Annotated in this window: 54 protein-coding genes (2 of these 54 cut by a window edge); 22 read left to right on the top strand and 32 right to left on the bottom strand. The window is 72.0% G+C overall.

Annotated features, from left to right (window positions below):
* On the bottom strand, positions 1-1,399 hold the 5' portion of the coding sequence (locus tag ACWCV9_RS32190; RefSeq protein WP_450791870.1) for an AMP-dependent synthetase/ligase. It extends 557 nt beyond the left edge of the window; 1,399 of the gene's 1,956 nt are visible here — the first part of the coding sequence; its start codon is at positions 1,397-1,399; the stop codon falls past the left edge of the window.
* Between the two features lie 277 nt (positions 1,400-1,676).
* Here ACWCV9_RS32190 and ACWCV9_RS32195 point away from each other — a divergent pair, with 277 nt between their 5' ends.
* Positions 1,677-2,522 carry a MaoC family dehydratase gene (locus ACWCV9_RS32195; protein WP_450791872.1) on the top strand — a complete coding sequence of 282 codons (846 nt, stop codon included), beginning with the start codon at positions 1,677-1,679 and terminating at the stop codon, positions 2,520-2,522.
* Between the two features lie 80 nt (positions 2,523-2,602).
* Here ACWCV9_RS32195 and ACWCV9_RS32200 read toward each other — a convergent pair whose 3' ends face one another.
* From ACWCV9_RS32200 to ACWCV9_RS32240, 9 genes are all read right to left on the bottom strand, one after another.
* Positions 2,603-3,247, bottom strand: a complete 645-nt coding sequence (locus ACWCV9_RS32200; RefSeq protein WP_450791874.1) for a TetR/AcrR family transcriptional regulator — start codon at positions 3,245-3,247, stop codon at positions 2,603-2,605.
* A 10-nt stretch (positions 3,248-3,257) separates the two neighbouring features.
* Positions 3,258-3,566: a DUF4229 domain-containing protein gene (locus ACWCV9_RS32205; RefSeq protein WP_450791876.1), complete on the bottom strand. Its 309-nt coding sequence runs from the start codon at positions 3,564-3,566 to the stop codon at positions 3,258-3,260.
* 89 nt (positions 3,567-3,655) lie between these two features.
* The gene (locus ACWCV9_RS32210; protein WP_450791877.1) at positions 3,656-4,180 is read right to left on the bottom strand and encodes an N-acetyltransferase family protein; all 525 of its coding nucleotides are present in this window, start codon (positions 4,178-4,180) and stop codon (positions 3,656-3,658) included.
* 16 nt (positions 4,181-4,196) lie between these two features.
* Positions 4,197-4,850 carry a UdgX family uracil-DNA binding protein gene (locus tag ACWCV9_RS32215; protein WP_450791879.1) on the bottom strand — a complete coding sequence of 218 codons (654 nt, stop codon included), beginning with the start codon at positions 4,848-4,850 and terminating at the stop codon, positions 4,197-4,199.
* Between the two features lie 134 nt (positions 4,851-4,984).
* Complete coding sequence (mqnE, locus tag ACWCV9_RS32220; protein ID WP_450791881.1) at positions 4,985-6,148, bottom strand: aminofutalosine synthase MqnE; 1,164 nt, start codon at positions 6,146-6,148, stop codon at positions 4,985-4,987.
* Positions 6,149-6,190: 42 nt separating this feature from the next.
* Positions 6,191-6,646, bottom strand: coding sequence for an Lrp/AsnC family transcriptional regulator (locus ACWCV9_RS32225; RefSeq protein ID WP_103812702.1), 456 nt, complete (start codon positions 6,644-6,646; stop codon positions 6,191-6,193).
* 68 nt (positions 6,647-6,714) lie between these two features.
* Positions 6,715-7,377 carry a UbiX family flavin prenyltransferase gene (locus ACWCV9_RS32230; RefSeq protein WP_450791883.1) on the bottom strand — a complete coding sequence of 221 codons (663 nt, stop codon included), beginning with the start codon at positions 7,375-7,377 and terminating at the stop codon, positions 6,715-6,717.
* A gap of 113 nt (positions 7,378-7,490) precedes the next feature.
* On the bottom strand, positions 7,491-8,393 hold the full coding sequence (gene mqnP, locus ACWCV9_RS32235) for a menaquinone biosynthesis prenyltransferase MqnP (protein WP_450791884.1): 903 nt from the start codon (positions 8,391-8,393) through the stop codon (positions 7,491-7,493).
* Entirely contained in the window at positions 8,390-9,841 is a 1,452-nt protein-coding gene (locus tag ACWCV9_RS32240; RefSeq protein WP_385841875.1) for a menaquinone biosynthesis decarboxylase, read from the bottom strand. Before ACWCV9_RS32240 ends, mqnP begins: the two co-directional genes overlap by 4 nt.
* A gap of 77 nt (positions 9,842-9,918) precedes the next feature.
* Here ACWCV9_RS32240 and ACWCV9_RS32245 point away from each other — a divergent pair, with 77 nt between their 5' ends.
* Positions 9,919-10,203 carry a PLD nuclease N-terminal domain-containing protein gene (locus ACWCV9_RS32245; protein WP_385841876.1) on the top strand — a complete coding sequence of 95 codons (285 nt, stop codon included), beginning with the start codon at positions 9,919-9,921 and terminating at the stop codon, positions 10,201-10,203.
* A 3-nt stretch (positions 10,204-10,206) separates the two neighbouring features.
* Positions 10,207-11,088, top strand: a complete 882-nt coding sequence (locus ACWCV9_RS32250; RefSeq protein WP_450791886.1) for a LysR family transcriptional regulator — start codon at positions 10,207-10,209, stop codon at positions 11,086-11,088.
* On the opposite strand, the gene ACWCV9_RS32255 is transcribed toward ACWCV9_RS32250, so the two are convergent.
* The 3 genes from ACWCV9_RS32255 to ACWCV9_RS32265 all read right to left on the bottom strand — a co-directional run bounded on the left by ACWCV9_RS32255 (position 10,985) and on the right by ACWCV9_RS32265 (position 14,578).
* Positions 10,985-11,932, bottom strand: coding sequence for a DMT family transporter (locus tag ACWCV9_RS32255; protein WP_450791888.1), 948 nt, complete (start codon positions 11,930-11,932; stop codon positions 10,985-10,987). The genes ACWCV9_RS32250 and ACWCV9_RS32255 overlap by 104 nt on opposite strands.
* A gap of 105 nt (positions 11,933-12,037) precedes the next feature.
* On the bottom strand, positions 12,038-14,005 hold the full coding sequence (locus ACWCV9_RS32260; RefSeq protein ID WP_450791890.1) for a serine/threonine-protein kinase: 1,968 nt from the start codon (positions 14,003-14,005) through the stop codon (positions 12,038-12,040).
* A gap of 15 nt (positions 14,006-14,020) precedes the next feature.
* Positions 14,021-14,578 (bottom strand): LppU/SCO3897 family protein, encoded by a 558-nt coding sequence (locus ACWCV9_RS32265; protein ID WP_450791892.1) that lies wholly within the window; start codon positions 14,576-14,578, stop codon positions 14,021-14,023.
* A 90-nt stretch (positions 14,579-14,668) separates the two neighbouring features.
* Between ACWCV9_RS32265 and ACWCV9_RS32270 the strand changes: the two genes are divergently transcribed.
* From ACWCV9_RS32270 to ACWCV9_RS32285, 4 genes are all read left to right on the top strand, one after another.
* Positions 14,669-15,277 (top strand): TetR/AcrR family transcriptional regulator, encoded by a 609-nt coding sequence (locus ACWCV9_RS32270; protein WP_450791893.1) that lies wholly within the window; start codon positions 14,669-14,671, stop codon positions 15,275-15,277.
* 147 nt (positions 15,278-15,424) lie between these two features.
* Positions 15,425-16,840 carry a condensation domain-containing protein gene (locus ACWCV9_RS32275; RefSeq protein ID WP_450791895.1) on the top strand — a complete coding sequence of 472 codons (1,416 nt, stop codon included), beginning with the start codon at positions 15,425-15,427 and terminating at the stop codon, positions 16,838-16,840.
* Positions 16,841-16,914: 74 nt separating this feature from the next.
* Complete coding sequence (locus tag ACWCV9_RS32280) at positions 16,915-19,008, top strand: hypothetical protein (protein ID WP_450791897.1); 2,094 nt, start codon at positions 16,915-16,917, stop codon at positions 19,006-19,008.
* On the top strand, positions 19,008-20,564 hold the full coding sequence (locus ACWCV9_RS32285) for an ABC transporter substrate-binding protein (RefSeq protein WP_450791899.1): 1,557 nt from the start codon (positions 19,008-19,010) through the stop codon (positions 20,562-20,564). Before ACWCV9_RS32280 ends, ACWCV9_RS32285 begins: the two co-directional genes overlap by 1 nt.
* 33 nt (positions 20,565-20,597) lie before the next feature.
* Here the strand turns inward: ACWCV9_RS32285 and ACWCV9_RS32290 are convergent, their stop codons facing one another.
* The 8 genes from ACWCV9_RS32290 to hemL form a co-directional block, all read right to left on the bottom strand.
* The gene (locus ACWCV9_RS32290; protein ID WP_385841886.1) at positions 20,598-20,924 is read right to left on the bottom strand and encodes an SRPBCC family protein; all 327 of its coding nucleotides are present in this window, start codon (positions 20,922-20,924) and stop codon (positions 20,598-20,600) included.
* Positions 20,925-21,066: 142 nt separating this feature from the next.
* Positions 21,067-22,155, bottom strand: coding sequence for a c-type cytochrome biogenesis protein CcsB (gene ccsB / locus ACWCV9_RS32295; protein ID WP_450791902.1), 1,089 nt, complete (start codon positions 22,153-22,155; stop codon positions 21,067-21,069).
* On the bottom strand, positions 22,152-23,897 hold the full coding sequence (resB, locus tag ACWCV9_RS32300; RefSeq protein WP_450791904.1) for a cytochrome c biogenesis protein ResB: 1,746 nt from the start codon (positions 23,895-23,897) through the stop codon (positions 22,152-22,154). Before resB ends, ccsB begins: the two co-directional genes overlap by 4 nt.
* A 3-nt stretch (positions 23,898-23,900) precedes the next feature.
* Complete coding sequence (locus ACWCV9_RS32305) at positions 23,901-24,668, bottom strand: cytochrome c biogenesis CcdA family protein (RefSeq protein ID WP_450791906.1); 768 nt, start codon at positions 24,666-24,668, stop codon at positions 23,901-23,903.
* Between the two features lies 1 nt (position 24,669).
* Positions 24,670-25,257, bottom strand: a complete 588-nt coding sequence (locus ACWCV9_RS32310; RefSeq protein WP_450791908.1) for a TlpA family protein disulfide reductase — start codon at positions 25,255-25,257, stop codon at positions 24,670-24,672.
* A gap of 126 nt (positions 25,258-25,383) precedes the next feature.
* Complete coding sequence (locus ACWCV9_RS32315) at positions 25,384-26,649, bottom strand: hypothetical protein (protein ID WP_450791910.1); 1,266 nt, start codon at positions 26,647-26,649, stop codon at positions 25,384-25,386.
* 149 nt (positions 26,650-26,798) lie between these two features.
* On the bottom strand, positions 26,799-27,497 hold the full coding sequence (locus ACWCV9_RS32320; protein ID WP_450791912.1) for a histidine phosphatase family protein: 699 nt from the start codon (positions 27,495-27,497) through the stop codon (positions 26,799-26,801).
* On the bottom strand, positions 27,494-28,810 hold the full coding sequence (hemL, locus tag ACWCV9_RS32325; protein ID WP_450792004.1) for a glutamate-1-semialdehyde 2,1-aminomutase: 1,317 nt from the start codon (positions 28,808-28,810) through the stop codon (positions 27,494-27,496). The genes ACWCV9_RS32320 and hemL overlap by 4 nt, the downstream gene beginning before the upstream one ends.
* A gap of 506 nt (positions 28,811-29,316) precedes the next feature.
* On the opposite strand from hemL, the gene ACWCV9_RS32330 reads away from it, so the two are divergent.
* The 3 genes from ACWCV9_RS32330 (at position 29,317) to ACWCV9_RS32340 (ending at position 32,265) form a co-directional block, all read left to right on the top strand.
* Positions 29,317-29,754, top strand: coding sequence for a hypothetical protein (locus tag ACWCV9_RS32330; protein ID WP_385841895.1), 438 nt, complete (start codon positions 29,317-29,319; stop codon positions 29,752-29,754).
* Positions 29,755-29,968: 214 nt separating this feature from the next.
* Positions 29,969-31,552, top strand: a complete 1,584-nt coding sequence (locus ACWCV9_RS32335; protein ID WP_450791914.1) for a sensor histidine kinase — start codon at positions 29,969-29,971, stop codon at positions 31,550-31,552.
* Positions 31,543-32,265 (top strand): LuxR C-terminal-related transcriptional regulator, encoded by a 723-nt coding sequence (locus tag ACWCV9_RS32340; protein WP_450791916.1) that lies wholly within the window; start codon positions 31,543-31,545, stop codon positions 32,263-32,265. The genes ACWCV9_RS32335 and ACWCV9_RS32340 overlap by 10 nt, the downstream gene beginning before the upstream one ends.
* On the opposite strand, the gene ACWCV9_RS32345 is transcribed toward ACWCV9_RS32340, so the two are convergent.
* Complete coding sequence (locus ACWCV9_RS32345) at positions 32,199-33,038, bottom strand: class II glutamine amidotransferase (protein ID WP_450792006.1); 840 nt, start codon at positions 33,036-33,038, stop codon at positions 32,199-32,201. The genes ACWCV9_RS32340 and ACWCV9_RS32345 overlap by 67 nt on opposite strands.
* A 126-nt stretch (positions 33,039-33,164) precedes the next feature.
* Here ACWCV9_RS32345 and ACWCV9_RS32350 point away from each other — a divergent pair, with 126 nt between their 5' ends.
* Complete coding sequence (locus ACWCV9_RS32350) at positions 33,165-33,695, top strand: hypothetical protein (RefSeq protein ID WP_450791918.1); 531 nt, start codon at positions 33,165-33,167, stop codon at positions 33,693-33,695.
* A 10-nt stretch (positions 33,696-33,705) separates the two neighbouring features.
* Here the strand turns inward: ACWCV9_RS32350 and ACWCV9_RS32355 are convergent, their stop codons facing one another.
* Positions 33,706-35,106 (bottom strand): DUF2252 domain-containing protein, encoded by a 1,401-nt coding sequence (locus ACWCV9_RS32355; protein WP_450791920.1) that lies wholly within the window; start codon positions 35,104-35,106, stop codon positions 33,706-33,708.
* Positions 35,107-35,109: 3 nt separating this feature from the next.
* On the bottom strand, positions 35,110-35,631 hold the full coding sequence (locus ACWCV9_RS32360; RefSeq protein ID WP_450791922.1) for a potassium channel family protein: 522 nt from the start codon (positions 35,629-35,631) through the stop codon (positions 35,110-35,112).
* Between the two features lie 779 nt (positions 35,632-36,410).
* On the opposite strand from ACWCV9_RS32360, the gene ACWCV9_RS32365 reads away from it, so the two are divergent.
* The 3 genes from ACWCV9_RS32365 to ACWCV9_RS32375 all read left to right on the top strand — a co-directional run bounded on the left by ACWCV9_RS32365 (position 36,411) and on the right by ACWCV9_RS32375 (position 39,778).
* Positions 36,411-37,454 carry a ribonuclease BN gene (locus ACWCV9_RS32365; protein WP_450791923.1) on the top strand — a complete coding sequence of 348 codons (1,044 nt, stop codon included), beginning with the start codon at positions 36,411-36,413 and terminating at the stop codon, positions 37,452-37,454.
* A 117-nt stretch (positions 37,455-37,571) separates the two neighbouring features.
* Positions 37,572-37,853: a hypothetical protein gene (locus tag ACWCV9_RS32370; protein ID WP_450791925.1), complete on the top strand. Its 282-nt coding sequence runs from the start codon at positions 37,572-37,574 to the stop codon at positions 37,851-37,853.
* A gap of 101 nt (positions 37,854-37,954) precedes the next feature.
* On the top strand, positions 37,955-39,778 hold the full coding sequence (locus tag ACWCV9_RS32375) for a phosphatidylglycerol lysyltransferase domain-containing protein (protein WP_450791926.1): 1,824 nt from the start codon (positions 37,955-37,957) through the stop codon (positions 39,776-39,778).
* Between the two features lie 21 nt (positions 39,779-39,799).
* On the opposite strand, the gene ACWCV9_RS32380 is transcribed toward ACWCV9_RS32375, so the two are convergent.
* From ACWCV9_RS32380 to ACWCV9_RS32395, 4 genes are all read right to left on the bottom strand, one after another.
* Positions 39,800-40,534, bottom strand: a complete 735-nt coding sequence (locus ACWCV9_RS32380; protein ID WP_450791928.1) for a hypothetical protein — start codon at positions 40,532-40,534, stop codon at positions 39,800-39,802.
* A gap of 58 nt (positions 40,535-40,592) precedes the next feature.
* A complete protein-coding gene (locus ACWCV9_RS32385; RefSeq protein WP_450792008.1) occupies positions 40,593-42,017 on the bottom strand; it encodes a HAMP domain-containing sensor histidine kinase in 1,425 nt (474 codons plus the stop codon).
* Between the two features lie 18 nt (positions 42,018-42,035).
* Positions 42,036-42,767 carry a response regulator transcription factor gene (locus tag ACWCV9_RS32390; RefSeq protein ID WP_385841909.1) on the bottom strand — a complete coding sequence of 244 codons (732 nt, stop codon included), beginning with the start codon at positions 42,765-42,767 and terminating at the stop codon, positions 42,036-42,038.
* Between the two features lie 144 nt (positions 42,768-42,911).
* The gene (locus ACWCV9_RS32395) at positions 42,912-43,391 is read right to left on the bottom strand and encodes a hypothetical protein (protein ID WP_450791930.1); all 480 of its coding nucleotides are present in this window, start codon (positions 43,389-43,391) and stop codon (positions 42,912-42,914) included.
* Positions 43,392-43,512: 121 nt separating this feature from the next.
* Here ACWCV9_RS32395 and ACWCV9_RS32400 point away from each other — a divergent pair, with 121 nt between their 5' ends.
* Genes ACWCV9_RS32400 through ACWCV9_RS32410 form a run of 3 tightly spaced genes read left to right on the top strand, consistent with a single transcriptional unit; the run spans position 43,513 to position 44,839 of the window.
* Positions 43,513-43,851 carry a YnfA family protein gene (locus tag ACWCV9_RS32400; protein WP_450791932.1) on the top strand — a complete coding sequence of 113 codons (339 nt, stop codon included), beginning with the start codon at positions 43,513-43,515 and terminating at the stop codon, positions 43,849-43,851.
* 59 nt (positions 43,852-43,910) lie between these two features.
* Positions 43,911-44,672, top strand: coding sequence for an SDR family NAD(P)-dependent oxidoreductase (locus ACWCV9_RS32405; RefSeq protein ID WP_450791934.1), 762 nt, complete (start codon positions 43,911-43,913; stop codon positions 44,670-44,672).
* Positions 44,672-44,839: a hypothetical protein gene (locus ACWCV9_RS32410; protein ID WP_385841914.1), complete on the top strand. Its 168-nt coding sequence runs from the start codon at positions 44,672-44,674 to the stop codon at positions 44,837-44,839. Before ACWCV9_RS32405 ends, ACWCV9_RS32410 begins: the two co-directional genes overlap by 1 nt.
* A gap of 7 nt (positions 44,840-44,846) precedes the next feature.
* On the opposite strand, the gene ACWCV9_RS32415 is transcribed toward ACWCV9_RS32410, so the two are convergent.
* Complete coding sequence (locus ACWCV9_RS32415; protein ID WP_450791936.1) at positions 44,847-46,040, bottom strand: RtcB family protein; 1,194 nt, start codon at positions 46,038-46,040, stop codon at positions 44,847-44,849.
* A gap of 214 nt (positions 46,041-46,254) precedes the next feature.
* Between ACWCV9_RS32415 and ACWCV9_RS32420 the strand changes: the two genes are divergently transcribed.
* From ACWCV9_RS32420 to ACWCV9_RS32430, 3 genes are all read left to right on the top strand, one after another.
* Positions 46,255-47,142 carry a DUF3558 domain-containing protein gene (locus ACWCV9_RS32420; RefSeq protein WP_450791938.1) on the top strand — a complete coding sequence of 296 codons (888 nt, stop codon included), beginning with the start codon at positions 46,255-46,257 and terminating at the stop codon, positions 47,140-47,142.
* A 124-nt stretch (positions 47,143-47,266) separates the two neighbouring features.
* Entirely contained in the window at positions 47,267-48,169 is a 903-nt protein-coding gene (locus ACWCV9_RS32425) for a DUF3558 family protein (RefSeq protein ID WP_450791940.1), read from the top strand.
* 140 nt (positions 48,170-48,309) lie between these two features.
* Positions 48,310-49,623 carry a DUF2637 domain-containing protein gene (locus ACWCV9_RS32430; RefSeq protein ID WP_450791942.1) on the top strand — a complete coding sequence of 438 codons (1,314 nt, stop codon included), beginning with the start codon at positions 48,310-48,312 and terminating at the stop codon, positions 49,621-49,623.
* An 81-nt stretch (positions 49,624-49,704) separates the two neighbouring features.
* On the opposite strand, the gene lysS is transcribed toward ACWCV9_RS32430, so the two are convergent.
* The gene (gene lysS, locus ACWCV9_RS32435) at positions 49,705-51,444 is read right to left on the bottom strand and encodes a lysine--tRNA ligase (protein WP_450791944.1); all 1,740 of its coding nucleotides are present in this window, start codon (positions 51,442-51,444) and stop codon (positions 49,705-49,707) included.
* 127 nt (positions 51,445-51,571) lie between these two features.
* Here lysS and argS point away from each other — a divergent pair, with 127 nt between their 5' ends.
* Positions 51,572-53,344: an arginine--tRNA ligase gene (gene argS, locus ACWCV9_RS32440; protein WP_450791946.1), complete on the top strand. Its 1,773-nt coding sequence runs from the start codon at positions 51,572-51,574 to the stop codon at positions 53,342-53,344.
* A gap of 28 nt (positions 53,345-53,372) precedes the next feature.
* Here the strand turns inward: argS and ACWCV9_RS32445 are convergent, their stop codons facing one another.
* Entirely contained in the window at positions 53,373-54,662 is a 1,290-nt protein-coding gene (locus ACWCV9_RS32445; protein ID WP_450791948.1) for a helix-turn-helix domain-containing protein, read from the bottom strand.
* A gap of 193 nt (positions 54,663-54,855) precedes the next feature.
* On the opposite strand from ACWCV9_RS32445, the gene ACWCV9_RS32450 reads away from it, so the two are divergent.
* Positions 54,856-55,557 (top strand): hypothetical protein, encoded by a 702-nt coding sequence (locus ACWCV9_RS32450; RefSeq protein ID WP_450791950.1) that lies wholly within the window; start codon positions 54,856-54,858, stop codon positions 55,555-55,557.
* Here the strand turns inward: ACWCV9_RS32450 and ACWCV9_RS32455 are convergent.
* A protein-coding gene (locus tag ACWCV9_RS32455; protein WP_450791952.1) for a helix-turn-helix transcriptional regulator crosses the window boundary here: on the bottom strand, positions 55,554-55,814 show its 3' portion. The gene runs 690 nt beyond the window's last position; only the last 261 of its 951 coding nucleotides appear in the window; its start codon lies off the right edge, out of view; its stop codon occupies positions 55,554-55,556. The two genes, ACWCV9_RS32450 and ACWCV9_RS32455, sit on opposite strands and share 4 nt — an antisense overlap.

The raw sequence follows: 55,814 nt of genomic DNA on the forward strand, positions 1-55,814 counted from the left end.
GGATCTCGCCGTCCGCCGCGATCCGCACCCGGGTGCCGGGCAGCGGCCAGCCGACCGTGCCGAGGCGGGGCTTGAGCGGCGGGGTGACGGTGGTGGCACCGGTGGTCTCGGTCAGGCCGTACCCCTCGAAGATCTCGATGCCGGCGCCCGCGTAGAAGGCGGCCAGGCGGCGGCCGAGCGGGGAGCCGCCGCAGATGGCGTGCCGGACCCGGCCGCCCATGGCGGTGCGGATCTTGCGGTAGACGAGCGGGTCGTAGAAGGCGCGGGCGGTCTTCAGCGCGCGGCTCGGGCCGCTGCCGGTGCCGGTCTGGCGGGCCTCCAGCGCCTCGCCGTAGCGCCGGGCCACCGTCGCCGCCCGGTCGAAGACCGCCGCCCGGCCGCCCGACTCGGCCTTGGCCCGGGCGGAGTTGTAGATCTTCTCCAGCATGTACGGGATGGTCAGCAGACAGGTCGGCCGGAACGCGGCGAGGTCCGGCAGGAGGTCCTCGGGGGCCAGGCTCGGGGCGTGCCCGAGGCGCACCCGGGCCCGTACGCACGCGATGGCCACCATCCGGCCGAAGACATGGGACATGGGCAGGAAGAGGAGCACCGACGGGCTCTCGTCCTGCGCCTTGAAGACCGGGTAGAGCAGTTCGACGGCGTTGTCGGTCTCGGCGAGGAAGTTGCCGTGGGAGAGGGCGCAGCCCTTGGGGCGGCCGGTGGTGCCCGAGGTGTAGACGAGGGTGGCGAGCGTGCCGGGTCCGAGCATGCCCCGGCGTACGCCGACCTCGGCGTCCGGCACCTGCGCACCGGCCTCGGCGAGCCACTCCACGTGCCCCTGGTCCATCACCCACACATGCCGCAGGTCGGGCAGGTGCTGGAGTTCGGGGCCGAGGGCGGAGGCCTGGGCGGGGGTCTCGGTGACCAGGGCGACCGCGCCGGAGTCGTGCAGGATCCAGCGGGTCTGGAAGACCGAGGAGGTCGGGTAGACGGGCACGGTCACCAGGCCGGCCGCCCAGGCGGCGAAGTCGAGCAGGGTCCATTCGTACCGGGTGCGGGCCATGACGGCGATCCGGTCGCCCGGGGCGAGCCCCTCGGCGATCAGCCCCTTGGCCACCGCGAGCACCTGTTCCGCGAACCGCGCGGCCGTCACGTCCGTCCAGCGGCCGTCGGGGAGCCTGCGGCTGAGGACGACCTGGGCGGGGGCCGCCTCGGCGTTGTCGAAGGGCAGGTCGGCGAGCGAGCCATGGGTGACCGGCGGCGCGAACGGCGGTACGGACACCTCCCGTACGGCCCCGTCCAGCCGCTGGACCGAGGGCTCGACCAGGACCGGGCGGCCGTCGTAGTCGGTGGCGGAGACCGGGGCCTGCGGGGCGGCGGAGCCGGAGGAGACGGGGCTGGTCGGGTACGAAGTGGACACGGGCGGCTCCTCGGGCGGGCGGCGGTGCACCGCTGTGCTGCATGTGCTGCGGGTATTCCGTGACGTACGCGCCTCGCGCGCAGAGGCGTTCACCGGTGAAGAGCGGAAGAGACCGGTTACCGGCGGTAGGGAGGTGATCGTACGGGTCCCTCGTGGGGGGATTGTGCGGGTTCCGGGATGGTCCGGGGACGGGGATGTGCAAGGTGCACACCCTACTTACCTCCGGTAACCTTACTCTCCAGTAAGGATCTGGGACCGAGTCGTACGGGAGTCGTCCATGGCCGGCGCCATCACCCTGACCTCCGCGCCCGCGCTCGCCCCGCTGCTGGCGCGCGGCGCCCTGCGCTCACCGTTCAAACGGCCCTCACCGGACGCGGAGTTCCCCCGCACCCGCCTGGTCCTGCCCGGCCTGCGCGTCGACCTGGCCCGCCTGGCCGCGTACGAGCGGGTCTGCGGCTTCGCCACCGGCGCGGACGCCCTGCCCGTCACCTATCCGCACGTCCTCGGCTTCCCGCTGGCCATGCGGCTGATGAGCGGCCCGGACTTCCCGCTGCCGCTGCTGGGCCTGGTGCACACCTCGATCGAGATCGTCCGGCACAAGGGCCTCGCGGCCACCGGTGCGTACGAACTCGCCGTGTACGTCGAGGGCCTGGCCGCACACCGGCGCGGCACGGAGGCCACGGTGGTGACCGAGCTGCGCGACGACGCCGGCCTGGCGTGGGAGTCCCGCAGCACCTATCTGACCCGGCATCGCACCGAGGCCGGGACGGTGCGCGAGGTCCGGGACCTCAGGGAAGAGGCTCCGCTGCCCGTGCGCGCCGAGTGGCGGCTCGGCGGGGACATCGGCCGCCGCTACGGCGCCGTGTCGGGCGACCGGAACCCCATCCATCTGCACCCGCTCACCGCCCGCCTCTTCGGCTTCCCCCGCGCCATCGCCCACGGCATGTGGACCCTGGCCCGCTGCCTCGCCGCCCACGGCACGGAGGGCTCCGCCGTGGTGCGGGCCCGGTTCCTGGCGCCGGTGCTGCTGCCGGGCACGGTGCGGTACGGGGCGGACGGCGCGGGGCGGTTCGAGGTGCGGGGGGAGGGGGGAAGGGTGCAGGTGTGGGGGGCGGTGGGGTAGGCGCGTGGGGGTGCTGGTCCGTTGCCGGGTGCGGGTGAGGGGGTCCTCTGCGCGCAGTTCCCCGCGCCCCTGCGGGGCACTCAGCCGGCCGGCGGGATCCAGGGGCGTCCCCGCATGAGGTTGCCCAGGCCTGACCAGGCGAAGTTCATCAGGGTGGAGGCCGATTGGCGGGCGGTGACTCCTGGGGTGGCGTTGGCCCACGCGGCCAGGGACTCGGCGGCGCCGACCAGCGCCTCGGCCAGACCGGCGACCTCGTGTTCGGGCAGATCGGGGTCCTGGTGGGCCTCCCGTGCCGCCACCGCCACCAGCCGGGTCACGAACGCGACGATCTCCGCACGCATCGCGGCGGCCTCGGCCGCGAACGGCTCCCCGTGTGTACGGGCCTGGAGGTGCAGCACCGTCCAGCCGTCCGGATGCTCGGCGGTGTGCGCGAAGAACGCCTGGAGCCCGTCCCACAGCTGCCGGTCGGCGGACAGGCCGGGACGGACCGCCGCCCGCACGGCCCCCGTCAGCGCGGCGGCCTCGCGGCGGATGCAGGCGGTGAAGAGGTCTTCCTTGGAGTTCAGATAGAGATAGACCAACGGCTTGGACACGCCCGCCAGTTCGGCGATCTCGTCCATGGAGGCGGCCATATAGCCCCGCTGGCCGAAGATGCGCACGGCGGCGTCGAGCATCTGCTGCTCCCGCACCGCCCTCGGCATCCGCTTGGTCTTCGCCCCACCCATGAGGGCAAGACTAGTTGGACGCGGCGGCCTCGCCCTGCGCCCGAGCGGTGTCGTCGGCGACGTCCTCCTGGCTGCGGCTGGCCTCCAGGTTGGCCTTCATCCGGTCGACCCTGCCCACGATCTTCTCGGAGGCGCGGTCGCGCTCCCGGCGCAGCACCACCCAGCTGATCGGCGCCGAGACGATCAGGGCGAGCAGCAGGACCCACAGGCCGTTGGAGTCGCCGAAGCCGCGCGGGAAGATGCCGGAGTAGACGGCTCCCCAGACGACCACGAGGCAGCCCGCGAAGATACCGAGGCGCATCAGCGTGTAGCGGAGCATCTCAATCCACTCGTCCGATTCCAAAAGGGGTCATCGTCCAGTGAAGCACGAACCGGAAGGGATCTTGCAGGGGGGTCGGGGGCGGCGGGTCAGCCCAGCGGCAGCAGCATGAAGATGTCGTCGCGGTCGTCGCCGGGCGCGACCCGGATCGCTGCGGGCACCCGGCCGACCTCCTTGTAGCCGCAGGAGGCGTAGAAGCGCTCCAGCCCCAGGCCGCCCCGGCAGGTGAGCCGGATCGCCTCGATGCCCTCGAAGGTGCGGGCCGCGTCCTCGGCCGCCGCCAGCAGCTCACGGCCGTAGCCCTTGCCCTGGTGTGAGGGGTGGACCATCACCGTGTACAGCCACACCCAGTGCGTCATCAGCCGGTGCGTGTTGAAGGAGAAGAAGGCGGTCGCGGCCACCGCGCCCGTCTCGTCCCGGCCGACGAGCAGCCGGTGCCGGCCCTCGGCCATGGCCGCGAAGTGCTTCACCAGCTCCGGGCGGACCTCCGCACGGTCCACCGGGGGGACGAAACCGACCGCTCCGCCCGCGTTGCTGACATCGGTCCACAGATCGAGGATGCCGTCGCGCAGGTCCGGGGTGACGGCGGGGTCCAGGGTGAAGGTAAGGGCCATGCGCCGATCGTACCCATTACTTCAGGGCGCGTGCAGCCACTTTCAGATCGTCGACGAGTCCCTGGTAGGCGGCCTTGCGGTCGGCGTCGTCCTGCGCCCGCAGCACCGAGGACGGATGGACGGTCGGCACCAGCCGCTCGGGCCGCCCGTGGATCTCCCGCTCCAGGACCGTGCCGCGCACCTCTCCCACCCGGAAGGAGGAGCCGAGCAGCGCCTTGCCTGCCGTCGCGCCGAGCACCACGATCAGCTCCGGCTCCACGAGCGCCAGCTCCGCCGCGAGCCAGGGGCCGCACGCGGTCATCTCGCGCAGGTTCGGCGCCTTGTGGATCCGGCGCTTACGGGGTTCGGCCTGGGTGAACTTGAAGTGCTTGACCGCGTTGGTGACGTAGGCGTCCGCCGGGTCCAGGCCGGCTTCCTCCAGCGCCCGGTCGAGGAGTTTGCCGGCGGGGCCGACGAAGGGCCTGCCCTGCCGGTCCTCCTGGTCGCCGGGCTGTTCGCCCACGAGCATCACGCGGGCGTGGGCGTTCCCGGTGCCGAAGACGGTCTGCGTGGCGTTCTCGTGCAGGGGGCAGCCCCGGCAGTCGGCGGCGGCCTGCCGGAGGGTGCGGAGATCGGCGCCCTCCGGCACGAAGGGCTCCGCCGTGTAGGCGGATTCCGGTGCCTTGGCCATGTCTTGGCGAGTACCCGGTGTTTGGCGCGGGGAACGGGGGGGTGCGATTGGCCGTCGCCGGGTGCGGGTGCGTTGTGGCTGGTCGCGCCCACGCGGCGGAGCCGCATATCAGGCACAGCCCCGCGCCCCTTAAGTCAGACCCGCATCGGCTGGGGGGAGTCGCGGCGGGTGGGGTCCGGGGCGTCGTACTCGCGGATGATCTCGTAGCGGGTGTTGCGCTCCACCGGGCGGAAGCCCGCGTCGCGGATCAGCTCCAGCAGGTCCTCACGGGTCAGCTTGTTCGGCGTGCCGTAGTTGTCCGCGTCGTGGGTGATCTTGTACTCCACGACCGAGCCGTCCATGTCGTCGGCGCCGTGCTGAAGGGCCAGCTGGGCGGTCTGCACGCCGTGCATCACCCAGAACACCTTGACGTGCGGGACGTTGTCGAAGAGCAGCCGGGAGACGGCGAAGGTCTTCAGCGCCTCGGCGCCGGTCGCCATCTGGGTGCGCGCCTGGAGCCGGTTGCGGACCTTGCCGTCCTTCATGTCCACGAAGTCGTGCTGGTAGCGCAGCGGGATGAAGACCTGGAAGCCGCCGGTCTCGTCCTGGAGCTCGCGCAGCCGCAGGACGTGGTCGACGCGGTGGCGGGGCTCCTCGATGTGGCCGTACAGCATGGTGCACGGGGTCTTCAGACCCTTCTCGTGCGCCAGCCGGTGGATCCGGGACCAGTCCTCCCAGTGGGTCCGGTGGTCCACGATGTGCTGGCGGACCTCCCAGTCGAAGATCTCCGCACCGCCGCCGGTGAGGGACTCCAGGCCCGCGTCGATCAGCTCGTCCAGGATCTCCGAGGCGGACAGGCCGCTGATGCTCTCGAAGTGGTGGATCTCCGTCGCCGTGAAGGCCTTCAGGGAGACGTTCGGGAGGGCGGCCTTCAGCTCGCGCAGGGAGCGCGGGTAGTAGCGCCACGGCAGGTTCGGGTGCAGGCCGTTGACGATGTGCAGCTCGGTGAGGTTCTCCGACTCCATCGCCTTGGCGAGCCGGACGGCCTCCTCGATGCGCATCGTGTACGCGTCCTTCTCGCCCGGCTTGCGCTGGAACGAGCAGTACGCGCAGGACGCGGTGCACACGTTGGTCATGTTCAGGTGCCGGTTGACGTTGAAGTGGACCACGTCACCGTTCTTACGGGTGCGGACCTCGTGCGCGAGGCCGCCCAGCCACGCCAGGTCGTCCGACTCGTACAGCGCGATGCCGTCCTCGCGGGTCAGCCGCTCACCGGAGCGGACCTTCTCCTCCAGCTCGCGCTTGAGCCCGACGTCCATGCCAACACGCCCTTTCCACGACAGTTCCGACCAACGGTATCCCTACACCTCTTCGGGCAGCTCCCCGACCCGGTTCTCCCACTTGGTGGACAGCACGATGGTGGTGCGGGTCCGGGAGACGCCCTTGGTGCCGCTCAGCCGCCGGATGGTCTTCTCCAGACCGTCGACGTCCGTCGAGCGCACCTTGAGCATGAAGGAGTCGTCACCGGCGATGAACCAGCAGTCCTCGATCTCCGGCAGGTCCCGCAGCCGCTGCGCCACGTCCTCGTGGTCGGCGGCGTCGGACAGCGAGATGCCGATCAGCGCGGTGACGCCGAGGCCCAGCGAGGCCGCGTCGACCGTGGCGCGGTAGCCGGTGATGACACCGGCCGCCTCCAGCCGGTTGATGCGGTCGGTGACGCTGGGTCCCGACAGTCCGACGAGGCGTCCCAGCTCCGCGTAGGAGGCCCGGCCGTTCTCCCTCAGGGCCTGGATGAGCTGCCTGTCCACCGCGTCCATGCGATCGAAGCCTTCCGGTGAAAGTTCCTGAAGCGAATGAAGTGAATGGGGGTACTGCTCTGCTTGCCCTAGCCGCCCGGTGGGTGGTCCGTCGCGCCGCCGCCCAGCTCGCCCCGCCAGCGCCGGTACAGGCCGTGCTCGACGCCCGCCGCGTCCAGCACCCGCCCGGCCACGAAGTCCACCAGGTCCTGGATGTGCGTGGCCCCCGCGTAGAAGGCGGGCGAGGTCGGCACGACATGGGCGCCGGCGTCGTCCAGCGTGACCAGGTGGCGCAGCGTCTGGCCGGTGAGCGGGGTCTCCCGTACGGCCACCACCAGCGTCCGGCGCTCCTTGAGCGTGACGCTCGCCGCGCGCTGGAGCAGGTCCTTGGACAGGCCGAGCGCCACACCCGCGACACAGGCCGTCGAGGCCGGGACGACGATCATGCCCTTCGCCGGGTACGACCCCGAGGACGGACCGGCGGCGAGATCGCCCGCGCTCCAGTACCGCACCCCGCTGACGTCCGCCTCGAAGGTGCCGGGCTTGCCGTCGGCGCCCCGGGTCAGCCACTCCCGCAGGTCGCCTCGCCAGTGGGCGTCCCGGAACGGCAGCCCCGTCTCGTCCAGCAGCGTCAGCCGGGAGGCCCGGGACACCACCAGGTCCACGCTCTCCCCGGCGGCGAGCAGCGCACGCAGGACAGCGGCGGCATACGGGGTGCCGGACGCACCGGACACCCCTACGATCCAAGGCACGCGCTGCTTTTCTCCTGCGTTCACCCCTTGAGCGTACCGGTGGGTCGGCAACCGCTCAGGACGGGTGGGGCGCCGTGGGATCGAGGGGCAGCGCCCACACAGCCGGAGGCTACTCAGACGGTCAGGCCCCGGACCAGGAGATCGAGCAGAGCGCACACGAACAGGGCAATGCCGATGAAGCCGTTGACCGAGAAGAAGGCCCTGTTCAGGCGGGAGAGGTCGTGGGGGCGCACGATGCGGTGCTCGTAGCAGAAGGCGCCCGCGACGATCAGCAGGCCCAGCCAGAAGAAGGCCCCGGCGCCGGTGGCCACGCCGTACCAGGCCAGCAGGGCCGTGGTGACCGTGTGGCAGACCCGCGCGCCCCAGATGGCCGCCGGGATGCCGAAGCGGGCCGGTACCGACTTGACGCCGGTCTCGCGGTCGGTCTCGACGTCCTGGCAGGCGTAGATCAGGTCGAAGCCGCCGATCCAGATGCCCACGGCGAGGCCGAGGATCACCGCGTCCCAGGACCACTCCCCGCTGATCGCCAGCCAGCCGCCGACCGGGCCCATGGCCTGGGCGAGGCCCAGGATGGCCTGCGGGAAGTTGGTGAAGCGTTTCCCGTACGGGTAGACCACCATCGGGATCACCGCGACCGGGGCCAGCGCCAGGCACAGCGGGTTGAGCAGGGCGGCGGCGCCCAGGAAGACCACCAGGGCGATCAGGGCGCCGGTCCAGGCGTGCCGGACGGACATCGCGCCGGTCACCAGCTCGCGCTGGGCGGTGCGCGGGTTCCGGGCGTCGATCTCGCGGTCGATGATCCGGTTGACCGCCATCGCGAAGGTGCGCAGGCCGACCATGCAGACCGTGACCAGCAGCAGCCGGCCCCAGTGGATGTTCCGGTCCCACTGGTACATCGCGGTCAGCGAGGCGATGTAGGCGAAGGGCAGCGCGAAGACCGAGTGCTCGATCATCACGAGGCGCAGGAAGGCTTTGGTGCGTCCCGGTCGGGGGATCGCGGCGGAGGCGCTGGTCACAGTCCGTACTCCCTCCAGCGGCGGTCCACCAGGGCCGCCGTGGCCGGGTCGGACTCCACCATGTCCGGCCAGCCGCCGTCCCGGGTGTAGCCCTCCTCCGGCCACTTCTTCGTGGCGTCGATGCCCGCCTTGCCGCCCCAGAACTGCTGGTACGAGGCGTGGTCGAGGTGGTCGACGGGTCCTTCGGCGACCGTGAGGTCACGGGCGTAGTCGGTGTTGCCGAGGGCGCGCCAGGCGACCTCGTGCAGATCGTGGACGTCGCAGTCGGCGTCGACCACCACGATCAGCTTGGTCAGGGACATCATGTGTGCCCCCCAGACGGCGTGCATCACCTTCTGCGCGTGCTTCGGGTACTTCTTGTCGATCGAGACGATCGCGCAGTTGTGGAAACCGCCGGCCTCGGGCAGGTGGTAGTCCACGATGTCCGGGACGATGATCTTGAGGAGGGGCAGGAAGAAGCGTTCCGTGGCGCGGCCGAGCGGGCCGTCCTCCGTCGGGGGGCGCCCGACGACGATCGACTGGAGCAGCGGGCGCCTGCGCATGGTGACGCAGTCGATCTTCAGCGCCGGGAAGGGTTCCTGCGGGGTGTAGAAGCCGGTGTGGTCGCCGAACGGGCCCTCCGGGAGCATCTCGCCCGGCTCCAGCCAGCCCTCCAGCACCACCTCGGCGTTGGCCGGGACCTGGAGCGGGACCGTCTTGCAGTCGACCATCTCGATCCGCTTGCCCGCGATGAACCCGGCGAAGAGGTACTCGTCGATGTCGCCGGGGAGCGGGGCGGTGGAGGCGTAGGTGACGGCCGGGGGGCAGCCGAAGGCGATGGCGACCGGGAGGCGCTCGCCCCGGCGCGCGGCGACCTGGTAGTGGTTCCGGCTGTCCTTGTGGATCTGCCAGTGCATGCCGATGGTGCGCCGGTCGTGCCGCTGGAGGCGGTACAGGCCCAGGTTGCGGATGCCGGTCTCGGGGTCCTTGGTGTGGGTGAGCCCCAGGTTGAAGAAGGAGCCGCCGTCCTTGGGCCAGGTGAACAGGGCGGGGAGCCGGTCGAGGTCCACCTCGTCGCCGTGCAGGACGACCTCCTGCACGGGGGCCTCCTTGACCTTCTTCGGCGGTACGTGGGCCATCGCGCCGAGCTTGCCGAAGGCCTCGCGGACGCCGACGAAGCCGTGCGGCAGCTCGGGGCGGAGCAGTCCGCCGATCCGCTCCGAGATCTCGCCGTACGACTTCAGGCCGAGCGCCTTGAGGAGGCGGCGGTCGGTACCGAAGACGTTCATCGCCAGGGGCATCGCGGAGCCCTTGACGTTCTCGAAGAGCAGCGCCGGGCCGCCGGACTTCTGCACCCGGTCGACGATCTCCCCGACTTCCAGGTAGGGGTCCACCTCGGCCTTGATGCGCTTGAGGTCTCCCTCGCGCTCCAGCGCCCGCAGCAGGGAGCGAAGATCGTCGTAAGCCATGCGTCCCAGTATCTGCCACCCGCTAACCTGGGCCGGTCACCGGGGCCCGGCTCACCTCTCGGGGAGATCACACCACCATGCTCAGGTATCTGCCGTTCCTGCTGGTCCTGGCGCTGTGGATCTACGCGTTCGTGGACTGTCTGAACACCCCCGAGGACGAGGTGCGCCACCTGCCGAAGGTGGTGTGGGTGATCATCATCCTGCTCTTCGGCGAGGTGCTGGTCGGGCCGGTCGCCTGGCTGATCACGGGCCGGGTGCGGCGCACCGCGGCGGATGTCTCCGGGCCCGGCTGGGTCGCCCCCGACGACAACCCCGACTTCCTCCGTTCCCTCGGGAGGGACGACGACCCCGGGAAGGGCTGAGGCGTGGAACTCCGGCTGCTCGTGACCTTCGAGAAGGTCGCCACCGTCCTGAGCTTCACCCGGGCCGCGGCCGAGCTGTCGTACGCCCAGTCGAGTGTGACGAGTCAGGTGCGGGCGCTGGAGTCGTCCCTCGGGGTGGAGCTGTTCGACCGGCTGGGCGGCCGGATCCGGCTCACCGACGCGGGCGAGCGGCTGCTGCCGTACGCCCGGCGGATCATCGAACTGGCCGCGGAGGCCCGGGCGGCGGTCGCGGAGCCGGAGGAGCCGGAGGGGACCCTGACCGTCGGCACCATGGAGTCGCTCACCTCCTACCGGCTGCCGCCGCTGCTGGAGTACTTCCACCACCGTCACCCCCGGGTGCGGCTGGCCCTGCGCACCACCATCGGCGACGAGACCCGGCAGGCGCTCAGGCAGGGCACCTACGACGTCGGGTTCCTGATGGAGGAGGAGACCGTCCACCCGGGGCTGGAGGCCCTGGTGCTGACGGCGGAGACGCTGGCGCTGGTCGCGGCCCCGGGACACGCGCGGGCCGGCTCCTCGGTGACCACCGCCGAGCTGACCGGGGAGCGGCTGCTGGCGACCGAGCCGGGCTGCGCCTACCGGGATCTGTTCGAGCGGGAGCTGGCCGCCGCCGGGCCGGTGGAGTTCATGGAGTTCGGCACGATCGAGGCGACCAAGCGCGCGGTGGCGACCGGCCTCGGGATCGCACTGCTGCCCGAGGTGACGGTCGCCGCGGAACTCGCCGGGGGCTCGCTGGTCCGGCTCGGCTGGGAGCCTCCGTTCACGCTTCGCACGCAGCTCGCGTGGCGGGCCGGGAAGCGGCTTCCGGCGCACGCCCGGCTGTTCGTGGAGCGGGCGCGGGCGCTGCTGGCCGAGCCAGGGTGACCTTGAGGCTGGCCGTGACGATCAGCGGCACGCCCAGCGCCTGGACGGCTCCGATGTGGTGGCCGTACACCGCCCAGTCCATGAGCATCGCGACCGCCGGGTAGACGAAGGCGAGTACGGCGATCTTGGCGGTGGGCAGCTTGGCGTAGGCGGCGTACATCAGGACGTACATCACGCCGGTGTGGATCAGTCCGAGGCCGACCAGCCAGCCCCAGCGCCAGCCGGTGCCGCTCATGGCGCCGAAGTCGGCGAAGGGCAGCAGCAGCGGGATGCCGACCAGGACCTGGACGAGGGCGATCAGATGCGGGCGGACCCCGCTGATCCGCTTGGTGACCAGCGTGGACAGGCCGTACAGGAGCGCGGCGAGCAGGGCCTGGCCGATGCCGGTGAGGTAGCTGCCGCCGGTGGTGAAGTCGGCGGGGGTGACGCCCGAGACCAGGATCAGGCCCGCGAAGGCGAGCGCGATCCAGCCGGCCTTGGCGGCGGTGAGCCGCTCGCGGAAGAGGAGGGCGCCGAGGAGCACCACGTAGAAGGGCTGGGTGTGGTAGACGACGGTGGCCACCGAGATGGACGTGTTGCGGTACGACTGGAACAGCAGCACCCAGTTGAGGACGATGAACACCCCGCCGAGGACGGCGAGTCCGAGGGTGCGCGGGGTGAAGCCGTGGTCGCGGAGCCAGCCGCGGGCCAGGACATAGCCGCCCAGCGCCAGGGCGCCGAACAGCACGCGGAAGAAGACGACGTCGAAGGGCGAGGCGCCCGACTGGACGACGAAGACACCGAGGGTGCCGGACAGCACCATCGCGGTCGTGAGCTGGGCCGTGCCCTTGTTCTCCGGGGTCATGGCAGGGACGCTACGAAGGTCCGCGGGCCCGGGTCCACGGGCCGCTGGGGCGTCCTGCCGATGGGCCCATCGGCGGTGCCGATGAGCCCAGGTCAGGGCGGTCGGTCAGATCCTGGCCCAGCTCTGGGAGGAGGTACCGGAGGAGCAGGTCGCCTCGGCGACTCCGCCGCCGAAGGCGATGTCGAGGCAGCCGCCGTCGTAGGCGGTGCTCAGGGAGTTCCCGGACCCCGTGCGCCAGCGCAGGTTGCTGCCGCCCTGGGCGCAGTCGCCGACGAAGACGGCCTGGTTCTTGCCGTTGGCGCTCAGGCAGGAGCCGGTGGAGACGTTCACGACCTTCACGGTGCCGTCGGAGGCGCTGCGGAAGGTCCAGCGGGCGGACGCGGCCGTGCACTCACCGAAGCCGGTGGAGCCGTAGACCTGGATCAGGCACTTGTCGTTCTCGCCGTTCTTCAGCCGGAAGGGGCTGGCGCCGGTCGAACCGCCGCCGCCGGTGGAGCCGCCGCCCGTGGTCGAACCGCCGGTGGAGCCGCCGCTGCCGCCGGTCCCGCCAGTCCCGCCGGTCCCGCCGGTCCCGCTGGTTCCGCCGGTGGAGCCTCCGATGGTGCCCCCTGTGCTGCCCGAGCCGCCGGTCGTACTCGTCCCACCACCCGTGCCGGAGCCGCCGTCCGTCGTGCTCGTGCCGCCTGACCCGCCGCCGCCCCGGTGGTCCCGACCCGCCGTCCGGTCGCCGCCCTTCTTGGCGCCCGCCGGGGACGCCGACGCCTTGCCGCTCGCCTTACCGCCCGGCTTCCCGCTCGGCTTCGGTGACGCGGCCGAGGGGCTCCCGGAGGAGGCGCCGGGCACGGGCTCGGCGGTCACGGCGGCGGAGGGTCCGGGGCGGCCGGCGCTGCCGTCCCGGTGGCTGTCGCGGACGTACGGCGCCAGCTGGAAGGCGAGGGTGGCCACGCCGGCACCGACCACGATCGGTACGACCCCCACGAGCACCCGGGTACGGCGGCGCCGCTCCGGCCGTACCGCCCCGCCCCGCACGACGACCTCCGGCCCGGACCCGGGCTCGGGCTCGGGCTCCGGCGCCTTGCCCTTCTCCCCCGCGGCCGGTTCCTCGGCCGGCTCCCCGGCCGGTTCCTCCGCGGTGACGGGCGGCACCTCGGGCACCCGCGCGGCGAACTCCGCCCGGGTGCGCAGGCGTTCGGTGACGGCGGCGGGCCACAGGGGGTCGGCGGACGGCACCCGGGTGGCGGCCCGTTCGGCCAGCTCCGCCGCGGTGGGCCGGCCCTCGGGGTCCTTGTCCAGGCAGTCGGCGACCACATCGGCCAACGCCGGGTCCAGCTCCCGGAGTTCGGCCAGGTCGGGCTGCTCGTGCACGATCCGGTACAGCACCCCGTGCCCGGACTCCTCGCCGAACGGCGGGCGGCCGGAGCCCGCGTAGGCCACCACCGAGCCGAGCGCGAAGACGTCCACCGCGCCGGTCAGCCGCCGGGCGCCGGAGGCCTGTTCGGGGGACATGTAGGCCGGGGTGCCCACCACCATCCCGGTGCGGGTGAGCTGGCTCTGCTCGGCCGCCCGGGCGACCCCGAAGTCGATCAGGGTGACCCCGTCCAGGGTCAGCATGACGTTGGACGGCTTGATGTCCCGGTGGACCATGTCGAGGGCGTGCACCGCGGCCAGCCCCGCCGCCGCCTCGCGCAGCAGCAGCCACAGCGACTCGGCCGGCAGCGGCCCGCCGTGCGCCTCGACGGCCTCGCGCAGGGTCAGGCCGGGCACGTACGCGGTGGCGAACCACGGCGGCCGGGCGTCGCGGTCCCCGGCGAGCAGCGGCGCGGTGGCGTCCGCGGGCAGCCGGGCGAGGTTGTCCAGTTCGTGGCCGAAGCGGCGGACGAAGTCCTGGTCCTCGGCGACGACCGACGGCAGCACCTGCTTGACGGCGGCGTACCGCCCCTCGTGCACACCGAGGTAGACCCGCCCCATGCCGCCGGCCCCGAGCCGGCCGACGAGCGGGATGGGCCCGATCCGCGGGGGGTCGTCGGCCTCCAGCGGCTCCACCCCGTGCAGTTCCCCGTTTTCCCCGTTCACGTTTCTCCCCCTGGCTCAGCGCGCGTAGGACCCGAGTCCCACGAGGCAGTAAACGTACTCGTTGACCGTGGCTCCGTTGAGCGTGTAGCGCGAGGAAAAGGCGTACTGCGTACGGGGGTTGGCGTTGCAGCGGCTCATGTCCGAGGTCAGCGGGATGGTTTCGATGACCTTGTAGTGCGCGTCGGACGCCGAGCAGGAGACCTCGTCCACGCCGCTGACCGACTGGGCGGTCGTGGAGTCGGGCAGGGTGCCGTTGAGGCAGGTGCCGGAGGTGTAGGGGCTGGGCTCCGGGGTGGGGCTGCTGTAGGGGTCGCTGGAGTACGGGTCGCTGGAGTACGGGTCACTGGGGTACGGGTCGCTGCTGTACGCATCGCTGGGCTCGCTGCTCGGCGTGTACGGGCCGCTGGTCAGCGTGTACGGCGACGGGGACGTGCCGGCGTCGTCGGACGCACCGTCCCCGTTCCCGCCCTGGTTGACCACCACCAGGAGGATCACCACGAAGGCGATGACCCCGAGCACGCCCAGGCAGGCCATGCCCGGTCTCTTCGACTCGGGGGGCGTGGGCGAGGACATGGGCGGCTCCTGGGTGTGAGGATGTGCACCGGTGGCGGCGCGACGGCGGACCACTGTTTCTAAAATACCGTTCTAGAAAAGCATTCCACTATGAGCCGAAAGCAGCAACGCGGTGAAGCAACCGTGGAGACCCTTCTGGACGCCGCCCTGCGCGTGTACGCCGAGGCGGGTGACCAGGGGCTGACCGTGGGCGCCGTCACCCGGGCCAGCGGGGTCAGCCTGGGCAGCCTCTACCACCACTTCGGCAGCATCGACGGACTGATGAACGCGCTGGTGATGCGGTGGCTGGAGCGGCTGCTCGGGGACCTGGTCCAGGCGCTGGAGGGCACGCGCACGGCGCACACCGGCATCCGCGCGCTGGTCGGCGCCTATCTGCGCTTCGTCCAGGACCACCCGGACGCCGGCCGGCTGCTGCACTCCGCCTACGCCGACCGGCAGGGCATGGCCGACGGGCGGCGGCTCCGGGACGCCCAGGAGGCCCGGCTGTCCCCCCTGGCCCAGTGGGCGCAGGCGTACGTCGACGCAGGAGAGCTGGCCCCGCTCCCGGCGCCGCTGCTGGAGGCGCTCATCCTCGGCCCGGTCACCGCGGTCGCCCGCCGCCACCTGTCCGGCGCGGACGCCCCGGACGCCGTGGATCTCGACCAGGCGGCGCTGCTGCTGCCGGAGCGGATCTGGCGGGCGGTGGCGGCGGAGGGGTGAGCGCCACCGTCGGTTAATCAGCCCCGCGTTCGCCCCGCCACCCGTTGAGTGGAAATGAACCGGACGGGCATGTCCCCGCCGCCTCCCACGGCATTGCCTTGAGGGGGCCCACATCCAGCCAGGGGCCCCTTCTGCGATAGGAGAGGCGTGCGAATCACTGACATCCAGCGCTGCGAGGTCCGGCCGGGACGGCTCGTCGAGTGGACGCTGAGCCCGGCCACCGTCGCGGCGGCGACCGCGCTGCCGGAGGACTCCCGGCCGCCTGCCTACATCCAGGAGTCGCACATCCGGACCGCCAAGTGCGTACGGGATGACGGCCTGTTCGTGCCGACCTGGCTCGGCACCGCCTTCGACCTGCCCGGTCCGGTCGACCTCGACGTGCTCCAGGAGGCGTTGCGCGCCTGGACCGTACGGCACGAGACGCTGCGCAGCGGCTTCCGCTGGGCGGGTCCCGGCGGGGACGAGCTGCGCCGGTTCACGCTCGACGCCGACGCCGTCCTGCTGCACCGGCAGGAGGCCGGCCACTTCCCCGACGCGGACGGCCTGGTCCGGCATCTCCAGGACCGCTTCGACACCGTCGCGGACGCGCTGCACTGGCCGAATCTGATCTACACGGCGGTGGTCCGGGAGCACGACACCAGCGTCTACATGGCGTTCGACCACAGCAATGTCGACGCCTACTCGCTGACCCGGATCGCCGCCGAGGTGAGCGAGCTGTACGCGGCGGGGCTGGCCGGGCGGGCGCCCGAGGAGCGGGCCCCGGCCGCGAGTTACGTCGACTTCTGCGAGCTGGAGCGTGCGGACGCCGACGGCATCGACGCGCAGCACGCGATCGTGGCCCGCTGGCGCGAGTTCATCCGGCGCTGCGACGGCGGACTGCCGAGCTTCCCGGTGGACCTCGGCCTGGAGCCGGGCGGCCCGCTGCCGCGCCAGCGGATGCTGTGCGAGCCGCTGGCCGACGCGGCGGAGGCGGCGGCGTTCGAGGCGTACTGCCGTCCCTACGGCGGCAGCCAGGTCGGGCTGCTGGCCGCGACCGGGCTGATCGTGCACGAGCTGGGTGGGCAGCCGGTGTACCGGACGGTGGTGCCGTTCCACACCCGGGTGAAGTCCCGGTGGAGCGACTCGGTCGGCTGGTACGTCGGCGGCGCCCCGATCGAGGTGCCCGTCGACGGCACGACGGGGCTGCGGGACGCCATGCGGGCGGTCCGGGACGAGCTGCGGGCGGCCCGGCCGCTGTCCCGGATGCCGCTGGCCCGGGTGCTGCGCCTGCTGGGGGCGGACTTCCGGCCCACCTCCCCCGACCTGTACTCGATCGTGTCGTACGTCGACACCCGCTCCGTCCCCGGCGCCGAGCGGTGGGCCGAGCAGCGGGCGCACGCGCTGCTGCGGGTGTCGTACGGCGACCAGGTGTGCGTGTGGGTGAACCGGATGCCCGAGGGGCTGTGGCTGGCGAGCCGCTACCCGGACACGGATGTGGCGGCGAAGAACATGCGGCTGTACGTCGAGCGGTTGCGCGACCACATCGCCGCCCTGGCGGACGGAGCGCTTCCGGCGGTTTCGTAATCCAACGGACATCACTGGCCCTGGTCCGATACAACTTCCCCTTCCTACACTGCCGTTGAGGGGGAGGGGATGCGGTGCACAGAGGGTTGCACGGGCGCGGGGCCCTGTTCGACGTGGATCCGGCGGGTCTCGCACCGCGCCTGGTGGGGCTGCGGCCCGGTCATCACCGGGCCCATCCGTACGAGCATCCCGAGGAGCCGCCCTTCGTGGTGCTGACCGGGGCCCGGGGTCTCGGCAAGAGCGCGGTGCTCGCGGAGTTGCGCGAGGCCTACCGGGGGCACACCCCGGTGGCGCTGGTCGACTGCGCGGAGCCGCAGTTCGCGCGGCCGCCCGCGGACCGGCCCGCCGAGTCGTGGTCGCCGCTCGCCCAGGGGCTGCTGGTGATCGCCGAGCAGCTGGCGGCGCCGGTGACCGGTGCCGGGCGGATCACCTTCCCGCGGCTGATGTCGGGCCTGGTCGCGGTGGCCGCGGGCGGCTGGGGCGACGCGGACGGGGAGCGGATCCGCCGGGAGGTCGAGCGGATCCTGCTGCTGAACGAGAGCGGGTCGTGGATCAGCGGCTTCGCCGGGCGCTGGGCCGGGAAGGTGGCGGCGAAGGTGGTCGCGGCGGCCACCGGCACCGGGCCGCTGGTGTCCGGCGCGATCGAGGCGACCCTGGAGTCGGTCGCGGAGGGCTTCACCAGCCGTCGGCACCAGAAGGCGTCGGTGTGGTACCGGACGTATCCGAACGCGGGCGGCAACGCCGAGCGGGGGCTGATCCTGCTGTCCGGGCACTTCCGGGCGGGCGGCACCTCGCGGGAGCACGCCGAGCGGTATCTGGTGCGGGCGCTGCTGACCGACCTGTCGGAGGCGTACCAGGGGGTGCTGCCGCGGATGAAGCGGCTCGGGCGGCCGCTGGTGCTGCTGGACGAGGCCCGGTCGGCGCCGGGGCCCGGGCTGACCGCGGCGGTGCTGCGGGACCGCGCGGAGGGCCTGCGGGACCAGGTGGTCTTCGTCGCGGCCCGGCGCGGGGAGGCCCGCGAGGAGCTGCCCGGCGCGGCCCGGCGGCAGCTGGCGGAGGTGGCCCGGCGCACCGACTGGGTGCCGGACGCGGCGCCCTCCGCACGAGCGCTGGTGGTGGCGCTGCCGCCGCTGAGCCCGGACGACACCCTGCACATCGTCGGCGCGGTCTGCGCGGACACCGCCGTGCCGCCCCAGCTGCCGCACGCCATCCACCGGCTCACCGGCGGCAATCCGCTGGGCATCGAGCTGATCGCCGAGTCGGCCGCGCAGCACCTGCCCGGGGTGTCCTCGCTGGGCGAGCTGCTCACCGCGCCGGTGCGGCCCGCCGAGGACCGGCCGGCCGTCCCCGCCTACGAGGCGCTGCTGGACCGGCTGGTGCCGGCCGAGCGGCTGGCGGAGCTGACCGTGCTGGCCGCCGCGCACGACCACGGCTCGGCCAGTGCGCTGGCGGCGGCGCTGCTGCCGGACACCTTCGGCCCGGCGAGCGTGCGGGAGATACAGACGCTGCTGGCCGAGGAGGGGCTGCCGGCGGTGCCGGGGCAGTTCGTGGGCGACCCGTTCGTGCGCACCCTGCTGCTGCTGCGGCTGCACCTGACCGACCCGGACCACGGGATGTGGCGGAAGGCGCACGAGACGCTGATCACCCACTACACCGAGGCCGAGGACGCCCGGTACCGGCTCCACCACGAGCTGGCCCTCGGTGTCACCGAGCCGGCGGTGGCCGAGCTGCGTGACTCGTTCCCGACCGCGGACACCGGGGAGTGGCTGCGCACCCTGCGGTTCGTCGCGTCCGCGCCGTACTTCCACGCACACGACGCCGAGGGCCGCGACTTCACCGGGCGCGGGGACCGGCGGGCGGCGGTGGCGCTCGGCCGGACGGACGCCGGCCGGCCGGTGCCGGAGGGCGTGGACGCCGTACTGCACCTGCGGATACGGCGGCTGCTGCACGCGGTGTGGCAGCTGGGCGATCCGCTGGTGCTGCCGGACCCGCAGGTGTGCGACCGGCTCCGGTTCGAGCTGGAGCAGCTGTCCAATCTGCGCCCCGCGGGCAACGCCCTGCTGTGGCGGGCGTCCCGGGACTGGCCGGCGGCGGCGCTGGCCGGGCGCCCGATGGAGGATCCCGAGGAGCTTCGGGACGGGCCGGACGACGACCGCGGGGAGGCGTGATGGCACGTGTGGGGACCTGGTTGCGGGAGAGCGTGTGGGAGATCCCGCTGCGCCGTGTGCTCGCCCTGCTGGTGGCGGCGGCCCTGGTGGCCGGGGTGGTGTTCGCGGTGCGGGCGCTCACCCACGAGGACCTGTCGTGCGCGCCCGGGGTGAGCCGGGCCGCGGCGGGCGACGAGTGCGTGGGCGTGGCGACGGGACCGGAGCCGTACGACTTCGGGCAGCCCACGCTGCGGCCCGTCGCCCAGGCGATCGCGGACGAGAACGCCACGCTGAAGCAGGGCAGCTACGTGACGGTGGCGATGATGCTGCCGTACACCGCGACCTCCGCGACCAGCCTGACGGACATCCGGCACCAGCTCCAGGGCGCCTATCTGGCGCAGTACCAGGCCAACCACCGGGCGAACGGTCAGACTCCGCAGATCCGGCTGGTGCTGGCCAGCCAGGGGACGGCCGACGACGGCTCGCATCCCTGGCAGCGGACGGTGGACGAGCTGGTGACCATGGCCCGGGGCGCGGACCGGCTGCGGGCGGTCGCGGGGATCGGGCAGAGCACCGACATCGGCAAGGCGGTCGTCCGGGCCCTGACGCGGCAGGGCGTCCCGGTGATCGGCTCCTCCATCTCCGCCGACGACCTCGCCAACGGGCAGCACGACAAGGACCCCTTCCCCGGTCTGGCCCGGGTGTCGCCGACCAACACCGACGAGGCCCGGGCGCTGGCCTCCTTCGCCAAGGTGAACGCGGGCCGGGCGGTGCTGGTGTACGACAAGCCGGGCGACCCGTACACCGAGACGCTCAAGAACTCGTTCCAGGCGCTGATCAAGGGCTCGCCGTACGGGGCGCAGCTGTTCACCCCGCCCGCCGACCGCAGCCAGGAGGGCACCACCCCGAACACCTTCCGGCAGATCACCACCATGCTGTGCAGCACCTCGCAGACGACGGACACGGTGCTGTTCGCCGGCCGGCACACCCAGTTGCGGCAGTTCATCAACGCGCTCGGGGCACGCGGCTGCCAGAACCGGAGGTTCACGGTACTGACCGGCGACGAGGCGTCCTATCTCACCCATGACGGCTTGCTGGACCGGGACGCCCTGCGGCACAACCTCTCGGTGCGCTACACGGCCCTCGCCCATCCGGACGCCTGGCGGACGAACCCGCCGGCGACGGGCGGCTCGGCGGCGGACTACGCCACGATGGAGAAGCTGGTGGCGGCCGCCGCCCGGAAGCCGGTGGGTCCGATCGGCCCGGTCGCCCTGGACGACGGACAGCTGATCATCGGCTACGACACCGTGAACCTCGCGGTGGACGGCATCCGCCAGGCGGTGCCGGACGGCGCCTACGTCCCCGAGCTGCGGGACGTCGGACTCCAGTGGCCGCATGTCAACGGGCCGCTGCGGGTGAACGGGGCGAGCGGCTGGATCTGTCTGACGGCGCACGGCAACCCGTACGACAAGGCCGTGCCGATCGTGGAGCTGACCCCGGACGGCGGCGCGCGGTTCGTCCGGATCGCCTGGCCGGAGGGCAAGCCGCCGAACAAGGCCTGCCTGCCGCCGTCGTAGATCCGGTGGATCCGGTGGATCCGAAGGGGGCTTCTAGGCGCTGCCCGCCCAGGCGATCAGGCGCTCGAAGCGGCGGCGCCAGGCCTCCTCGGAAGTCTGCTCGGCCTGCTCGCCCTGGAACTCGTGGGTGAAGCGGAGCACACACTCCGTGGCCCCGTCGCGCTCCAGGTGGAACCGGATCCGGCCGCCCGCCCCGACCGTGTACTCGGCGACCCGGTCCACGTCCCAGGCGGTCACCCGGCCGGAGCCCAGCTCGGGCAGGGTGACCGCGCCGTCGAGCCGGGGTTGCAGCACGTCGACGGGGGTGCACCAGGCCCCGAGCCCCTCGGGGCTGGCCACCGCCGGCCAGATGTCTTCCATGGACCTCGGGAGCCGCACCAGAAGGTGGATTATGTGCGTGTTCCCGTGGGTCTGACTGGTGCCCTGTGCGATGGAACCGCTCATGACACCAGTGTGGGCACCCTTCGCCCCGGCCGCCCGCGCAGCCGGAGCGGCAAGGGGGTCACACGCCCGCGTACGAGTGCTTTCCGGTGACGAAGATGTTCACGCCGTAGTAGTTGAACAGCCAGCAGCCGAAGGCGAGCATCGCCAGATAGGCGGCCTTGCGGCCCTTCCAGCCGGCCGTGGCGCGGGCGTGCAGGTAGCAGGCGTAGGCGACCCAGGTGATGAAGGACCAGGTCTCCTTCGGGTCCCAGTTCCAGTACCGGCCCCAGGCGTCGCCCGCCCAGATCGCGCCCGCGATGATCGTGAACGTCCACAGCGGGAAGACGGCCGCGTTGACCCGGTAGGCGAACTTGTCCAGCGAGGCGGAGGCCGGCAGCCGCTCCAGCACCGAGGTGGCGAAGGTGCCGGGCTTGCCGCCACCGGCGAGCTTGGTCTCGTACGCGTCCTTGAACAGGTACAGGATCGTGGCCACCGCGCCGACGTAGAACACCGCACCGCAGAAGATCGCGGTGGAGACGTGGATGTACAGCCAGTACGAGTGCAGGGCCGGGACGAGCTGGTCGCTGGCCGTGTAGAGGACGGTGACCGCGAGGCCCAGGTCCAGCAGGACCGTGGTGATCAGGAACAGGCCGAGCCAGCGTACGTTCTTCTTCAGCGCCAGCAGCCCGAGGTACACGCCGACGGCGACCGTGGAGAAGGTGATGTTGAACTCGTACATGTTGCCCCACGGCGCCCGCTGTACCGAGGCCGCGCGGGCGATCACGCCGCCCAGCTCGACCAGGAACGCGAGGACCGTGAGGGAGACCGCGATCCGGCCGTAGAGGTCGCCCTGGGCGTCGCCGCCGTGCGCGCCGGGACCGTCCGGCACGTCACGCGCGCCGGACGCCGAGCGGACCACGACCTTCGGCCGCTCCAGCACGGCCGTGCCGCCGGCCTGCTGGCCGGTGACGGCCGGGCCCTTGGCGGCCTTGGCGGGCGACGCGTCCGCGGTCAGCGCGGCGGCCGTCCGCGCGACCTTGCTGCGGCTGCCGAAGAGCCATTCGGCGATGTACGCGAAGAATGCCAGCGTGTAGACGGCCATCGACGAGTAGATCAGCGTGTTGCTGATGCTCGCGAGATGTTCGTTGGTTGCGGCGGCGAGAGTCACTTCTCAGACCCTTCGGCAGGTACGACGGGAGATTCGGTGGAGGTGGCAAAGGCGCCGGAGGCGTCGTCCGGGTCGTCGTCGGGTGCGGAGCCGGAATCGTCGGGGGCCCCGGGCGCCTGGTCGTACAGGATCCCGGCGAGGTCGCCCAGCTCCTCGGGGACCTTGGCGGACTCGCTGCGGCCGAGCCCGGCCATCTCGACGACGGTCACGCCGTCGGCACCGCGCACCGCCCGCACCCACACCCGGCGGCGCTGGATGAACAGGGAGCCCGCCAGGCCGAAGATCGCCGCGATCGCGCCGCCGAGCGCCCAGCCGCTGCCCGGCTCCTGGACGATCTCGAAGCCGGCCCACTCCTTGACGTCCTTCTCGAAGGTGATGGACCCGGCGCCGTTCGGCAGCGTCAGCGTGTCGCCCGGCTGGAGGAGCTTCTTCAGCAGCTGGCCCTTGCTGTCCTTGAACGCCTTCATGTGCGTCTTGTCCAGCTGGTACACGCTCTGCGGGGTGCCCGCGTCCACACCCAGGTCACCGTGGTAGGCGTTCACCGCGAGCAGCGGGTTCACCAGCGCCGGGAACTGGGAGAGCATGGTGCCGCTCTTCGGGTCGAAGGTCGGCACGAAGAAGGCCTGGAAGCCGAGCTGCTCGGTCTTGCCCTGGGGGTTCTTGTAGCCGTCCATCACCTTCACCACGCCGTTGGAGGTGACGTTTCCGTCCAGCGGCAGCAGCGGCACGGCGTCGTGGAAGACCTCATTGCCCTTGCCGTCGCGGACCGTGATGACCGGCGCGTAGCCGTGGCTGACCAGGTAGACCTTGGAGTCGCCGATGTGCAGCGGCTTGTTGACCTTGACGGTGGTCGACTTCTGCTTGCCGAAGGCGCCCACGCTGTAGTCGAGCTTCGCCTCGAAGGTGCGCGGGGTGCCCCGGTTCGGGCCGGAGACCTCGTAGGTGCCCGTGAAGTCCTTCAGGTCGAAGCTGAACGGCACCAGGTCGTCGTTGCGGAACAGGCTGCCGGACTTGAAGTCGTCGTACTGCGCCAGCGAGTTGGCGAACCCGCCGCCCTCGACGACCAGCTTCGTCCCGTCGGACTTGTACAGCTGGCCCCAGGCGAAGGCGATCAGCAGCACGATCAGGGCGATGTGGAAGACCAGGTTGCCCAGCTCGCGCAGATAGCCCTTCTCGGCGGCGACCGCGTCCCCGGCCGCATGGGCGCGGAAGCGGCGCTTCTTCAGCAGGGCGAGCGCGGCCTCGCGGACCTGCTCCGGATCGGCCGTCGTCCGCCAGGTCGTGTAGGCGGGCAGCCGGGTCAGCCGCTTGGGCGCGCCCGGCGGACGGCCGCGCAGCTGGCCGACGAACTGCCAGGTGCGGGGGACGATGCAGCCGATGAGGGAGACGAACAGCAGGATGTAGATCGCGGAGAACCACACCGAGCTGTAGACGTGGAACAGGCCGAGCTTGTCGTAGACGGGCGCGAGCGTCTTGTGCGCCTTGCGGAAGTCGTCGACCTTGTTGAGGTCGGCGCCGGACTGCGGGATCAGCGAGCCGGGGATCGCGGCCAGCGACAGCAGCAGGAGCAGCAGCAGCGCGACCCGCATGGAGGTCAGCTGCCGCCAGAACCAGCGGACCCAGCCGATGACGCCGAGGCCGGGCAGGGCGGACAGCTCCTCCGTCGGCGCGGTGGACAGCTGGGAGCCGGCCGCGCCGAGGTCCTCCTGGTCGCGGGCGGTGTCGGTTTCGGTCTTGCTCATCGGTCAGATCCCCACATCGAAGCCGCCGGACCAGGTCTGCATCTGCTGTACGAGGCTGTCCCAGGCGCCGGTCAGCAGCAGCGCACCGGTCACGATCATCATGGTCCCGCCGATGCGCATCACCCAGACATAGTGGCGCTTGACCCAGGCGAAGGCGCCGAGCGCCTTGCGGAAGGCGACGGCGGCGAGCACGAAGGGCAGGCCCAGTCCGAGGCAGTAGACGACCATCAGCAGGGCGCCGCGCGCGGCGCTGGACTCGCTCATGGCGAGGATGTTCACCGAGGACAGCGTCGGGCCGAGGCAGGGGGTCCAGCCGATGCCGAACAGCGCTCCCACGATCGGCGCGCCCACCAGGCCGGTGGCCGGCCGCCTGTGGAAGCGGAACTCGCGCTGGGTGAACCAGGGCATCAGCCCCATGAAGAAGACGCCCATGAGGATCATGAAGACGCCGAGCACCTTGGACAGGACGTCCTTGTGCTGCTGGAGGGTCCAGCCGAAGGAGCCGAACAGCGCTCCGGTGGAGATGAACACGGCGCTGAAGCCGAGCACGAACAGTGAGGCCCCGGCGACCATCCGTCCGCGCCGGGCCTCGCCCAGGTCGGTGCCGGCGACCCCGGTGACGTAGGAGAGGTAGCCGGGGACGAGCGGCAGCACGCAGGGCGAGAAGAAGGAGACGAGTCCGCCGAGGAGCGCGATCGGCGCGGCGACCAGCAGGGCGCCGTGGAGCACGGTCTGGTTCTGGCCGACGGCCAGGGTGACGAGTGCGCTCACGTCACTTCTCCGCCAGGACCGGCTTGAGCATCTTCAGCAGGGCGGTGTCGTCGAGCGCCTCCAGGGCCCGCGCGGCGAGCTTCCCGTGCCGGTCGATGATCAGCGTGGAGGGGATCAGCTGCGGGTTGAGCGTGCCCTTCTCGAAGCGGAGCATCAGCTTTCCGCTCGGGTCGTACAGGCTCGGGAAGCCGATCTTGTGTTCCTTCTCGAAGGCGACCGCGGGGGTGGTGCTGGTGTCCCGGGTGTTGACGCCGACGAACTGCACGCCCTTGTCCTTGTACTGCTCGGAGACCTTGGCGAGGTACTGGGCCTCTTCCCGGCACGGCCCGCACCAGGAGCCCCAGAAGTTGACGACGACGATCCGGCCCTTGTAGTCGGCGATGTCGAGGCGCTTGCCGTCGATGGTCCGGCCGGACAGGTCGGGGGCGGCGACGCGCTTGCCCTGCGGGACGGTGTCGATGCCGTTGTTGCCGGTGATGAAGTTGGTGTTGCCGCCTCCGCCCGAGGTGCCGCTGCCGCACGCGGACATGGTCAGGGCCGCGACGGCGGCCACGGCGCTGAACAGGACGGCGCGGCTACGGGTTTTCATGTGAAAAGTTTCGCATGGCCGTTCCAGGACTCTCGCGCACCCCCCTGCCGGGCGGAAAACCGCATTTCAGGGCGTATTTACACGGGACATTTCCGGCAGGGGGCGGGGTGCGGACGGCTCACCGAGCTAGGCCAGGAAGGTCTTCCAGCCCCCGGCCGGCTGCTGTCCGACCTCCAGCGTGCGGAGCTTGGCGAGCACCTCGGGCTTCTGTACGTCCATCCAGTCCACGAACTGCCGGAAGGAGACCATCCGGACGTCGGCGCCCTTCTCCTTCTCGCGCGCGATGTGCTTGAAGGCCTCCTCGACGGAGTCCATGTAGATGCCGCCGTTCCACTGCTCGAAGTGGTTGCCGATGAAGAACGGTGCCCGGTTTGTCTTGTATGCCCGCTCGAAGCCGGCGATGTACGCCCCCGCGGACTGCTTGCGCCAGCCCGGGTAGTTGTAGGAGGGCGCCTTCGTGGTGTTCAGGGACTGGTTGGCGAGCATGTTGTAGTCCATCGACAGGACCTCGAAGCTGCGCCCCGGGAACGGCACCTGCTGGAGCGGCAGGTCCCATATCCCCTGCCGCTTCACCGGCCACACCTGCCGGCCGCCGGGCGAGGAGGCGTCGTACCGCCAGCCCAGCTCGCGGGCGGTGGGCAGCAGGTTGTCCTGGCCGAGCAGACAGGGCGTACGGCCGCCGACCAGCTCCTTGTCGTAGTCGAAGGGCAGCGCGGGCAGGTCGTGCCAGCCGGTGTTGGTCTTCCACTCCTTGACGAAGGACGTGGCCTGCTGGATCTCGCTCTTCCACTGCTGCGGGGTCCACCACTTGACCGAGCCGTGGGTCTCGCCGCAGAAGTGCCCGTTGAAGTGGGTGCCGATCTCGTGGCCCTCCAGCCAGGCCCGGCGCACATTGGTCAGCGTGGACTTGATGTGCTCGTCGGTGAGATAGCCGATGGCGGAGGCGCCGCGCGGGTTGTTCGGGGGCGCGTACATCCGCTTCCTCGACTCGGGCAGCAGATACAGCCCCGAGAGGAAGAAGGTCATGCTCGCCCCGTGCTCCTTGGCGAGGTCCAGGAAGCGCGGGAAGAGGCCGTTGCCGACCTCGCCGGCGCCGTCCCAGGAGAAGATGACGAACTGCGGCGGCATCTGCCCCGGCTCCAGCGGCTCCGGCTTGGCCGGCTGGTGCGGCTGCTTGCCGGTGAAGGAGGTGGAGCCGTCGCCGATGAGCTTGGCCGGACGCGCACCGTCCGAGCCGTTCGCGCCGGAGCCGTCCTTGCCGGAACCGCCGGAGTGCCCGCCGCCGTCCGAGGACTTGAGGCTCCCGCAGCCGGCGAGGGAGGCGGCGGCCGCGGCTCCCGCGCCGAGGCCGAGCATTCCCCTCCTGGAAAGGGGCCGGGAGAAGGTGCGCATGGAAATCCCCGATTCGTCACGCCTGCTGGTGTCAACCAGGGAGAGGACGTGACGATCGGGGAGGTTCCCATGATTCTTATGTTTTTCGTAACGGAACCGGCAAAAGCGCTCTAAGCGCTTCTTGGTGGCTCCCGGCGCTCCCGGCGCTTCTAGGCGCCGAAGGCCTTCCCTTGCGCGGTGCCCTTGCCCTTCTGCGGCTTGGCGCCGGCCCGCAGATGCTCCGGGACCAGATCGATCGCCGGCTCGCTGTAGCCGACGGACACGATCTTGTCGCCGAGGTAGGTGAACGACGTCAGGGACGCGAGGGTGCACTGCCGCTTGCGCGGGTCGTGCCACAGCCGGCGCCGCTCGACGTACGAGCGCACGATCCAGATCGGCAGCTGATGGCTGACCAGCACCGCCTCGTGGCCGCGCGCCTGGTCCTTGGCCGCGTTCAGCGCGCCCATCATCCGCACCACCTGGTCGACGTACGGCTCGCCCCAGGACGGCTTGAACGGGTTGACCAGGTGCTGCCAGTTGCCCGGCTTGCGCAGTGCGCCGTCGCCCACCCCGAAGGTCTTGCCCTGGAAGACGTTGTCGGCCTCGATCAGCCGCTCGTCGGTGGCCAGGTCCAGCCCGTGCGCCTTGGCGATCGGGGTGGCGGTCTCCTGCGCCCGCTCCAGCGGGGAGGCGCAGACATGGGTGATGTCCCGGGGGGCGAGGTGCTCGGCGACCCGCTCGGCCATCTGCCGGCCCAGCTCGGAGAGGTGGTAGCCGGGCAGCCGCCCGTACAGGATCCCGGTCGGGTTCTCCACCTCGCCGTGCCGCATCAGATGGACGACGGTGACGTCCTTGTCCCTGCTGCTCATGCGGTGGCCTCCGCAGCCGCCCGGGCCGCCGCCGGAAGGGCGTCGGCGATCTTCTGGATGGCCCGCTCGTCGTGGGCCGTGGACACGAACCAGGACTCGAAGGACGACGGCGGCAGATAGACGCCGTTCGACAGCATCGAGTGGAAGAACGCGGTGAAGCGGAACGACTCCTGCCGCTTGGCGTCCTCGTAGTCGCGCACCTGCCGGTCGGTGAAGAACACCGAGAACATGTTGGAGGCGGTCTGGAGCCGGTGGGCGACGCCCTCCTTGCTCAGCGCCTCGGTGACCAGGCCCTGGATCTGCTGCGACACGGCGTTCACCGTGTCGTACGCGGCGTCGTCGAGCAGCCGCAGCTGGGCGAGGCCCGCGGCGGTCGCGATCGGGTTCCCGGACAGCGTCCCCGCCTGGTAGACGGGCCCGGCCGGAGCGAGGTGACCCATCACATCGGCCCGCCCGCCGAACGCGGCCGCGGGGAACCCGCCGCCCATGACCTTTCCGAAGGTCATCAGGTCCGGCGTGACCCCGTCGACCCCGTACCAGCCGGCGCGGCTGGTACGGAAGCCGGTCATGACCTCGTCGGAGATGTAGAGGGCGCCGTTCTTGTGGCAGGCGTCCTTCAGCCCCTGGTTGAACCCGGGGTCCGGCGGTACGACGCCCATGTTGCCCGGCGAGGCCTCGGTGATCACACAGGCGATCTCCCCCGGGTGCCGGTGGAAGGCCTCCTGCACGGCCTCCAGATCGTTGTACGGCAGCACGATCGTGTCCCCGGCCTGCGCACCGGTGACACCGGGCGTGTCGGGCAGCGCGAAGGTGGCGACCCCGGACCCGGCGGCGGCGAGCAGCGAGTCCACATGCCCGTGGTAGCACCCGGCGAACTTGATCACTTTGCTCCGCCGGGTGAACCCGCGGGCCAGCCGGATGGCCGACATGGTCGCCTCGGTGCCGCTGCTCACCAGCCGCACCTGCTCGACCGGCGCCACCCGGGCGACGATCTCCTCGGCGAGCGCGACCTCGCCCTCACCGGGCGTGCCGAAGGACGTACCGCGCGCGACGGCCTCCTGTACGGCGGCGATGACCTCCGGGTGTGCGTGCCCGAGGACCATCGGTCCCCAGGAGCAGACGAGGTCGACGTACTCGCGTCCGTCGGCGTCGGTCAGGTACGGACCCTTGCCGGACACCATGAACCGGGGCGTACCGCCAACGGCGCGGAAGGCGCGCACCGGGGAGTTCACCCCGCCCGGGGTGACTTCGGAGGCGCGGTCGAAGAGCGCCTGGGACACCGGCGCGTCGTAGGGATAGGGCGTTTCGCTCAGGGCGCTCATGACGTGCGGCTTCTCCGGCTTCTCGGACTCCGGTTGCGTGGTGACCCCCTCAGGGTAGGCCGCGCCCCGTCCGGCGCGACGGCCCGCCTCGGGAACGCGGCACCGTCATCCGCCATCTGCGAGACTGAGACCTGATACACACAGCTCTCACGCACGTAATGATCAGGGGATGCTCAGGGCCGGGCATCGCTCCGCGGACTGTTGTTCCACCGCACGTTTCGGCGGGCGGCCGTGGGGGAGGTCACTGACACGATGATCGGGTTGCGCGGCGGGGGCCACGCGTCCTAGAAAAGCAGTCGGGTGGAGATATGCATCGCGGTGGCGGACTGGGCGAGGGGACTGATGACCTGGGTCCTCGGCGTGCCCGGCGGGGAAGGCACCGGCGCGACGCGGAGGAAGCGACCGAAACACGTCAGACACAGGGTGTACCGGGCGAACCCGAGCGGCACGACCGACGGGCCGACCGCCTTCGGGCAGGGAGCAGGAATGGTGGTCGGGTGGGGGTGACGTACAAATACTTCGGCGCGCCGGACGGAGCGACCGCGGCCCGCGTCCCCATCTCGATGCGGCCCGAGGAGCTCGGCGGCGACGAGCTGGGCATGAACGGCATGTTCACCAGGATCAAGCCGGAGACGGTGGCCGCGATGGTGCTGACCGGCATCGAAGGCGTCCCCCTGCACAAGGTGCCGCCGCTGGAACTGGTCGTCCTGCACCCCGACTACGCGGTCGTCAAGCTCCCCATGACGGTCGTCGACCCGCTGCGCGGCATCGGCGAGGAGGCGGTCGGCGCGGCGGCCTTCATCTGGTCCACGGTCCCGGACCGCGGAGGGCCGCGGGACGCGTTCAACGTGTACCAGTTGCTCCACGAATGGCAGGACTTCAGCCATCGGCTGCACGAGGCGGGGCATCAGGCGTATTGCCTGGTCTGGCCCTGATCTGGGGTTCCGGCGGCTTCGGGCGGCAGGCTCCCCCGCCCGGGTAGGGGTTTGCCTACCCCCGGAGTAGGTTTCCGCCCATGGCGCGTGCCACGTTCCTCGCAGCAGCATGGCGTGCAGGTCGCAGCGTGTGGCCTGGGTGAGGAGACGGGGGGCCGGTATGTGGCCGATTCCGGTGGGTGGGGTGCCGTGGCCCGCGGGGGTGCTCGTGGGGTTGACCGCGGTCTGTGCGGTGCTGGCCGTCAGGGCGGAGCAGGCGCGGGACCGGTCGGGGCGGGTCGCGCGGCCGGGTGGGCGGGTCGGCTGGCGGGTCGTGGCGGGATTGGTGGGGACGGCCGCGTACGGGAGTGTGCCGGCCCTGGTGTTCGCCCTGCACAACTCCGCCGGATCGAACGGCTATGTCGTCACCGTGCCGGACCTGCAACCCGACGGGCTGCTCCCGGCGGCGCTGCTCGCGGCCGGTCTGCTGGCCACCGCGCTGCCCGCCGCGGCGGATGTGCCCGGGCGGTGGTTGCTGCCCGGGGTCGCGGCGGCGACCGGCGAAGTGCTGGAGGGGACGTACTGGCTCACGCATTCCTCTGTCGGCTACGGGCGCGACCTGCTGAATGTCCTGGTGGGCTGTGTGAGCGTGCCGGTGCTCGCCGCGCTCGCCGGTGCGGCGCTGCGCCGGCCGGCGAACGGGGGGCCCGCGTGTCTGGTTGGAGCGGATGCGTCGAGGTCCGCGCGCTGGGCGCTGCTGCTGCCCGCCGTCGTGGTGATGACCGGTGACCTGCTCGGTTTCGATCTGTGGCGGTTCGCGTCGCCGGGCACCGGGGCGGGGCCGGCGGTGGTGGGTTATCTGGCGGGCCTGGCGCTGCTGGTGGCCGTCGTGGCCGGGCTGGTGCGGTGGCCGAGGGCGGCCGCGAACCTGGCCGTCCTGGGTCTGGTGGGGATCGGGGCGTACGACGTCGCCCAGAGCGGGTTCGGACAACACCTCGTGGTCGTCACGAAGGTCGGCAGGCCGACCGGGCCGGCGCCGGACCTGCCCCTGGAGATCGCCCACCATGCGTCGGTCCTCGGCGGTATCCAGGGGGCGGTGCTGCTGGCCCTCGGGCTCTGGCTGCTGCCCCGAACCGTGCTGGCGGATGCCGGCCGGCTGTTCGGCAGGGGGCCCGACCCGGCGCTGGCCCGGCGGGTGCGGGAGCTGACCGCGACCCGGGCCGACGCGCTCAGTTCCGCGGCCGCGGAGCTGCGCAGGATCGAGCGGGACCTGCACGACGGCGCACAGGGACGGCTGGTCGCCATCGGGATGAACCTCCGGGTCGCCGAGGCGCTGATCCACCACGCTCCGCACGAGGCCGCCGCGCTCGTCGTGGAGGCTCGTGTCGCCTCGGCCACGGCACTGGCGGAACTGCGCGGCCTGATCAGGGGGATGCACCCGCCGATGCTGGCCGACCGGGGCCTGGGGGAGGCGGTCCGGGCGCTCGCGCTGGACCTGCCCCTGCCCTGCGAGACCGAGATCGATCTGTCCGAACGGCTCCCCGCCCCGTTGGAGTCGGCCTGCTACTTCGCCGTCGCCGAGGTGGTCACCAACGCCGTCCGGCACGCCTCGGCGCACGGCCTCCAGATCCGCATGGCCCGGACGGACGGGTTGCTGCGCATCGAGGTGGTCGACGACGGAGTCGGCGGCGCGGACCCCGCCCGGGGCACCGGGCTGGCCGGGGTGGAGCGACGGCTGGCGGCCTTCGACGGCATTCTGGCGGTCAGCAGCCCGCCCGGGGGACCGACGATCGTGGCCATGGAGGTGCCGTGCGCGTAGTCGTCGCGGAGGATCTCTTCCTGCTCCGGGAGGGGCTGGTCAGGCTACTCACGGCGCGTGGCTTCGAGATCGTGGCGGCCACCGACAGCGCTCCGGGCCTGCTCGACGCGCTGCTGGAGCACCGGCCGGACCTCGCGATCGTGGACATCAGGCTGCCGCCCACCCACACCGACGACGGGCTCCGTGCGGCGCTGTCCGCCCGGGAGCGGATACCCGGGCTGCCGATCCTGCTGCTCTCCCAGTACGTCGAGCAGATCTACGCCCAGGAACTGCTCGCCGACCAGGCGGGCGGGGTCGGCTACCTGCTCAAGGACCGGGTGTTCAGCGACGACCAGTTCGTCGACGTGATCCGTACGGTCGCCGCGGGCGGCACGGTCATGGACCCCGAAGTGGTCACCAAGCTGCTCGGCCGCCGCGGCCGTGGCGCACGCGAACCCCTCTCCCGGCTCACCGAACGGGAACGTCAAGTGCTGGAACTCATGGCCGAGGGACGCTCCAACAGCGCCATCGCCAGCCGGCTCTTCATCAGCGACAAGGCCGTGTCCAAACACAGCACCGGCATCTTCGCCAAGCTGGGGCTCGCCCCCTCCGACGACGACAACCGCCGTGTGCTCGCCGTACTCGCCTACCTCATGTCCGCGCCGCGTCACACCGGCGCCGGCGACGGGCTGAACGGCCGGAGGATGTCCTCGCCCGGCTGGACGACGCCGTAACTGTTCTCCGGGAACTCCCTCCAGGCGCCCGGGAGGTCGCCCAGGGGCTCCGACACGACGAGGCGGGTGTCGTCGGAGACGTCCCAGAGGAAGGCGGCGTCCGGGTGGAGTGCGCGCAGGGACTCCACCTCGGCGCTGACGTACAGGGAGCGGGACCGGCCCTCGCTGGAGTGGCGGAAGGCCCAGAGGCGTTCGCCGTCGGAGACCGCGACGGTCATCTGGAGGGGGTGGGGGATGTCATGGGCGCGCGCCGTCTCCTCGACCAGGCCGGCCATCCGGGCGACCGCACCGGGCGGATCCTCCTCAAGCCCGAAGGTGAGGGCGAGGAAGAACATCAGCTCGGAGTCGGTGGAGCCCTCGATGTCGGGGTAGAGCAGCGGATCGACGGCGAGGGCGAGGTCGCGCCGGATCCGGTGATGCCCGTTGATCATGCCGTTGTGCATCCACAGCCAGCGTCCGTGGCGGAACGGGTGGCAGTTGGTCTGCTGCACCGCCGTACCGGTCGAGGCCCTGATGTGGGCGAAGAAGAGACCCGAGCGGACGTGCTGGGCGATCTCCTGGAGATTGCGGTTGTTCCACGCCGGGCCGACGTCCCGCAGCACCGCCGGGGTGTCCGCGTCGGGCGTGTACCAGCCGACGCCGAAACCGTCGCCGTTGGTCGTCTCCACCCCCATGCGGGAGTGCAGGCTCTGGTCGATCAGGGAGTGTTTCGGCTGGAACAGGACCTGGCCGAGAGCGATGGGGGAACCCGAGTAGGCAATCCAGCGGCACATGCTGCGGCCCCGCTTTCCCTGGTGTCCGAAGAGGTGTCCGAAGACGCCTTCTGTCTCCAGGGTGTGCGCACGCGGCGGGCTTGTCATGCTGGCGGGTGTCATCCCGTACATGGGGCGGTGATCGCCGTGACAGCGCGCAGACGAGACCTGGTGGAGTCCGCCCGTCAGGAGCGTACGGCCGAACAGCGGGCCCGGACGGACTACACCGGCGGTGTCTACGGCTCCCTGCTCGCCGCCTCGGTCGTGATCGGCGCCGGCACGCTAGGGCCCTGGCCCCGGCTGGAGCTGGTGGTGCTGCTGCTGGTCACCGGTGTGGTCTTCTGGGTGGCCCATGTGCACGCCCAGTTGTTCGGTGCCCGGCTGGCCATGCATCCGCTCCACCGCCGGGCGATCTGGCACGTGTGCCGGGACGAATGGCCGATCCTCAAGGCGGCCGTGCCGCCGGCCGTGGCCGTGGCCGTCAGCCCGCTGCTGGGCCTGGACCTGCCCGGCACCATGTGGCTGGCCGTCTCCGTGGCCGTGGCCGGGCAGGTGGGCTGGTCGGTGGCCGCGGCACGGCGGTCGGGCGGGTCCTGGCGGCTGACCGCGCTCACGGCGGTGGTCAACCTGGTCCTCGGCCTGCTGATCGTCGGCTTCAAGCTGGCCGTCACCCACTGAGGGGGCGGGTTCAGCCGGTGGTCGCCCGGATCCTGCCCTTGCGGACGGCCGCCCGCAGCGCCTTGTGGTCCCGCTCGTTCTGGTCGGCGTACGCCTGCGCGAATCCGGTCAGGGCGCGGTCGAAGCGGTCGCTGCCGCCCAGGTAGGCGGCGAGGACGACGGGGTCGCCGGAGCGGGCGTGGGCCCGCGCCAGACTGGCCCCGCACAGGTGCCCGTAGAGACGCAGCAGGCCGGGGTCCATGGTCTCGGGCCGTGCGGTGCCCTTCCAGTCGCGCAGCTGGCGGACGTAGAAGTCCCGGTCGCGTCCGTCGAGGCCGGCCACGCGCGTCCAGCCCAGGAAGATGTCACTGGCCGCCTGGATCAGCCGCTGTCCCTCCACCACCCGCCGGCCCTGGTTGTCGTGGTGGTGGTCACCCGTGTACGCGGCCAGCACCGACTCCTGCGCCTCCTTGGCCTGGAGCAGCAGGGGGTCGCCGTCGTCGTTGCCGAGCAGCAGCAGGATCCAGCAGCGGGTGCCGACGCTGCCCACACCGACGACCTTGCGGGCCATGTCCACCAGCCGGTAGCGGCCCAGGAGATACCGGCGCTCGGAGGAGAGGCTGTCCGCGTACCCCTCCAGGACGGTCCGGAGCAGCTCCTCCGGGCCGGCGCCCGTCGTGAGGTCCCGGAGCGGGGTGACGAGCGGGGGGTCCGGCGCGATCCGCCGGCCCTCGGCGGTCAGCCGGGTGAGGCGGGCGAAGGCCTCCAGATGGGTGCGGGTCCTGGCGCGTGCCGTGGCCGCGGCGGTCCGCCGCCTGGCTCTTCCGGTCATCGACGAGGCCAGCAGTTCGCGCATCCGGTCGGCGTCGTCCTGGGCGTACCAGACGTCCAGGGTGCGCATGCCGGCGAAGGCGCGCATCCGGGTGCGGTACGTCCGCAGGCACTCCCGGACGGTACGGTCCTGGTCCCGCGCGGAGAACCCGTTGGCGCGGGCGGCCACCACGAGGCTGGCGGCCAGGCGTTTGACGTCCCATTCGAAGGGGCCGGCGAGGGTCTCGTCGAAGTCGTTGATGTCGAAGACCAGATGCCGCTCGGGCGAGGCCAGCAGGCCGAAGTTCAGCAGATGGGCGTCCCCGCACAGCTGCACCGTCAGCCCGGTGCCGGGCAGCGGTGCGAGGTCGGCCGCCATGACGGCCGCGGCTCCGCGGTAGAAACTGAACGGAGAGGCGAGCATCCGGCCGTACCGGACCGGGATCAGCTCCGGCAGGCGGGTGGACCCCTGCTCCTCCAGCACCGCGACCGGGTCGGGCCGGTCCTGGGCCGGCTCGAACCGGCCGTGGCAGGACCTCGGGGCACGCTTGCGGGCGTTCCTGCCGTACGCCGCCCTCTCCGCCGGGGACAGCCGGGCGGTCGGGGACATCGGTGCCGTCATGGCTCACCTCGCGCTGTCGTCCCGGCCGTCGCCGGGTTCCTGGCGCTGCCCGCTCCGGCGCGTCAGTCCGGTCTCCACGGCATGGGCGAGGATCCGCGCGGCGACGCCGACGATGACGAGGCCGCCGGTCATCTGGACCATGGTCATCATCCGTCCGGCCTGCGACCGGGCGGTGATGTCGCCGTATCCGACGGTGGAGAAGGTGGTCAGGGTGAAGTAGAGGGCGTCGGTCCGGGTCAGCCCCTCGCTGAAGGAGCCGGGCGCCGACTCCTCCAGCAGGTAGTAGCCGCTGGCGAAGGAGACCAGGTACAGCGCCACCGTGACGATCAGGGCCTCGACGGCCCTGGGCCGCGGATGGGGCGAGCGGACGATCGTCCGCACCTCCCACGCGAAGATGCCGGCCGCGGCCAGCAGCCCGCCCAGGAGCACCAGGGCGGCACCGCCGGTACGGGGCCGGTCCAGGGGCAGCAGGTAATACCCGGTGACAAGCACGGCCGCGAACGCGCAGGCCCGCACAAGCGACACCACCCCAGCCCGCCGCACGGACCCCCGCCCCACCCCCGCCCCCTCCGGCTGCGAATCCGTCCCGGCTCCCCGCTCTGCCGCCCCACCCGGCCCCGGCCCCGCCCCGCCCGGCCCGGGCCCCGCCCCGCCCGGCGGGGAAGCCCCCTCGCCCGGCCGGGAAGCCGCCCTGCCCGGGCGCGAACCTGCCGCGTCGGGCTGGGAAGCCGCCTCGCCCGGAAGCGGACCCGCCCCGCCCGGCAGGGAAGCCGCCCCGGCCTGCGGCAGGCCCACCCCATCCGGCCGGGAAGCCCCCTCGTCCGGCAGGGGAGCCGCCTCGCCCGGCAGTGGACTCACCTCGTCCGGCCGGGAAGCCGCCCTGCCCGGGCGCGAACCTGCCGCGTCGGGCTGGGAAGCCGCCTCGCCCGCCAGCGGACCCGCCCCGCCCGGCCGCGAAGCTCCCTCACCCGGCCGCAGACCACGCTCGCCCGGCCCCGCACCCGCCCCATCCGGCCGCGAAGCCGTCTCGCCCCGCCCCGGACCTGCGCCGCCCAGCCGCGGGGTCGCCTCGTCTCGGCGCGAGGGTGTTCCGTCCGGATGGGTGGGGGTCGGATCAGTCATGGGGGTGATACCTGTCCGGGGTCGGTGCGGCTACCCGTACACCCCATAGCCATGGCGGCCTGCGCGGATCACCCGTCACGGGTGACCCGGGCCCGTGCGGTGCGCGGAAGGCTGGGGGTGTGCGGGTGCCGCCGCGTCCCGTCGGCGGTCCGATGGCCGGCCGTGTCACGCGAGGAGGAGCCATGACTTTCGCGTGGTCCCGGTCCGCACACCGGGCCCGAACCTCCGACCGACGGGACGGCGGCACGCGCACGCCGCCGGTCGCCGCCCGCCGGGGCGGCAGAGCGGCGTCCGCGTACCCGGGCCGGGCGAGGCGACGGGTCACGGCGTGGGGGCGGGTGGTGGACGTCGGCCGGCTGCTGCCGGTGCTGTCGGCGGTCAATGTCGTGGAGGGCGCGATGCGGCTGGCGGCCCAGTCGTTCCTCGCGGTCCTGCCGCTGCTGATGACGGTCGCGGCCTTCGCCCCGCGCGGTGTGCAGGACCTGATGGTGGACTCGCTGTCGGCCATCCTGGGCGTGCGCGGGGACACGCTGGCGGAGGTGCGGCACACCTTCGAGGCCACCGGTACGCCACGGCAGACCGTGGGAGCGCTGGGTGTGCTGCTCGCGCTCCTCTCGGCCACCGCCTTCACCCGCGCCCTTCAGGCGGTGTGCGAACGCTGCTGGTCGCTGCCCCGGGCCCCGGTGGGGGCGGCGGCCTGGCGCTGGATCGTCTGGCTGGTCGTCTGGATCGGCGTCCTGCTCTTCCAGGCTCCGCTGCGCAGCGGGTTCGGCACCGGCGTGGTCGTCGGGCTGGTGCTGTCCATGCTGTCCTCGGTCCTGATGTGGTGGTGGGCGCAGCATCTGCTGCTGGGCGGCCGGATCGGCTGGCGCGAGCTGGTGCCGGGGGCGCTGCTGGCAGGGCTGGGGGCTGTGGCGCTGAGCAGGTTCGGCGCGCTGCTGATGCCCACGGCCATGCAGCGCAGCCTCCAGGAGTTCGGCCCGCTGGGGCCGGTCTTCACCTTCCTGTCCTGGCTCATCGCGTTCTTCGTGGTCACCGTGTCGGGTCTTGTCATCGGCCGGTGGATCGCGGGCTCCGCCTGGTTCGCCGCGCTTCAACTGCCTCGGGTGAGGCCGTCCGGAAGGCCGTTCAGGAGGCCGACAAGCAGACCCTCCGGCACGGATGTCAGTCCGGCCGGCACCGGTCCGCCGGGCCCGCCTCCCCGTACGCCGCGATCGGCCGGGTGACCGCCTTCCCGCCGCACCGCGGCCGCCAGCGCGCCGTGCGCGGCGGCCTCACCCCGCCCTCCGTAGGGTAGTTTTCCCAACCGCCAACGGTCATACGTCTGTTCAACGGGGGACACGATGCAGGACACGGAAACGGAAACGAGCCCGGCGCCGGCCGCGCACGTACGCGGGCTGGCGCCGACGCTGGCCCTGCTGGTCGGCAGTCTGTTCGTCGCCGCGGTCGGCGTGTACGAGCTGTGCGGCTTCGGTCTGCACAGCCTCGCCCGGCGCCCGCACCTGTTCAGCGACGGACTCGCCACCGGCGGGGTGATCGTCGCCGCGGTGGCGGCCGGCGCCGCCGCGGGCAATCTGGCCTGGTGTCTGGCGACGGCCCGCCGCGACGCCGACAGGCTCGGCTGATATCACATATGGGATGACGTGACTCGGGAAGGACCGGGTAAGAGCCGCTGCCGGTACTCTCCTTCCGTCCCCATCCCTTTTCTCCAAGGTGACCAGTCACCATGCCCGCACAGCAGTCGACCCTGCCGTCCCCGCACGTTCCCGCTCAACGCGGTCAGCGCCGCGAGTTCCCGCTGCCCACGCCCAGCCCCCGGCTGCGCGCGGCGGCGGCCTCGGCCACTGTGTGGTACCTGCGGCTGATCGCCCTGTTCAACATCGTCGCCGTGATGTCGCTGCCGTTCCGCAAGGAAGTGCAGGAACACAACGACGGCACGCTCTTCACCGCCCGGCACGTCCACGCGCACACCCACCACACCGGCCAGTTCTTCACCCCCTACCTGGCCACCGCGGGCCTGGCCTCGGCCGCGGCGGCGATCTTCCTGGCGCTGGTGATGCGGCGCGGCAAGCGCGCCGCCTGGGTGGTCAACCTGCTGCTGGCCGCGCCCCTGTTCGTGCTCTACGTCCTCGCGCTCACCCAGCACCCGTTCCGCGACCACGCCTTCAACTGGGTCTCCACCGCTCTCACCGGCCTCTTCGTGCTCGCGCTGCTGATCGGCCGGCGCGAGTTCAACGCCGTCGGCGACCCCTCCAACATCAAGCTGGCGCTGGCCGTCGGCGTCGGCGGTTCCGTGGTGATCGGCGGCCTCGGCACCCTGCTGGTGCACGCCACCAACAAGCTGCCGGGCGCCTCCCTGTACGAGGAGCTGGCCTACACCCTGCTGCGCGGGATCAGCGTCGGCCCGCTCGCCGACCGGGTCGACTCCGTGCACGCGCCCCGCTGGGTCGACATCGTCATCAACCTGCTGCTCGCCGGCCTGTTCTGCCTCGCCCTGTACGCCTGCTTCCGCTCCCCGCGCGGCCGCCGGCTGCTCACCCCGGAGGACGAGGAGAAGCTGCGCGCCCTGCTCGACAAGCACGGCGCCCGGGACTCCCTCGGCTACTTCGCGCTCCGCCGCGACAAGGCCGTCATCTTCTCCCCTACCGGCAAGGCGGCGATCACCTACCGCGTCGTCGGCGCCGTCTCCCTCGCCTCCGGCGACCCGCTCGGCGACCCCGAGGCCTGGCCCGGCGCGATCGAGGCCTGGCTCGCCGAGGCCCGCCGGCACGCGTGGATCCCGGCGGTCATGGGCGCCGGCGAGGAGGCCGGGACGGTCTACGCCCGGCACGGTCTGGACGCCCTCGAACTCGGCGACGAGGCGATCGTGGAGATCGCCGACTTCACCCTGGAGGGCCGCGCCATGCGCGTGGTCCGCCAGGCCCACAACCGGGTCAAGCGGGCCGGCTACACCGTCCGCGTCCGGCGCCACGAGGACATCCCCGAGGAGGAGATGGCCCTTCTGGTCGACCGCGCCGACAGCTGGCGCGACGGAGCCACCGAACGCGGCTTCTCCATGGCCCTCGGCCGGCTCGGCGACCCCTCGGACGGCCGCTGCGTGATGCTGGAGTGCCTGGACGGGGACGGCGAACCGCGCGCCGTGCTCAGCTTCGTCCCGTGGGGCGAGCGCGGCCTCTCCCTGGACCTGATGCGCCGCGACCGCAACAGCGAGAACGGCCTGATGGAGTACATGGTGGTCGAACTCCTCCTCCAGGCGAAGGACTTGGGCGTCGAGCGGGTCTCCCTCAACTTCGCGATGTTCCGCTCGGTCTTCGAGCGCGGCGCCCGCCTCGGCGCCGGCCCGGTGCTGCGGCTGTGGCGCTCGATCCTCACCTTCTTCTCCCGCTGGTGGCAGATCGAGTCCCTGTACCGCGCCAACGCCAAGTACCGCCCGGTGTGGGAGCCCCGCTTCCTGCTGTTCGCCAAGACCAGCGACATCCCCCGCATCGGCCTGGCCAGCGCGCAGGCGGAGGGCTTCCTCACCTTGCCGAGGCTGCGCGGAAGGTCGTAGACGAGGAGGGAAGGGGCGGGCCTACTGCGCGGCCGAGGGCGCCAGATCGGGCAGGGTCGCGGACCTCGCCGCGTCGTCCGGGTAGTAGGCCTGCCCGCCCGAGCGGTCCCACCCGGGGTCGTAGGCGCAGGGCGCGGTGGCACCGCCCGTGAAGTATCCGCGGTCCGGGTACCAGTCGAAGGACATCCGCTCGTCGCCGCCGTCCTTCTGGACGTACAGCGACCAGTCGCCCGGGCGGCCGCCCTTCCCGCCCTCGTGGTACGACGTGACCTCCCAGCCCTCGTCCACCAGCCGCCGGTGCAGCCGGCGCAGCCCGGGCACCGCCCGGCTCGCCGGCACCTTGTCCAGCGCCCACTCGTGGTGCATCCGGTAGGCGCCGTCGACCGTCTTGTCCTCCAGCCCGAAGGTCCCGCCGTCGTAGCAGTAGTCGGCGCCGAGGGTGTTCTCCGGGTCGACCCCGACGCGCTCCACCCCGGGCCGTACGGTCCGGGTGAAGCCCAGGACGTCGTACGCCTCCTGGCTGTGCTTCAGGACCCGGTCCGCCATCTCCTGCGGCGCCACCCGCGCGAAGTCCGTCGAGCCCGCCGACTGCCCCGCGAGCACGGCGAATACGACGAGTACGGCGATCAGCGCGACCCCCACGCACCCCAGGCACCCCCACCCGGCCGCACGGGCGAAGGAGGCGGCGGACGCCGCGATCGGAGCGGTCTCAGGGGCCTTGGGCGTCTCAGCGGGCTCAGGGGTCTCTTCGGGCATGGCCGCACGCTAGAACGCCCGGCCGGTCCCCCGGATGGGCGCCGGTACCCGCCGGAGCCTAGGTACGGCTACTCAACCCGGTCGCGCCCGCCATACCGCCCACGGTGAATCCGATCCCCGCGCCGCCGCCCTCCCGGCAGTACGCGAAGGGCGCCCCGCCGTGCGCCAGCGCCACCTCGCGGACGATGGACAGGCCGAGGCCCGAACCGGGCAGGGAACGGGCGTCCGCGGCCCGGTAGAAGCGGTCGAAGATACGGATCAGATCCGCCTCCGCGATCCCCGGCCCCCGGTCCAGCACCTCCACCCGCACGGTGCCCGCGCGCGCCGGCCCGGTGACGCTGACCTCGATCGGCGCGCTGCCGCCCCGGTCGAACTTGGCCGCGTTCTCCACCAGGTTGGACAGCGCCCGCTGGAGCATCCCGGGCCGCCCGTCGGTCGTCGTGTCACCGCTCGTACGCAGCACGATCTGCCGGCCGGTACGGCGCACCGCCAGCCCCACCACCTCCTCCGCGATGTCGGCGAGGTCCAGCCGCTGCGGCGGCTCGGTGTCGGACTGCCCGGCGGCGAGATCGACCAGCTCGTTGACCAGGTCGGTCAGCTCGCGGGCCTCCTGGCCGAGATCGGCGACCAGCTCCTCGCGGGCCGCCGGCGGAAGCTCGTCGATGCGCCGCAGCAGGGAGATGTTGGTCCGCAGGGAGGTCAGCGGGGTGCGCAGCTCATGGCCCGCGTCCTGCACCAGGCGGCGCTGGTCCTCCTCCGACTGGGCGAGCCGGCCCAGCATCCGGTCGAAGGCACGGCCGAGCCGGCCCACCTCGTCCAGCCCGGCCACCGGCACCTCGATGCCCAGCCGGCGGGTGCGGGCGACGTCCTCGGCGGCGGAGGTGAGGACCACCAGCCGCCGGGTGATCCGCCGGGCCAGCCACCAGCCGAACAGACCGGCGCCCACCACCACGGCCGCCATCAGGATCAGCGTCCGCTGCTGGAGCGCCTTCAGCAGATCCTCGGTGTCGCTGAACTCCTGCGCGACCTGCACCGCGCCCCGCCCGTCACCGAGCGAGACGGTGGCGATCCGGAACAGGTCCGCGTCCACCCGGACGTCCTTGTGCTCCACGACCCTGCCCGCCGACCGGGCCAGCGCCATGGCCTTGTCCCGGGAGGTGACGGGCAGCACCGGATTGCCGTGGTCCACGATCTGGCCCTGCGCGCCCAGCACCTGGACATCGGTGCGGGCGGGACGGACCAGGTCGTGCCCCGGGCGGGAGGAGGAGAAGTCCTCCGGGACCATCTCGTGCTGCCGCACCTCGTCCCGGACGTCCTGCACCACCTGCGTGAACACCGACTGCTGGTCGACCCGGACCAGACGGGCGGCCGAGCCGTACGACAGGATGCCGGTCAGGATCGTCACGGCGGCGGTGACCGCTGCGAACGAGACCGCGAAGGTGGTGCGCAGCGAGACCAGCTTGGGCCGGCGCCGGGCCAGCATCCGGCGCAGGCGCCGCACTCAGTCCTCCCGCAGCACGTAACCCACGCCCCGCACGGTGTGGATCAGCTGCGGAGCACCCGGCTCGTCCAGCTTGCGGCGCAGATAGCCGACGTAGACGGCGAGGTTCTTGGAGCCGGGACCGAAGTCGTAGCCCCAGATGCGGTCGTAGATGGTGGAGTGGTCCAGCACGATCCCGGCGTTGCGGACCAGCAGCTCCAGCAGCTCGAACTCGGTACGGGTCAGCTCCAGCTCGCGCTTGCCGCGCCACGCCCGGCGGGCCTGGAGATCCATGCGCAGTCCGGCGGCCTCGATCTGCCGGTCCGAGACCTGCGCCTCCCGGCCGCCCGCGGCCCCCTCGGAGGTGCCGGCGGCGACGGCCACCGGGGTGGTCCGGCGCAGCAGCGCGCGCAGCCGGGCGAAGACCTCCTCCACATCGAAGGGCTTGACGACGTAGTCGTCCGCGCCCGCGTCCAGACCCGCGATCCGGTCGGCGGTCTCCACGAGCGCGGTGAGCATGAGGATCGGTGTGCGGTCCCCCTCGGCGCGCAGCACCCGGCAGACCTGGAGTCCGTCGATGCCCGGCATCATCACGTCGAGCACCAGGACGTCCGGCGGCGTCTTGTGGGCCTGTGCCAGTGCTTCCACACCGTCGGCGACCGCCGTCACCTCGTACCCCTCCAGGGTCAGGGCACGCTTCAGGGCATGACGGATGGCACGGTCGTCTTCGGCGAGCAGCACAGTCTGGGGCACCCTCCCAGTCTGCCAAGCTCAGCGCTGATTCGGCCGGGACGGGCGGGCCTACGATCACCCTTTTTACCGGCCTCTCACCGTCACAGGGGCAACCCGGACCGGGGTCCCTACCGTCCTCTCACCCCGGGCCTTCCGGTCCGTGCCTCAGAAGGCGTACGCGTCGCCCGTGTCCAGCACCAGGACCGTGAGCCGGTCGTTCGTGCGGTCCTTGTCCACGGCGCCGCCGCCCCACGCCGTGTCGACCTCCAGGGTCACCTCCGAGAGCTGTTCCCGCAGCCGTACCGGCACCCGCAGCTGCTCCCCCACCGCGCCCGCCGCCAGCGCGCCCGTGCCGCACACCACCGTCCGCTCGTCCTCCCGGGCGCACCGGGCCGGCAGCTGCTGCCGGTCGGCCAGCGGCACCGACCAGCGCAGCCGTACCGTCGCGTCGGGGACCGCGGCGGGCCCGTTGTTGCGCGGGGTCAGCCGCACCTCCACCTGGTCGCCGTCCATCACCGCCGTGCCGTGCAGGGCGAGATCCGCCTCCGGCACCGGCGCCGGGGCGGCCGCGGCGGTCCCCGCCACTCCCGGCACCACAAGGGCGGCACCGCACACCACCGCCGGCCCCCACGCTCTGATCCGCACGCCGCTCACCCTCACCATCGCCCTCGGCCACCGGTTCCCGTACGTAGGACGTATGCCACGCCCGCCGGCGGCCAGGCGCCCTCCAACAGGTGACAGCACCCGCCCGTGCGAAGCTGCCCGCATGCCGATCCTCCGTTCCGCCGCCCTGTTCGTCGTCGCCGCGCTCTTCGAGATCGGCGGCGCCTGGCTGGTCTGGCAGGGCGTGCGGGAACACCGGGGCTGGCTGTGGGCGGCCGGCGGGGTCCTCGCGCTCGGCGCCTACGGCTTCGTCGCCACCTTCCAGCCGGACGCCCACTTCGGCCGCATCCTGGCCGCGTACGGCGGGATCTTCGTGGCCGGGTCGATCCTGTGGGGTTTGGTCGCCGACGGCTACCGCCCGGACCGCTTCGACATCGCCGGGGCGCTGATCTGCCTCGCCGGAATGGCCGTGATCATGTGGGCGCCGCGGAACGGCGGCTGAGCCCCCCTTACGCTGGACGGGACCGCGCCCTGCCGAAAGGCCGTACCGAGGAGCTGCCCATGGCCCCCGCCTCCCGCATTGCCGTCGTCACCGGTGCGAGCAGCGGCATCGGCGCCGCGACGGCCCGCGCGCTGGCCGAGGCCGGTCACCGCGTGGTCCTCACCGCCCGCCGCAAGGACCGGATCGAGGCGCTGGCGGAGGAGCTGACCCGGTCCGGGCACTCGGCGGTGGCCTACCAGCTGGACGTCACCGACCGCGCGGCGGTGGACGAGTTCGCCACCGCGTTCCAGACGATCGGCGTCCTGGTCAACAACGCGGGCGGCGCGCTGGGCGCGGACCCGGTGGCCACCGGGGACCCGGCGGACTGGCGGACGATGTACGAGACGAACGTCATCGGCACCCTGAACATCACCCAGGCCCTGCTGCCCAAGCTGGTCGCCAGCGGCGACGGCGTGGTGGTGGTCGTCTCCTCCACGGCCGGGCACGGCACCTACGAGGGCGGCGGGGGCTATGTCGCCGCCAAGCACGGCGCCCATGTCCTCGCCGAGACCCTGCGCCTGGAGATCGTCGGCCAGCCGGTCCGGGTGATCGAGATCGCGCCCGGCATGGTGAAGACGGAGGAGTTCGCCCTGACCCGCTTCGGCGGCGACCAGGAGCGGGCGGAGAAGGTCTACCAGGGCGTGGCCGAGCCGCTCACCGCGGAGGACGTGGCGGAGACCATCACCTGGGCGGTGACCCGCCCCAGCCACGTCAACGTCGACCTCCTCGTCCTGCGCCCCCGCGCCCAGGCCTCGAACACCAAGGTGCACAGGGAGCTGTGATGCCCGACCCGGCCGAGCCCCCCGCCGCACCCGACACCCTGGAACAGCGCCGCCTGGCCCAGGAGACCAGGGACGAACGCAAGGTCTGGTACTTCCTGGGCTACTTCCTCTTCGGCATCCACATCGTGGCGTTCGTCATGATCTACGCGGTCCGGCACGGGCACTGACGGGGCGTCAGCCCTTCACGCAGACGACCTGCTTCAGCTTGGCCACCACCTGGACGAGGTCCCGCTGCTGGTCGATGACCTGGTCGATCGACTTGTAGGCGCCAGGGATCTCGTCCACCACGCCGGTGTCCTTGCGGCACTCCACGCCCCGGGTCTGCTCCTCCAGGTCCCGGGTCGTGAAGCGCCGCTTGGCCGCGTTGCGGCTCATCCGGCGGCCCGCGCCGTGCGAGGCCGAGTTGAAGGACTTCTCGTTGCCGAGGCCCTTCACGATGTACGAGCCGGTGCCCATCGAGCCCGGGATGATGCCGTAGTCGCCGGAGCCGGCCCGGATCGCGCCCTTGCGGGTGACCAGCAGGTCCATGCCGTCGTAGCGTTCCTCCGCCACATAGTTGTGGTGGCAGGAGATCTCCGGCTCGAAGACCGGCTTGGCCTTCTTGAACTCCTTGCGGACCACGTCCTTCAGCAGCGCCATCATGAGCGTGCGGTTGTACTTGGCGTACTCCTGCGCCCAGAACAGGTCGTTGCGGTAGGCCGCCATCTGCGGGGTGTCCGCGACGAAGACCGCGAGGTCGCGGTCGACCAGGCCCTGGTTGTGGGGGAGCTTCTGGGCCACGCCGATGTGGTGCTCGGCGAGTTCCTTGCCGATGTTCCGGGAACCGGAGTGGAGCATCAGCCAGACGGAACCCTCTGTATCCGTACAAACTTCAACAAAGTGATTCCCGGATCCGAGCGTTCCCATCTGCTTCTGTGCCCGGTCATGACGGAACTTGACCGCTTCCGCGACCCCCTCGAACCGTCCCCAGAAGTCGTCCCACCCGGAGGTGGGCAGGCCGTGGAACCGGCCCGGCTCGACGAGGTCGTCGTGCATCCCCCGCCCCACCGGAATCGCCTGCTCGATCCTCGACCGCAGCCGCGACAGGTCTCCCGGCAGGTCGTTCGCCGTCAGGGAGGTCTTCACCGCCGACATTCCGCAGCCGATGTCCACGCCGACCGCCGCCGGGCACACCGCGCCCTGCATCGCGATGACCGAGCCGACCGTCGCGCCCTTTCCGTAGTGCACGTCCGGCATCACGGCCAGGCCCTTGATCCAGGGCAGGGTGGCCACGTTCTGGAGCTGGCGCAGGGCCACGTCCTCGACCGTCGCCGGGTCGGTCCACATACGGATCGGGACCTTCGCGCCGGGCATCTCGACGTACGACATAGCTTCCTCATTCCCCCGGATACAACAACAAAATGACTTAGCAGCAACAAAGAGAAGATGCGGAACGAACGGTGAGGAAAGGGACACTGGACCGGCGTCCGCGGCAGCGCGTGCGATACACATTGTCTCCAGGGGGCGCCCCGCTTCGGCAAGCGAATAACCAGCGGGGACACTGGAGCAGCAGAGCGATCGACCCGTCGAGAGGAGCCCGTCCGTGCAGCGGAAGGCGTATGTAACCGGCACCGCCGCCCTCCTCGCGGCGCTGCTGGCCGGCTGCACGAGCGGCTCGGGGAGCGACGGCTCGACCGACGACGCCAACCCCGGCGACACGGGCGCGAGCGCCGCCGCCCAGCCCGGCCGGTATCGCACCCTCCCGGAGCCCTGCGGAGCCGTCGGGCACGACACCCTCGACGCGCTGCTGCCCGGCATCCGGCAGATCACCGACCCCCAGCAGCAGGACAAGGCGTACCAGGGCGAGGCCGCGCTCACCTACGACACCGACCGCAAGGTGGGCTGCCGTTGGAAGGTGGAGTCCGCCGACGCCACCGACCGGCTCTCGATCGACCTGGAGCGCGTGGTGTCGTACGACAACACGGTCAGCGACGACGACGAGGCCGAGCAGCTCTTCCAGCAGCGGGAGACGGGCGCCCATCTGCCGGAGCCGAAGAGCGGCGGCCCGGAGAGCGGCGGCACGGAGAGCAGCAGCGCGGCGAGCAGCGGCTCGCCGACGAGCGCGGCGAAGAAGAGCGGTGCGCCCGCGTCGCCGGCTTCCTCCGCGTCCGGGGCGGCCGCCGCGAGCCATCCGGCGTCCTCCTCCCCTTCCCCGTCCCCCTCCGGCGCGTCGCCCTCCGACACCGCCGACCTCCAGCCGCGCACCCTCTCCGATCTCGGTGACGAGGCGTATATCGACGACCAGCTGTCCGCCTCCGGTTCGACGGCCGAACAGCGGACCGTGACTGTGGTGTTCCGCACGTCCAATGTCGTCGTCACCATCGAGTACGAGGAGCAGCCGACGGCGCTCGGGACGGTCCCGGACAGCAAGGAAATGCAGGACAGGGCCCGGAATCTGGCGGCTCGGCTGGATGACGCGCTCGGCGGGTGACGGCCGTCGGGGCCGCGCCGGCCCGCGCGCGCAAAGCGCGGGAACGGAAACCGCGCGGCTTCCTCACCGCGTACCGTGGCCCCCGCAGGAACCCGCACGAACACCCGCACGAACACCGAGCGTCATGAGTGAAGGAACCATGCAGCGAGCAGCCCAGCGAGACGACCGTGCCCCGCGAGACCGGCGAACCAGGCGCCTGAGCCGCGCTCTTGTCTGCGCGGCCGCCGTTCCGGCGATGCTGATCACCGCCGCCTGCTCGTCGGACTCGGGCGACTCCAAGGCCAAGAGCGGCGGCAGCAGCAGCTCCGCCCAGCCGTCCACGGGGAGCAGCACGCCCTCGGCGAGCGCGTCGCCGTCGGTGGCGCCGGCCGCGTATCTCAAGCTTCCCGACCCGTGCGGGGTGTTGTCGAAGGACACCCTCGGCGATCTGGTGCCGAACGGCGTGAAGTCCGGCAAGAAGGGCAGTTCGGACGATCCGTCGTCGCGTGCCTCCTGCTCCTGGAACAGCCTGGACAACAACGGCGTCAAGGGCTCGCAGTTCCGCTGGCTCAACGTCTCGCTGCTGCGCTTCGACTCGGACGCCACGCGCGGTCCGGCCGACGCGCAGGCGCACACGTACTACACCAAGCAGGTCCGGGACGCCCAGGCGGTGGACGGCGCGAAGGGCGCGAAGGCCGAGCCGGTGTCCGGTGCGGGCGCGGAGGCGACGGCCGTGCACTACGACCTGAAGAAGAAGGAAGGTCTGTTCAAGCAGCAGACCGTCGTGGCCCGGGTGGAGAACGTCGTCGTGACCGTCGACTACAACGGCGCCGGTCTCGCGGGCGACAAGACGCCGGACGCGGCCGATCTGACGAAGGCGGCGGAGAAGGCGGTCAAGGAGGCGGTGGCGGCGGTGACGGCCGCCAACAAGGGGGATGCGGGGGCGGGTTCGTCGTCCTCGCCGTCCTCGCCGTCCGCGTCGAAGTCCCCCTCGAAGTCGGCGTCGAAGTCGCCCTCGGCGTCCGCCGCCGCGGCCAAGAAGGACTGAAGCAAGAACTGAAGAAGGACTGAAGCGGAAGCTTTAAGTCCTGACCGGCGCGGCGTTCGCCGCACACGTGTGCCACTCTGTTGCGCGCAAGAACACGCAAGGGGAGGGGAGTACGAGTGGCCGCGCCGCAGCTGACTCGGATGCACCGCGTTCTCATCGGTGTGGTCGTGACCGGTGCCCTGATCATCGCCGGTATCGGCTTCGCCGGTTCGTACGCGGCCGTCCGCGCTCTGGCCCTCAAGAAGGGCTTCGGGAACTTCTCGTATGTGTTCCCGGTCGGTATCGACGCGGGCATCTGTGTGCTGCTCGCCCTGGATCTGCTGCTGACCTGGATCCGGATCCCCTTCCCGCTGCTGCGCCAGACGGCCTGGCTGCTGACGGCGGCGACGATCGCGTTCAACGGCGCCGCCGCCTGGCCGGACCCGCTGGGTGTGGGGATGCACGCGGTGATCCCGGTGCTGTTCGTGGTCGCCGTGGAGGCGGCCCGGCATGCGATCGGCCGGATCGCCGACATCACGGCCGACAAGCACATGGAGGGCGTCCGGCTCACCCGCTGGCTGCTCTCGCCGGTGCCCACGTTCCTGCTGTGGCGCCGGATGAAGCTGTGGGAGCTGCGCTCCTACGACCAGGTCATCAAGCTGGAGCAGGAACGTCTCGTCTACCAGGCGCGGCTGCGGTCCCGCTTCGGCCGGGCGTGGCGCCGCAAGGCTCCGGTGGAGTCGCTGATGCCGCTGCGGCTGGCCCGGTACGGTGTCCCGCTGGCGGAGACGGCCCCGGCGGGGCTGGCCGCGGCGGGGATCGAGCCGGATCTGATCCCGGTGGCGCCCGCGTCCGCCCGTGCGGTGGAGGCGGCGCCGGAGCGGCCGGCCGTGGCCGCGGGCGGCGGCCGGGCCGCGCAGCCGGTGCCCGCGGGCGGCCGGGGCGCGCAGGCGGTGTCCGCGCCCGCCGCCGAGCAGCGGCTGCGGCTGCCGCAGCAGCGGGCGGCCGAGCCGGAGCCCCCGGTGGACGAGGAGAGTCCCTGGTTCCAGGCGCCGCGGGAGATCGAGTACCACGGCGGCTACGACCCCACCTACGACCCGATGATGCAGGAGCCTCAGTACGCCCCCGAGGAGCAGTACGAGGAGTGGTACGAGGAGCAGGCGCCGGAGGCCTTCCAGCAGCCGGGCCCGGAGGAGACCGGCAGCTTCCCGATCCCGGTCACCCCGCAGCGCACCCGCGAACTCGGCGAGGGCGGCGGCGCCCCGGAGCCCGAGGCCGCGCAGGAGCCGACCGAGGACGACTACTACCAGGTGTTCCGGCAGTCGATCGACGGCAGCTACCCGACGCCCCGGACGCTCGGTGACAACATCGAGGCGACCTACGGGACGACCCTGTCCCCCGGTGCTCTGAAGGCCCTGGTCGACCGTTTCCAGCAGCGCCGTGAGGCGGAGCTGGAGGACGAGCACATCGCCTGAGCCTCCAGGCGCAATGCGGCAAGCGGAAGGCGCCCGGTGCTCCCTGAGCACCGGGCGCCTTCGTCGCCTTGAGCGGGCGGGTTACTCGCCGAGCAGGCGGCGCACCCGGTCCTGACCGACGGCCAGCAGCAGGGTGGGCAGGCGCGGGCCGGTGTCGCGGCCGACGAGCAGGTGGTAGAGCAGCGCGAAGAAGGTCCGCTGGGCGGTCTTGATCTCCGGCGGCAGCTCCTTCGGGGTGGCGTCGGCCGAGAAGCCGGCCTGGACCTTCGGCACGCCGTAGACGAGGTGGGTCAGCCCGTCCAGGGACCAGTGCTCGGCGAGGCCGTCGAGCAGCAGCCGTACGGACTGCTGGGAGGCCTCGTCGAGGGACTTCAGCAGCTCGGCATCGGGCTCGTCGCGGACGATGGTGCGCTGGTCGGCGGGGACGTGGGTGTTGATCCACGCCTCGGCGCGGTCGTAGCGCGGCCGGACCTCGTCCAGGGTGGCCAGCGGCTGCTCCGGGTCCAGCTCGGAGAGGATGCGCAGCGCCTGGTCCTCGTGTCCGGCGGTGATGTCGGCGACGGACGCGAGGGTGCGGTACGGCAGCGGGCGCGGGGTCTTCGGCAGGTCACCGGCGGCCGTGCCCACGGCGCGGGTGTAGGCGGCGACGTCGGCCGGGAGGGCGGAGCCGTCGGCCACCTTGGCGGCCAGCTTGTCCCACTCGTCGTAGAGCCGCTGGATCTCCTGGTCGAAGGCGATCTTGAAGGACTGGTTGGGCTTGCGGCGGGCGTAGAGCCAGCGCAGCAGCTGCGGCTCCATGATCTTCAGCGCGTCCGCCGGGGTGGGGACGCCGCCGCGGGACGACGACATCTTGGCCATGCCGGAGATGCCGACGAAGGCGTACATCGGGCCGATGGGCTGCACGCCGCCGAAGATCGGGGCGATCTGACCGCCGACCTGGAAGCTGGAGCCCGGCGAGGAGTGGTCGACGCCGCTCGGCTCGAAGATCACGCCCTCGTAGGCCCAGCGCATCGGCCAGTCGACCTTCCAGACCAGCTTGCCGCGGTTGAACTCGCTGAGCCGGACGGTCTCGGCGAAGCCGCACGCGGTGCAGGTGTACGACAGCTCGGTGGTGTCGTCGTCGTAGGAGGTGACGGTCGTCAGGTCCTTGCCGCAGCCGCCGCAGTACGGCTTGTACGGGAAGTACCCGGCGGAGCCGGAGCTGCCGTCGTCCTCGGAGGCGGCGCCGGAGCCCTCCTCGGCCTCCAGCTCGGCCTCGTCCACGGCCTTCTGCTGCTTCTTCGCGGCCTTGGGCTTGGTGCGGTACTGGGCGAGGATCGCGTCGATGTCACCGCGGTGCTTCATGGCGTGCAGGATCTGCTCGCGGTAGGCGCCGGAGGTGTACTGCGCGGTCTGGCTGATGCCGTCGAACTCCACGCCGAGCTGGGCCAGCGACTCGGTCATCGCGGCCTTGAAGTGCTCGGCCCAGTTCGGGTACGACGACCCCTTCGGCGCCGGGACCGAGGTCAGCGGCTTGCCGATGTGCTCGGCCCAGGACTCGTCGACGCCCGCGATGCCGGCCGGGACCTTGCGGTAGCGGTCGTAGTCGTCCCAGGAGATCAGGTGCCGGACCTGGTGGCCGCGGCGGCGGATCTCGTCGGCGACGAGGTGCGGGGTCATGACCTCGCGGAGGTTGCCCAGGTGGATGGGTCCGGAGGGGGAGAGGCCGGACGCGACGACGACCGGTTTGCCCGGGGCCCGGCGCTCCGACTCCTCGATGACCTCATCCGCGAAACGGGAGACCCAGTCGGTGGTCTCGGTGCTCTGAGCCACGATCGGCACGTCCTTCTTTCTGAACGGGTGACACCCCATTGTCACAGACGCCCGCGCGCGCGGAAAAACGGCTTTACCCGTCATGGGATACTGGCTGGGACTATCCATTCCCACGAGGAGAACGGCACCCATTCCTATGGCCTCGGTCACGTCCCTCAGCGATTCCGTCCAGCAGCACCTCGCGTCCGCCCTCTCGGCCACCCTGCCGGAGGCCGCCGGCGCGGACCCGCTGCTGCGACGAAGCGACCGGGCCGACTACCAGGCCAACGGCATCCTCGCGCTGGCCAAGAAGGCCAAGGCGAACCCGCGGGAGCTGGCGACGCAGGTCGTCTCCCGGGTGGTGACCGGTGACGAGCTGATCCAGGACGTCGAGGTCTCCGGCCCCGGCTTCCTGAACATCACGATCGCGGACCGGGCGATCACCGCGAACCTGGCCGCGCGGTACGCGGACGAGTCCGGCCGCCTCGGTGTGCCGACCGCCGCCACCCCGGGCACCACGGTGATCGACTACGCCCAGCCGAACGTGGCGAAGGAGATGCACGTCGGTCATCTGCGCTCGGCGGTCATCGGCGACGCGGTGGTGCAGCTGCTGGAGTTCACCGGCGAGACCGTGGTCCGCCGGCACCACATCGGCGACTGGGGCACCCAGTTCGGCATGCTCATCCAGTACCTGGACGAGCACCCGCACGAGCTGGACCACAAGGCCGACGCGGTCAGCGGCGAGGAGGCGATGTCCAACCTCAACCGCCTGTACAAGGCCGCGCGGAAGCTGTTCGACTCCGACGAGGAGTTCAAGACGCGGGCCCGGCGCCGGGTGGTCGACCTCCAGGCGGGCGAGCCGCGGACGCTGGCCATGTGGCAGAAGTTCGTGGACGAGTCGAAGATCTACTTCTACTCGGTCTTCGAGAAGCTGGACATGGAGATCCGGGACCCCGACATCGTCGGCGAGTCCGGGTACAACGACATGCTGGCCGAGACCTGCCGGCTGCTGGAGGAGTCGGGCGTCGCCGTCCGCTCCGAGGGTGCGCTCTGTGTCTTCTTCGACGACGTCAAGGGCCCGGACGGCAACCCGGTGCCGCTGATCGTGCAGAAGTCGGACGGCGGCTACGGCTACGCGGCGACCGACCTGTCGGCGATCCGCGACCGCGTGTTCAACCTGAAGGCGAACTCGCTGCTGTACGTGGTCGACGTGCGTCAGTCGCTGCACTTCAAGATGGTCTTCGAGACGGCGCGCCGGGCCGGCTGGCTGGGCGACGACGTCACGGCGCACCAGCTGGCGTTCGGCACGGTCCTCGGCAAGGACGGCAAGCCGTTCAAGACCCGTGAGGGCGAGACGGTCCGGCTGGAGGACCTGCTGGACGAGGCCGTCGAGCGGGCCACGGCCGTGGTCCGGGAGAAGGCCGAGAAGGTGGGCCTGACCGAGGACGAGATCACCGAGAACGGCCGGTACGTCGGTATCGGCGCGGTGAAGTACGCGGACCTGTCCACCTCGGCGGTCCGGGACTACAAGTTCGACCTGGACCAGATGGTCTCGCTGAACGGCGACACGTCCGTCTACCTCCAGTACGCGTACGCCCGGATCCAGTCCATCCTCCGCAAGGCCGGCGAGGCCCGCCCCGCCGCCCACCCGGAGCTGGCGCTGGCCCCGGCGGAGCGTGCGCTGGGCCTGCACCTGGACCAGTTCGCGGAGACGGTCCTGGAGGTGGCGGCGGCCTACGAGCCGCACAAGCTCGCCGCGTACCTCTACCAGCTGGCCTCGCTGCTGACGGCGTTCTACGACCAGTGTCCGGTGCTGAAGGCGGAGACCCCGGAGCAGGTGGAGAACCGGCTGTTCCTGGTGGACCTCACGGCCCGCACCCTGCACCGGGGCATGGCCCTGCTGGGCATCCGGACGCCCGACAAGCTCTGACCCTCACCGGCTCACCGACGGCCCGCTCTCACTGCGAGGGCGGGCCGCTCGCGTCGGCGCCGGTGTAGGGCTGCCAGGCACCGACGCCGTCGGCGCCGTTGTACCAGTAGGCCTTGTCGCCGCGCATGGCGACGGTGCGGAACGGCTGTCCGTGGTCGTCGATCCGGGTCCTGCCCTGCCGGTCGCCGCTGCTCCAGGTCAGTTCGAGGTACCAGCCGACGTCGTGGCTGTCCGTGCTCGCGTCGATGTCGAGCACCTCGGGGTCGTCGACGGACACCTTGTAGGGGAAGTTCGTCGTGCCCCCTTCGCCGGGCACCGGGCGGGGGTTGGCGGACGGGGAGTCGAGGTCCACGGCGAAGGAGGCGGGGTTCAGACCGCCGCCGCACCCGGCGCCCATCATGTAGGCGTTGCCCGTGGGGGCCGTACGGCTGCTGGTGGTGACGACGCGGAGGGTGTGCAGGACGACGGGCCGGCTGCCGGTGCCCTGCACGGTGACCTGGAGCCGCAGATGTCCCGCCGGTACGGCGTGCAGCGCGGCCGCCCAGCCGTCGGTGGCCTGGCTCGCCGGGGGCGGGGGCACGCTGTGCGGCCCGCTGTTCAGCAGGAACCACTGGTCGCAGGGGCTGTCCCAGTTGTTCGTCAGGACGTTCACATGGAAGGGCGGGGCGGAGTCGGCGGCCGTGCTGCGGCGGGCCGGGGGTTCGGTGCGGGCGGAGGGGGACGGCGTCCCGGCACCGGCCGAGGCGGACGGCGATGCCGTGGTCCGGCGGGGGGCGGCCGGCGCCGGGTGGGTGGCGGGGTGGCGTTCGGCCGCCTGCGCGGAGGCTCCCGGGGTCTCGCCGGAGGCCGCCGCCGTACCCGACTCCGGCGTGAACCGAGTGGCCGCGGCGGCCGCGGCGGCGCAGAGGACGACGGCGGCCGCGGCCACGGCGGCCGTCCGCCGGCGCGGCAGCATGCGGGGCCGCGGAGGGAGATCGGTGACCGGATCGGCCGGTACGACGGCTGCGTCGGCTTCGGCGTGTTCGCCGCCCCGGGTGTCGGCGTCGGCCGGGCGGGGTGTCTCCGCCGCTCTTCCGCGGGCGGCGTCCGCCAGGATCCAGCGGCGGTGCAGCTCCACCAGCTCCTCGGGGGTGGCCCCGCACACCCGGGCGAACCGCTCCAGGGGGGCGTACTCGTTCGCCACCGTGGTGCCGTTGCAGTACCGGTGGAGCGTCGAGGTGCCGACGTGCAGCCGCTTGGCGAGCATGCCGTAGCTGCGGCCGGACCGCTCCTTCAACGCGAGCAGCAGTGCCGCCAGTTCCCGGGACTCGTCCGCCATCGCCTCTCCCCCACCGTCCCGGAACGGCGTTCCAGGCCCCGATGTTTCCCCAGTTCAGACGGGGTGGAACCGTTTCAGGGTTCCAACTCCCCCGCCAAGTATGGCGGCTGGGACGGATCGTCCCGCACGGTTCGGTCATCGGCCGGTTCACCCGATCCGGCCCCGAACGGACCACCAACGGGAGAAGCACCTCATGTCCATCCGACGCGCCCTCACCACCACGGCCACCCTGGCTCTCGGCTCCCTCGCCCTCATCGCCTGCGACCCGAACTCCGCGGCGGGCGCCGCCCCCACCGCCGGGGCCACCGTCGCCAAGACCGGCGGAGCGCACACGACCGCGCCCACGGCCGCCGCCACGGTGGCGGCCACGGTCGCGGCGAAGACCCCGGCCGCCGCCCCGAGGACGCAACGAGGCACCACGTCCCACACGGCACCGTCCGGATCGGGCACGGGCAAGAGCACGGGCACGGGGACGGCCACGGGGTCGGGGTCGGGCGGGAGCACCCATCCCGCGCTGTGCCGGGCGGGCCAGCTGACGCTCACCGCGGCCCCGGTCGCCCAGCCGCTGAACCACCTGCTGATCACCGCCAAGAACACCAGCGGCGTCCCCTGCGACCTCGGCATCATCGGCCAGGTCAGCTTCGACGGCCGGGTCCGGGCCACCCCGCCCGGCGGGCTCGGCGGCGGCCCCAACATCCTGCGCCCCGGCGCCTCGAACTACGAGGGCGTCGCCCTCGACCAGCAGGACGCCCCGGGCAAGGGCAGCACTGTCTCCTCCCTGACCGTGAAGCTGGACAGCGGCGACACCGTGCGCATCCCGGTGAAGGCGTACGTCCACGCCCCGCACATCTCGGTCTGGCAGCCGAACGCGGCCGACGCCCTCTCCGCCGCCTAACCGTTCTCGTCGGCGAGTTCCCGGACGAGGTCCAACAGGGCCTGCCGTACCTCGTCCGGGGCGAGGACGCGCACCGGCGTGCCCAGGCCGAGGAGGTAGCGGGCGAGGCCGTCCGGGTCGGGGCCGCCGATGTCCACGAGGGTGGCGTCGGGGCCGTCGGGCCGGTGGGTGCCCACGGTCGCGGGGACCAGCCTCAGCGCCTGCTCCAGAGGGAGCGGGAGGCGGACGGTCGCGGTGAGCGGGTACGGCCCGTTGGC

This window comes from Streptomyces sp. NPDC001606 (genome assembly GCF_053596835.1).

Bases quoted from the DNA above. Each gene is read 5' to 3' on its own strand.
- ACWCV9_RS32195 (WP_450791872.1), top strand. From the start codon at position 1,677: ATGGCCGGCGCCATCACCCTGACCTCCGCGCCCGCGCTCGCCCCGCTG.
- ACWCV9_RS32200 (WP_450791874.1), bottom strand. From the start codon at position 3,247: ATGGGTGGGGCGAAGACCAAGCGGATGCCGAGGGCGGTGCGGGAGCAG.
- ACWCV9_RS32205 (WP_450791876.1), bottom strand. From the start codon at position 3,566: ATGCTCCGCTACACGCTGATGCGCCTCGGTATCTTCGCGGGCTGCCTC.
- ACWCV9_RS32210 (WP_450791877.1), bottom strand. From the start codon at position 4,180: ATGGCCCTTACCTTCACCCTGGACCCCGCCGTCACCCCGGACCTGCGC.
- ACWCV9_RS32215 (WP_450791879.1), bottom strand. From the start codon at position 4,850: ATGGCCAAGGCACCGGAATCCGCCTACACGGCGGAGCCCTTCGTGCCG.
- mqnE (WP_450791881.1), bottom strand. From the start codon at position 6,148: ATGGACGTCGGGCTCAAGCGCGAGCTGGAGGAGAAGGTCCGCTCCGGT.
- ACWCV9_RS32225 (WP_103812702.1), bottom strand. From the start codon at position 6,646: ATGGACGCGGTGGACAGGCAGCTCATCCAGGCCCTGAGGGAGAACGGC.
- ACWCV9_RS32240 (WP_385841875.1), bottom strand. From the start codon at position 9,841: ATGGCTTACGACGATCTTCGCTCCCTGCTGCGGGCGCTGGAGCGCGAG.
- ACWCV9_RS32245 (WP_385841876.1), top strand. From the start codon at position 9,919: ATGCTCAGGTATCTGCCGTTCCTGCTGGTCCTGGCGCTGTGGATCTAC.
- ACWCV9_RS32255 (WP_450791888.1), bottom strand. From the start codon at position 11,932: ATGACCCCGGAGAACAAGGGCACGGCCCAGCTCACGACCGCGATGGTG.
- ACWCV9_RS32265 (WP_450791892.1), bottom strand. From the start codon at position 14,578: ATGTCCTCGCCCACGCCCCCCGAGTCGAAGAGACCGGGCATGGCCTGC.
- ACWCV9_RS32270 (WP_450791893.1), top strand. From the start codon at position 14,669: ATGAGCCGAAAGCAGCAACGCGGTGAAGCAACCGTGGAGACCCTTCTG.
- ACWCV9_RS32285 (WP_450791899.1), top strand. From the start codon at position 19,008: ATGGCACGTGTGGGGACCTGGTTGCGGGAGAGCGTGTGGGAGATCCCG.
- ACWCV9_RS32290 (WP_385841886.1), bottom strand. From the start codon at position 20,924: ATGGAAGACATCTGGCCGGCGGTGGCCAGCCCCGAGGGGCTCGGGGCC.
- resB (WP_450791904.1), bottom strand. From the start codon at position 23,897: ATGAGCAAGACCGAAACCGACACCGCCCGCGACCAGGAGGACCTCGGC.
- ACWCV9_RS32310 (WP_450791908.1), bottom strand. From the start codon at position 25,257: ATGAAAACCCGTAGCCGCGCCGTCCTGTTCAGCGCCGTGGCCGCCGTC.
- ACWCV9_RS32315 (WP_450791910.1), bottom strand. From the start codon at position 26,649: ATGCGCACCTTCTCCCGGCCCCTTTCCAGGAGGGGAATGCTCGGCCTC.
- ACWCV9_RS32320 (WP_450791912.1), bottom strand. From the start codon at position 27,497: ATGAGCAGCAGGGACAAGGACGTCACCGTCGTCCATCTGATGCGGCAC.
- ACWCV9_RS32345 (WP_450792006.1), bottom strand. From the start codon at position 33,038: ATGTGCCGCTGGATTGCCTACTCGGGTTCCCCCATCGCTCTCGGCCAG.
- ACWCV9_RS32355 (WP_450791920.1), bottom strand. From the start codon at position 35,106: ATGACGGCACCGATGTCCCCGACCGCCCGGCTGTCCCCGGCGGAGAGG.
- ACWCV9_RS32365 (WP_450791923.1), top strand. From the start codon at position 36,411: ATGACTTTCGCGTGGTCCCGGTCCGCACACCGGGCCCGAACCTCCGAC.
- ACWCV9_RS32370 (WP_450791925.1), top strand. From the start codon at position 37,572: ATGCAGGACACGGAAACGGAAACGAGCCCGGCGCCGGCCGCGCACGTA.
- ACWCV9_RS32375 (WP_450791926.1), top strand. From the start codon at position 37,955: ATGCCCGCACAGCAGTCGACCCTGCCGTCCCCGCACGTTCCCGCTCAA.
- ACWCV9_RS32380 (WP_450791928.1), bottom strand. From the start codon at position 40,534: ATGCCCGAAGAGACCCCTGAGCCCGCTGAGACGCCCAAGGCCCCTGAG.
- ACWCV9_RS32385 (WP_450792008.1), bottom strand. From the start codon at position 42,017: ATGCTGGCCCGGCGCCGGCCCAAGCTGGTCTCGCTGCGCACCACCTTC.
- ACWCV9_RS32400 (WP_450791932.1), top strand. From the start codon at position 43,513: ATGCCGATCCTCCGTTCCGCCGCCCTGTTCGTCGTCGCCGCGCTCTTC.
- ACWCV9_RS32405 (WP_450791934.1), top strand. From the start codon at position 43,911: ATGGCCCCCGCCTCCCGCATTGCCGTCGTCACCGGTGCGAGCAGCGGC.
- ACWCV9_RS32410 (WP_385841914.1), top strand. From the start codon at position 44,672: ATGCCCGACCCGGCCGAGCCCCCCGCCGCACCCGACACCCTGGAACAG.
- ACWCV9_RS32415 (WP_450791936.1), bottom strand. From the start codon at position 46,040: ATGTCGTACGTCGAGATGCCCGGCGCGAAGGTCCCGATCCGTATGTGG.
- ACWCV9_RS32425 (WP_450791940.1), top strand. From the start codon at position 47,267: ATGAGTGAAGGAACCATGCAGCGAGCAGCCCAGCGAGACGACCGTGCC.
- ACWCV9_RS32430 (WP_450791942.1), top strand. From the start codon at position 48,310: ATGCACCGCGTTCTCATCGGTGTGGTCGTGACCGGTGCCCTGATCATC.
- argS (WP_450791946.1), top strand. From the start codon at position 51,572: ATGGCCTCGGTCACGTCCCTCAGCGATTCCGTCCAGCAGCACCTCGCG.
- ACWCV9_RS32445 (WP_450791948.1), bottom strand. From the start codon at position 54,662: ATGGCGGACGAGTCCCGGGAACTGGCGGCACTGCTGCTCGCGTTGAAG.
- ACWCV9_RS32450 (WP_450791950.1), top strand. From the start codon at position 54,856: ATGTCCATCCGACGCGCCCTCACCACCACGGCCACCCTGGCTCTCGGC.